General features: G+C 66.9%; 52 protein-coding genes (2 of these 52 cut by a window edge). 22 read left to right on the forward strand and 30 right to left on the reverse strand.

What is annotated here, in order from left to right; translation table 11 throughout:
- The 9 genes in view from SNE35_RS07480 to SNE35_RS07520 are tightly spaced (at most 48 nt apart) and all read right to left on the reverse strand, a layout consistent with a single transcriptional unit that may run on beyond the window.
- Window positions 1-207, reverse strand: the 5' end (the start) of a protein-coding gene (locus tag SNE35_RS07480) for a deoxyguanosinetriphosphate triphosphohydrolase (protein ID WP_320422232.1). Its footprint begins 918 nt before the window's first position; the window shows 207 of its 1,125 coding nt (coding positions 1-207); it begins with the start codon at window positions 205-207; its stop codon lies off the left edge, out of view.
- A 3-nt stretch (window positions 208-210) separates the two neighbouring features.
- Window positions 211-1,305, reverse strand: a complete 1,095-nt coding sequence (aroB, locus tag SNE35_RS07485; protein ID WP_320422233.1) for a 3-dehydroquinate synthase — start codon at window positions 1,303-1,305, stop codon at window positions 211-213.
- A 9-nt stretch (window positions 1,306-1,314) separates the two neighbouring features.
- A complete protein-coding gene (locus SNE35_RS07490) occupies window positions 1,315-1,878 on the reverse strand; it encodes a shikimate kinase (RefSeq protein WP_320422383.1) in 564 nt (187 codons plus the stop codon).
- Window positions 1,875-4,322 (reverse strand): hypothetical protein, encoded by a 2,448-nt coding sequence (locus SNE35_RS07495; RefSeq protein ID WP_320422234.1) that lies wholly within the window; start codon window positions 4,320-4,322, stop codon window positions 1,875-1,877. The genes SNE35_RS07490 and SNE35_RS07495 overlap by 4 nt, the downstream gene beginning before the upstream one ends.
- Window positions 4,323-4,370: 48 nt before the next feature.
- A complete protein-coding gene (locus SNE35_RS07500) occupies window positions 4,371-6,548 on the reverse strand; it encodes a type IV pilus secretin PilQ (RefSeq protein WP_320422235.1) in 2,178 nt (725 codons plus the stop codon).
- Window positions 6,549-6,592: 44 nt separating this feature from the next.
- The gene (locus tag SNE35_RS07505) at window positions 6,593-7,123 is read right to left on the reverse strand and encodes a pilus assembly protein PilP (RefSeq protein WP_431312717.1); all 531 of its coding nucleotides are present in this window, start codon (window positions 7,121-7,123) and stop codon (window positions 6,593-6,595) included.
- Window positions 7,120-7,809 carry a type IV pilus inner membrane component PilO gene (locus SNE35_RS07510; RefSeq protein ID WP_320422236.1) on the reverse strand — a complete coding sequence of 230 codons (690 nt, stop codon included), beginning with the start codon at window positions 7,807-7,809 and terminating at the stop codon, window positions 7,120-7,122. The genes SNE35_RS07505 and SNE35_RS07510 overlap by 4 nt, the downstream gene beginning before the upstream one ends.
- Window positions 7,810-7,814: 5 nt before the next feature.
- Window positions 7,815-8,435: a PilN domain-containing protein gene (locus tag SNE35_RS07515; RefSeq protein WP_320422237.1), complete on the reverse strand. Its 621-nt coding sequence runs from the start codon at window positions 8,433-8,435 to the stop codon at window positions 7,815-7,817.
- Entirely contained in the window at window positions 8,432-9,511 is a 1,080-nt protein-coding gene (locus SNE35_RS07520) for a pilus assembly protein PilM (protein ID WP_320422238.1), read from the reverse strand. Before SNE35_RS07520 ends, SNE35_RS07515 begins: the two co-directional genes overlap by 4 nt.
- A gap of 301 nt (window positions 9,512-9,812) precedes the next feature.
- Between SNE35_RS07520 and SNE35_RS07525 the strand changes: the two genes are divergently transcribed.
- On the forward strand, window positions 9,813-12,197 hold the full coding sequence (locus SNE35_RS07525) for a penicillin-binding protein 1A (protein WP_320422239.1): 2,385 nt from the start codon (window positions 9,813-9,815) through the stop codon (window positions 12,195-12,197).
- A gap of 3 nt (window positions 12,198-12,200) precedes the next feature.
- Here the strand turns inward: SNE35_RS07525 and cyaY are convergent, their stop codons facing one another.
- Complete coding sequence (gene cyaY, locus SNE35_RS07530; RefSeq protein WP_320422240.1) at window positions 12,201-12,557, reverse strand: iron donor protein CyaY; 357 nt, start codon at window positions 12,555-12,557, stop codon at window positions 12,201-12,203.
- Between the two features lie 19 nt (window positions 12,558-12,576).
- Here cyaY and lptM point away from each other — a divergent pair, with 19 nt between their 5' ends.
- Complete coding sequence (gene lptM / locus SNE35_RS07535; RefSeq protein WP_320422241.1) at window positions 12,577-12,750, forward strand: LPS translocon maturation chaperone LptM; 174 nt, start codon at window positions 12,577-12,579, stop codon at window positions 12,748-12,750.
- Between the two features lie 4 nt (window positions 12,751-12,754).
- Here lptM and SNE35_RS07540 read toward each other — a convergent pair whose 3' ends face one another.
- The 6 genes from SNE35_RS07540 to SNE35_RS07565 all read right to left on the reverse strand — a co-directional run bounded on the left by SNE35_RS07540 (window position 12,755) and on the right by SNE35_RS07565 (window position 19,124).
- Window positions 12,755-13,759, reverse strand: a complete 1,005-nt coding sequence (locus tag SNE35_RS07540; RefSeq protein WP_320422242.1) for an ABC transporter ATP-binding protein — start codon at window positions 13,757-13,759, stop codon at window positions 12,755-12,757.
- Complete coding sequence (locus SNE35_RS07545) at window positions 13,756-14,745, reverse strand: ABC transporter ATP-binding protein (RefSeq protein ID WP_320422243.1); 990 nt, start codon at window positions 14,743-14,745, stop codon at window positions 13,756-13,758. Before SNE35_RS07545 ends, SNE35_RS07540 begins: the two co-directional genes overlap by 4 nt.
- Before the next feature lie 15 nt (window positions 14,746-14,760).
- Window positions 14,761-15,672 (reverse strand): ABC transporter permease, encoded by a 912-nt coding sequence (locus tag SNE35_RS07550; RefSeq protein ID WP_320422244.1) that lies wholly within the window; start codon window positions 15,670-15,672, stop codon window positions 14,761-14,763.
- 2 nt (window positions 15,673-15,674) lie between these two features.
- Entirely contained in the window at window positions 15,675-16,652 is a 978-nt protein-coding gene (locus SNE35_RS07555; RefSeq protein ID WP_320422245.1) for an ABC transporter permease, read from the reverse strand.
- A 91-nt stretch (window positions 16,653-16,743) separates the two neighbouring features.
- Window positions 16,744-17,853, reverse strand: a complete 1,110-nt coding sequence (locus tag SNE35_RS07560; protein ID WP_320422246.1) for a porin — start codon at window positions 17,851-17,853, stop codon at window positions 16,744-16,746.
- 185 nt (window positions 17,854-18,038) lie between these two features.
- On the reverse strand, window positions 18,039-19,124 hold the full coding sequence (locus SNE35_RS07565; protein ID WP_320422247.1) for a porin: 1,086 nt from the start codon (window positions 19,122-19,124) through the stop codon (window positions 18,039-18,041).
- Window positions 19,125-19,418: 294 nt separating this feature from the next.
- Between SNE35_RS07565 and coq7 the strand changes: the two genes are divergently transcribed.
- A complete protein-coding gene (gene coq7 / locus SNE35_RS07570) occupies window positions 19,419-20,063 on the forward strand; it encodes a 2-polyprenyl-3-methyl-6-methoxy-1,4-benzoquinone monooxygenase (protein WP_320422248.1) in 645 nt (214 codons plus the stop codon).
- Here the strand turns inward: coq7 and SNE35_RS07575 are convergent.
- The 3 genes from SNE35_RS07575 to SNE35_RS07585 form a co-directional block, all read right to left on the reverse strand.
- Window positions 20,060-20,485 carry an OsmC family protein gene (locus tag SNE35_RS07575; RefSeq protein WP_320422249.1) on the reverse strand — a complete coding sequence of 142 codons (426 nt, stop codon included), beginning with the start codon at window positions 20,483-20,485 and terminating at the stop codon, window positions 20,060-20,062. The two genes, coq7 and SNE35_RS07575, sit on opposite strands and share 4 nt — an antisense overlap.
- 243 nt (window positions 20,486-20,728) lie before the next feature.
- Window positions 20,729-21,586 (reverse strand): DUF2520 domain-containing protein, encoded by an 858-nt coding sequence (locus SNE35_RS07580; RefSeq protein WP_320422250.1) that lies wholly within the window; start codon window positions 21,584-21,586, stop codon window positions 20,729-20,731.
- The gene (locus SNE35_RS07585; RefSeq protein WP_320422251.1) at window positions 21,583-22,380 is read right to left on the reverse strand and encodes a class I SAM-dependent methyltransferase; all 798 of its coding nucleotides are present in this window, start codon (window positions 22,378-22,380) and stop codon (window positions 21,583-21,585) included. The genes SNE35_RS07580 and SNE35_RS07585 overlap by 4 nt, the downstream gene beginning before the upstream one ends.
- A 138-nt stretch (window positions 22,381-22,518) precedes the next feature.
- Between SNE35_RS07585 and SNE35_RS07590 the strand changes: the two genes are divergently transcribed.
- The 8 genes from SNE35_RS07590 to SNE35_RS07625 all read left to right on the forward strand — a co-directional run bounded on the left by SNE35_RS07590 (window position 22,519) and on the right by SNE35_RS07625 (window position 34,084).
- Window positions 22,519-23,970, forward strand: coding sequence for an efflux transporter outer membrane subunit (locus SNE35_RS07590; RefSeq protein ID WP_320422252.1), 1,452 nt, complete (start codon window positions 22,519-22,521; stop codon window positions 23,968-23,970).
- A 28-nt stretch (window positions 23,971-23,998) separates the two neighbouring features.
- Window positions 23,999-25,201 (forward strand): efflux RND transporter periplasmic adaptor subunit, encoded by a 1,203-nt coding sequence (locus tag SNE35_RS07595; RefSeq protein ID WP_320422253.1) that lies wholly within the window; start codon window positions 23,999-24,001, stop codon window positions 25,199-25,201.
- On the forward strand, window positions 25,198-28,368 hold the full coding sequence (locus SNE35_RS07600; protein ID WP_320422254.1) for an efflux RND transporter permease subunit: 3,171 nt from the start codon (window positions 25,198-25,200) through the stop codon (window positions 28,366-28,368). Before SNE35_RS07595 ends, SNE35_RS07600 begins: the two co-directional genes overlap by 4 nt.
- Entirely contained in the window at window positions 28,365-29,057 is a 693-nt protein-coding gene (locus tag SNE35_RS07605) for a heavy metal response regulator transcription factor (RefSeq protein ID WP_320422255.1), read from the forward strand. Before SNE35_RS07600 ends, SNE35_RS07605 begins: the two co-directional genes overlap by 4 nt.
- Window positions 29,054-30,412 carry a heavy metal sensor histidine kinase gene (locus SNE35_RS07610; protein WP_320422256.1) on the forward strand — a complete coding sequence of 453 codons (1,359 nt, stop codon included), beginning with the start codon at window positions 29,054-29,056 and terminating at the stop codon, window positions 30,410-30,412. Before SNE35_RS07605 ends, SNE35_RS07610 begins: the two co-directional genes overlap by 4 nt.
- A 93-nt stretch (window positions 30,413-30,505) precedes the next feature.
- Complete coding sequence (gene ppk2, locus SNE35_RS07615) at window positions 30,506-31,405, forward strand: polyphosphate kinase 2 (RefSeq protein WP_320422257.1); 900 nt, start codon at window positions 30,506-30,508, stop codon at window positions 31,403-31,405.
- Window positions 31,406-31,436: 31 nt separating this feature from the next.
- Window positions 31,437-33,032 (forward strand): inorganic phosphate transporter, encoded by a 1,596-nt coding sequence (locus SNE35_RS07620; protein ID WP_431312723.1) that lies wholly within the window; start codon window positions 31,437-31,439, stop codon window positions 33,030-33,032.
- Between the two features lie 23 nt (window positions 33,033-33,055).
- A complete protein-coding gene (locus SNE35_RS07625; RefSeq protein WP_320422259.1) occupies window positions 33,056-34,084 on the forward strand; it encodes a transporter in 1,029 nt (342 codons plus the stop codon).
- Here SNE35_RS07625 and SNE35_RS07630 read toward each other — a convergent pair.
- Window positions 34,065-34,895: an arylamine N-acetyltransferase family protein gene (locus tag SNE35_RS07630; protein ID WP_320422260.1), complete on the reverse strand. Its 831-nt coding sequence runs from the start codon at window positions 34,893-34,895 to the stop codon at window positions 34,065-34,067. The genes SNE35_RS07625 and SNE35_RS07630 overlap by 20 nt on opposite strands.
- 410 nt (window positions 34,896-35,305) lie before the next feature.
- Here SNE35_RS07630 and SNE35_RS07635 point away from each other — a divergent pair, with 410 nt between their 5' ends.
- Both SNE35_RS07635 and SNE35_RS07640 read left to right on the forward strand, forming a co-directional pair.
- The gene (locus tag SNE35_RS07635) at window positions 35,306-36,172 is read left to right on the forward strand and encodes a PEP-CTERM sorting domain-containing protein (protein ID WP_320422261.1); all 867 of its coding nucleotides are present in this window, start codon (window positions 35,306-35,308) and stop codon (window positions 36,170-36,172) included.
- A 22-nt stretch (window positions 36,173-36,194) separates the two neighbouring features.
- A complete protein-coding gene (locus SNE35_RS07640; protein WP_320422262.1) occupies window positions 36,195-37,094 on the forward strand; it encodes a PEP-CTERM sorting domain-containing protein in 900 nt (299 codons plus the stop codon).
- Window positions 37,095-37,097: 3 nt separating this feature from the next.
- Here SNE35_RS07640 and SNE35_RS07645 read toward each other — a convergent pair whose 3' ends face one another.
- The 3 genes from SNE35_RS07645 to SNE35_RS07655 form a co-directional block, all read right to left on the reverse strand.
- On the reverse strand, window positions 37,098-38,780 hold the full coding sequence (locus tag SNE35_RS07645; protein ID WP_320422263.1) for an ABC transporter ATP-binding protein/permease: 1,683 nt from the start codon (window positions 38,778-38,780) through the stop codon (window positions 37,098-37,100).
- A 133-nt stretch (window positions 38,781-38,913) separates the two neighbouring features.
- Window positions 38,914-39,366, reverse strand: coding sequence for a DUF1801 domain-containing protein (locus SNE35_RS07650; RefSeq protein WP_320422264.1), 453 nt, complete (start codon window positions 39,364-39,366; stop codon window positions 38,914-38,916).
- Window positions 39,363-40,217: an aldo/keto reductase gene (locus SNE35_RS07655; protein ID WP_320422265.1), complete on the reverse strand. Its 855-nt coding sequence runs from the start codon at window positions 40,215-40,217 to the stop codon at window positions 39,363-39,365. Before SNE35_RS07655 ends, SNE35_RS07650 begins: the two co-directional genes overlap by 4 nt.
- Window positions 40,218-40,297: 80 nt before the next feature.
- Here SNE35_RS07655 and SNE35_RS07660 point away from each other — a divergent pair, with 80 nt between their 5' ends.
- On the forward strand, window positions 40,298-41,212 hold the full coding sequence (locus SNE35_RS07660) for a bestrophin family protein (protein WP_320422266.1): 915 nt from the start codon (window positions 40,298-40,300) through the stop codon (window positions 41,210-41,212).
- Here the strand turns inward: SNE35_RS07660 and SNE35_RS07665 are convergent.
- From SNE35_RS07665 to SNE35_RS07675, 3 genes are read right to left on the reverse strand one after another with little or no spacing between them, the layout of a single operon-like run.
- Window positions 41,197-41,604: a response regulator gene (locus SNE35_RS07665; protein WP_320422267.1), complete on the reverse strand. Its 408-nt coding sequence runs from the start codon at window positions 41,602-41,604 to the stop codon at window positions 41,197-41,199. The two genes, SNE35_RS07660 and SNE35_RS07665, sit on opposite strands and share 16 nt — an antisense overlap.
- The gene (locus SNE35_RS07670; RefSeq protein WP_320422268.1) at window positions 41,601-42,107 is read right to left on the reverse strand and encodes a GAF domain-containing protein; all 507 of its coding nucleotides are present in this window, start codon (window positions 42,105-42,107) and stop codon (window positions 41,601-41,603) included. The genes SNE35_RS07665 and SNE35_RS07670 overlap by 4 nt, the downstream gene beginning before the upstream one ends.
- Before the next feature lie 40 nt (window positions 42,108-42,147).
- A complete protein-coding gene (locus SNE35_RS07675; RefSeq protein WP_320422269.1) occupies window positions 42,148-42,618 on the reverse strand; it encodes an Lrp/AsnC family transcriptional regulator in 471 nt (156 codons plus the stop codon).
- Window positions 42,619-42,737: 119 nt separating this feature from the next.
- Here SNE35_RS07675 and SNE35_RS07680 point away from each other — a divergent pair, with 119 nt between their 5' ends.
- From SNE35_RS07680 to SNE35_RS07690, 3 genes are all read left to right on the forward strand, one after another.
- Complete coding sequence (locus SNE35_RS07680) at window positions 42,738-46,286, forward strand: indolepyruvate ferredoxin oxidoreductase family protein (protein ID WP_320422270.1); 3,549 nt, start codon at window positions 42,738-42,740, stop codon at window positions 46,284-46,286.
- An 80-nt stretch (window positions 46,287-46,366) separates the two neighbouring features.
- Entirely contained in the window at window positions 46,367-46,678 is a 312-nt protein-coding gene (locus SNE35_RS07685; protein WP_320422271.1) for a DUF2946 family protein, read from the forward strand.
- A gap of 85 nt (window positions 46,679-46,763) precedes the next feature.
- Window positions 46,764-48,902, forward strand: a complete 2,139-nt coding sequence (locus SNE35_RS07690) for a TonB-dependent receptor (RefSeq protein ID WP_320422272.1) — start codon at window positions 46,764-46,766, stop codon at window positions 48,900-48,902.
- 4 nt (window positions 48,903-48,906) lie between these two features.
- Here the strand turns inward: SNE35_RS07690 and SNE35_RS07695 are convergent, their stop codons facing one another.
- Window positions 48,907-49,356: a YybH family protein gene (locus tag SNE35_RS07695; protein ID WP_320422273.1), complete on the reverse strand. Its 450-nt coding sequence runs from the start codon at window positions 49,354-49,356 to the stop codon at window positions 48,907-48,909.
- Entirely contained in the window at window positions 49,323-49,979 is a 657-nt protein-coding gene (locus SNE35_RS07700; RefSeq protein ID WP_320422274.1) for a 2-hydroxychromene-2-carboxylate isomerase, read from the reverse strand. Before SNE35_RS07700 ends, SNE35_RS07695 begins: the two co-directional genes overlap by 34 nt.
- Window positions 49,980-50,072: 93 nt before the next feature.
- Between SNE35_RS07700 and SNE35_RS07705 the strand changes: the two genes are divergently transcribed.
- Window positions 50,073-51,452, forward strand: coding sequence for a class II fumarate hydratase (locus SNE35_RS07705; RefSeq protein ID WP_320422275.1), 1,380 nt, complete (start codon window positions 50,073-50,075; stop codon window positions 51,450-51,452).
- Between the two features lie 5 nt (window positions 51,453-51,457).
- Here the strand turns inward: SNE35_RS07705 and SNE35_RS07710 are convergent, their stop codons facing one another.
- On the reverse strand, window positions 51,458-52,675 hold the full coding sequence (locus SNE35_RS07710; RefSeq protein WP_320422276.1) for a polyhydroxyalkanoate depolymerase: 1,218 nt from the start codon (window positions 52,673-52,675) through the stop codon (window positions 51,458-51,460).
- A gap of 135 nt (window positions 52,676-52,810) precedes the next feature.
- Between SNE35_RS07710 and SNE35_RS07715 the strand changes: the two genes are divergently transcribed.
- Together SNE35_RS07715 and SNE35_RS07720 are read left to right on the forward strand one after the other, a co-directional pair.
- Entirely contained in the window at window positions 52,811-53,545 is a 735-nt protein-coding gene (locus SNE35_RS07715; protein WP_320422277.1) for a glutathione S-transferase, read from the forward strand.
- A gap of 81 nt (window positions 53,546-53,626) precedes the next feature.
- A complete protein-coding gene (locus tag SNE35_RS07720) occupies window positions 53,627-54,124 on the forward strand; it encodes a hypothetical protein (RefSeq protein WP_320422278.1) in 498 nt (165 codons plus the stop codon).
- A 4-nt stretch (window positions 54,125-54,128) separates the two neighbouring features.
- Here the strand turns inward: SNE35_RS07720 and SNE35_RS07725 are convergent, their stop codons facing one another.
- Entirely contained in the window at window positions 54,129-54,551 is a 423-nt protein-coding gene (locus tag SNE35_RS07725; protein ID WP_320422279.1) for a cupin domain-containing protein, read from the reverse strand.
- 186 nt (window positions 54,552-54,737) lie between these two features.
- Here SNE35_RS07725 and SNE35_RS07730 point away from each other — a divergent pair, with 186 nt between their 5' ends.
- Entirely contained in the window at window positions 54,738-56,105 is a 1,368-nt protein-coding gene (locus SNE35_RS07730) for an efflux transporter outer membrane subunit (protein ID WP_320422280.1), read from the forward strand.
- A 5-nt stretch (window positions 56,106-56,110) separates the two neighbouring features.
- Window positions 56,111-56,542: the 5' portion of an efflux RND transporter periplasmic adaptor subunit gene (locus tag SNE35_RS07735; RefSeq protein ID WP_320422281.1), read on the forward strand. Its footprint extends 762 nt past the window's final position; 432 of the gene's 1,194 nt are visible here — the first part of the coding sequence; the start codon lies at window positions 56,111-56,113; its stop codon lies off the right edge, out of view.

The raw sequence follows: 56,542 nt of genomic DNA on the forward strand, positions 1-56,542 counted from the left end.
TTCCAGCGAATGCGTGAGCCGCGTGCGGAACAGGTCGCCCTCGTGGTTCATGAACACCTGCGTCTTGTAGACGAGACGGCGGAAGGCGGTGCTGTGGATGATGCGATCGCGGTCGCGCTGGAACTCGCTGCGCGTCGGCGCCTTCGGCTCGGCGATGCGACGGCCGCGGCTATGTGTCGGGTGACAAGCGTAGGCCGAAAGCGTCATCGTTCAGGCCGTATGAGCCTCGATGACCGCGGCCACCAACTCGTCCGGTGCGGGCCGCATGCCGGCCTTGCCGAGGCCCTCGATGACGACGAAGCGAATCGCCCCGCCCTCGGCTTTCTTGTCCACCTGCATCAGCTCCAGATAGCGAGCGATGCCCAGCTTCGGGCCGACAACCGGCAGGCCCGCCCGCTCGATCAGCCGCTTCATCCGCGGCAGGAATTCCGCCGGCATCAGGCCCAGGCGCACGCTCAGGTCGCTGGCCATCACCATGCCGCAGCCGACCGCCTCGCCGTGCAGCCATTCGCCATAGCCCAGGCCCGTCTCGATCGCATGGCCGAAGGTGTGGCCGAAGTTCAGGATCGCACGCAGGCCCTGCTCGCGCTCATCCTGGCCGACGACATCGGCCTTGATCTCACAGCTGCGCTTGACCGCGTAGGCCAGCGCGGCCTTGTCGCGCGCCAGCAGCGCGTCGATGTTCGCCTCCAGCCATTCCAGGAATGCCGGATCGGCGATCGGGCCGTACTTGATGATTTCGGCGAGGCCCGCCGACAGCTCGCGCCTGGGCAGCGTGTCGAGCGTGTCTAGGTCGGCGACGACACGCACCGGCTGATAGAACGCGCCGACCATGTTCTTGCCGAGCGGATGGTTGATCGCCGTCTTGCCGCCGACCGACGAATCCACCTGAGCCAATAGCGTGGTCGGCACCTGCACGAAGGGCACTCCACGCATGTAGATCGCCGCCGCGAAGCCGGTCATGTCGCCGATCACACCGCCACCCAGCGCGAACAGCACGGTCTTGCGATCGCAGGCTTGGCCCAGCAGGTGGTCGACGATGGCGTTGAGCGAATCCTGGTTCTTGTGTTCCTCGCCGTCGGGCAGCAGCACCACGTCGACTCTTTCGTAATGCGGTGCGAGTTGCCGCTTCAGACGCTCCAGGTACAGCGGCGCGATCGTTTCGTTGGTGACGATGACCGCCGCAGCGGCCCGCGGCAGGCCTTGCCAGGTGGCCGCGGCGTCGAACAGGCAGGTGCCGATCAGGATGTCGTAGCTGCGGCCGTCGGGGAGCGCGATGGAAACGGATTCGGGGGGGTGCTGCATGCCCGCAGTTTAGTCGGCGCGTTGCGCACCGACGGTTGCGGCGACCCGTGCGGAGTCGATCAGACCCGCCAGCTCCAGCTGCATCAGTGCCATGTTGACCAGCCCGTGCACGGACGGCCGGCCGGTTTCGAGCACGTAGTGCGCGCAGCGCCGGTACAGCGGATCGCGCTGCGCGTAGAGCTCTCGCAATTTGGCCAGCGGATCTCTCACTTGGAGCAAGGGCCGCTGCGTGTCGTGGCGCAGCCGGCGGAACAGATCCTCGGGCGTGGAGCGCAGGTACAGCACAGTCGAGCTGCCATGCAGCAACGCCCGGTTCTCCTCGCGCAGCACCGATCCGCCACCGGTGCCCAGCACCAGTTCGCCTTCGGAATCGAGAATATCGGCCAGCACCTGAGCCTCGATCTCGCGGAACGGGGCCTCGCCCTCGCGCTCGAAAAAACTGCGGATCGGCTCACCGATCCGCAGTTCGATCTCGTGGTCGGAGTCCACGAAGCGCACGCCCAACTGCCGCCCCAACTGCTTGCCGACGGTGGACTTGCCACCGCCGGGCATGCCGACAAGAGAAATGATCAGGGGCTGCAAGGCGAGCCGGACGGCGCTGTGGTCACGATTGCTTGCGAAAACGACGACACCAGGCCACTGGGCGACTTGAAGCTGACCGTGATGGTGCCCGCGTTCGTCGTGTCGTCGAACTTGTACGAAATGGTCACACCAGAGGGCGTCGCGGTATTCGGGACGGGCGACCCGCCCTGCACGAACACCGACAGACCATCCGTGCCGGAGGCCGTAATCACAGTTCCGGCGGCCATCGGGTTGTAGGCTGTTGTGTTGGCATCCGATGCCGCGAAGGACAAGACACCAGACCGGGCCAAATTAGTCATGATCGTGCCGCTGCCGAACACAGCGAAACTCTGCTTTACCGGTACGCCATTCGAGTAGCCAGTAGTCAGCAACTGCGTGGCGCAGCCGCCATAGACGTTGCCAGGCCACGTCGTACCCCACTTGGGACCGGCAGCGGACGTCGACATGATCGTCTGCATTGCGCGCCGGACGTACGCGGGACCCCAGGTTTGACTGCAAGTATTCGGCCGCGACGGGATTGTGACGTCCACCTGCAGCGTGTCAGAACTGGCGGGGAGGCAAGCGTTCGTCTGCCCCGTCGTCGTGGAAACAAACTGGTCTTCGGCGGGATCGTAGAAGTTGTCGTACTTGAGGTCGATGTAGATGTCGCCCAGATCCTGGAAGTCCTCACCAGCGTCGTAGACGTTGTTTCCGTTCAGGTCGATGAAAGACTTTTCACCAAGCGCGTACGCCACCACAGTTAGCCGACCATCGGCAGGCGGCGGCAGCGTGCTGACGAAGTTGGCCGTTGCAGTCGCGTTGCCGCTGCTATTGACCGCGGTCTGCTTGCTCGCCTCGATCTGCCCTCCCTCGGCAACGAAGTTGATCGCCGTGCCGTCCGGCACCGGATTGCGGAGCCGGTCAGATGCGATCACGGTGAAAGTATTCGTCGTGCCCTGGATATTGAAACCTTCGATGTTGATTGTGGCGGGCGCGGCTGAGAAACTGACTTGCGATGGCAAACCCACGGCGACCGAAAGCACGCTCGACACGGTCGAAATACTCGAGTCCTGCAGGGTCGCCTTGATGCGCACCGGTGTCGGCACAGTGCCCGAGTTCACGCGCACGATCACATTGCCGTCCGAGTCTGTCAGCTTCGTAACGGTAGGCGGGGTCGAACTGGTGGGTTGGTCATCCAATGTCAGACCACCGGCCTGTGTGTTGGCAACCAACACCACAGTTTTGCCCGGCAAACCGTTGTTGTTCTGGTCCTTGACCTTGAACGTGATGTTCGAGCTTTCGACCAAGCCCGAGCCCTTCAGGTAGATATTCGAAGGCGAGGCCGAGACGAAGCCGATGCTGGTAGCCGTCGGCGGGGCAACGGCGATCGAGAGGTTTTGCGTCAAGGTCGTGCCGGCAACGGACACCTGCAAGTTCTCGACACCGGCTGTGGCACCGCAACCGCCGTCGCGGAATGTGAAGGTGGCTTTACCGGTAGTCGTCGTCTGGCTGGCTGGCGTGATCGTCCCCTTGCCCGCGGCGGCGCAGGACGAAGTGATCGACAGATTGACCGCGCTGTTAGCACTGGTGCCGGTCAGTTGGACAGTCAGATTGGCCTGGCCGTAAGCCGACAGCGTGGTGGTCACGTCAGAAGTGAACGAGCTGATCGTGACGTTGGTCGCCGTCAGCTGGAAGCCAGTCGCATCGGAATAGGTAGTCCCGAGGTAGCTCACCGTCGCCCGCAACGTGTCTGCGCCAGTCGAGGTCGATTGCGCTGGCGACACCACAATCGAGGCCTTCCCAGTCGGGTCCGTGAGCGCCGACGGCGCACTCAGGCTGCCGAGGCCCGCATCGGTGGAGAACTTGACCACAACTCCCGAGAGCGGGACGCCTGCATTGTTCTTCACTGTCACCGTCGCCGTGGCTGGTGCGCCAGCCGTGACCGTTGTCGACGAGAGCGCCAGCGCCACAGTCGGCGTCTGAGCCGAGGCGGGCGGATCGACGACGTCAAAGGACTGCGTCTTCGTGATGCTACCGCTGACGATCGTGATCGTGATTCTGCCGTTGACCGCACTGCCGCTGCCGCCGAGGGTGACGGTTGCCGTCTGCTTGCCAGTGGCATCGGTCACAGTCCCGCCCGGGGTCACGATACCGCGGTCGACCGCGAAGGCCACACCAGCGCCCGCAACGGCATTGCGGTTGGCATCGATCGCCGTCACCGTCACAGTGACGCCGACGGTGTCGATATTCGTCACGCTGGTCTTATCCAGCTCAACGACAAGATCACTCGCGGTCGCCGTCGGCGTGGACGAACCGCCGCTCGCGGGCGAACTGGGCGCGAAGACGGATCCTCCCGCATCGCCCCCACCACCTCCGCATGCAACCAGAGCGGTGACCAGAACCAAACTCACCAGGCTCTGAATGGCCCGACGCGCTGCTACAACGAAATTGCTCACGACTTTTCCTCTCCTGCCGACCGTCGGCGGCGTTCTTCCCTGAACCGCTCAGCGCACCGGCGCCCGCTCACTGACCACCTTCGGCGTCAGGAAGATCAACAGCTCCGTTTTGCTCGACGTCTTCGTCTTGTTCTTGAACAGATTGCCCAGCACCGGAATATCACCCAGCAATGGGACCTTGGAGACATTCTCCTGTTCGTCGATCGTGAAGATGCCGCCGATGACCACCGTGCCACCGTTCTCGACCAGCACCTGCGTCTGCACATGCTTGGTGTTGATCGAGTAGCCCTGCGGGGTCAGCGTGCCGCGGCTGTCCTTGGTCACGTCGACGGCGAGGATCACACTGCCTTCGGGTGTGATCTGCGGCGTCACTTCGAGCTTCAGATTGGCCTTGCGAAACTGCACAGAGGTGGCGCCGCTGGAGGTGGCGACCTGATAGGGCAGTTCCTCGCCCTGCTCGATCAGCGCCTTGACCTGGTCGGCCGTGATCACGCGCGGACTCGACACGATCTTGCCCTTGCCGTCAGCTTCGAGGGCGGAAAGTTCTAGGTTCAGGAAGCGATTCGCCGAGGCACTGAACAGCGAGAGTGCGAAAGTAGCCGCACTGGTCGCGCCAGCAAATGCGTCGGAGGAAACGTTGGCCGGCAAGTTGACAAACTGCGTGTTGCCAAAGTCCGTAGTGGTGCCGGATTGCAGCGTCTGGTAGGCACTGGAAGCGTAGTTGTTGCCGACCGACAGGTAGTTGCTGCCGCCGACGCTCCAGCCCGGAACGCCGCCTTGCAAGCCGCGCAGGTCGGTCGTGCCCAGCTTGACACCCAGCGAGCGGCCGAAGGAGTCCGTGGCTTCCACGATGCGTGCCTCAATCAGCACCTGGCGCACCGGAATGTCGATCTTGGCGATCATCGACTGGATCTCTTCCAGCTTGGACGGCGTGTCGGAGACGAAAAGCTGATTCGTGCGCGTCTCGAAAACCACGCTGCCGCGCGGCGAAAGGATGCGGGTGTTAGTTGAGCTACTACTGCTCGTGCTGCTGCCTTGCGCCGTCGCCTGGCCGGTCAGGCCGGCAGCGATGTCGGCCGCCTTCGTGTAGTTCAGCTGGAAGGACTGCGTGCGCAACGGCTCAAGCGAGGCAATCTGGGCCTTCGACTCGAGCTCCAGCTTCTCTTTCGCAGCGAGCTCATCCTTCGGCGCGATCAGCAGCACATTGCCGGACTTCTTCAGGCCCAGGCCCTTGGCCTGCAGGATGATGTCCAGCGCCTGATCCCAGGGCACGTCCTTCAGTCGCAACGTCACGTTGCCGGTGACGGTGTCGCTGGTGACGACATTGAAATTGGTGAAGTCGGCGATCACCTGCAGCAGCGCGCGGACCTCGATGTTCTGGAAGTTCAGCGACAGCTTCTCGCCGGTGAAGCCCGGTCCCTGCGTCAGCTTGTTGGGATCGATCTTCTGCGGCCGCACCTCCAGCACGAACTGGTTGTCGCTCTGGTACGCAGAATGCTCCCAGGCGCCCTTGGGTTCGACGACGAGGCGCACGCGGCCACCGGTCTGGCTGGCCGTGATGAACTGCACCGGACTGCCGAAGTCGGTGACGTCCAGGCGCCGACGCAGCCGCTCGGGCAGGCTGGAACGCAGGAACTCGACGACGACGCTCTGGCCCTGCTGCTGGATGTCCACGCCGACCTGGTTGCTCGGCAGGTCAACGACGACGCGGCCGGCACCGTCCGCGCCACGACGGAAGTCGATGTCGCGCAGGGCCTCGGGCGCTGCGTTCATGCTCTGGGCGAAATGCACCGGCTCGGCGGTCGTGCCACCGGCCGTGCGCGCGGCGGCGCTCGGCGCTTCGAGCACCAGCAGCAGAGCGTTCCCATCCAGCTGTGCGCGGTAGCCCGAGGGCTGGCGCAGGTTCAGCACAACGCGCGTGCGCTCGCCCGCCTCCGCCACATTGGCCGAGCGCAAATTGCCCTGGTTGATGTCGACCACCGAGCGGCCGATGCCGTTGACGACGCCAGGCAGGTCGATCGCCACGCGCGGCGGCGTCTGCACGGTGAAGCCCTTGGGCACTTCCTTCAGCGGTTCGGACATCTCGATCCGGACCACCTCGACACCGGCCTGCTGCGTGCTGTTGATCGAGCGGATCGCCGCCTGCGCGAAGGCACTGCCGCTCGCGGCCAGCCCCAACACCAGGCCCGCAGCCAGCGTCCATGTCGCGCGCCAATGATTCGTCATCCGGGGCCCTTTTTTTCCGTGCCGCTGCCGTGCTGCTGCCATATTCATCGACCCTTCTCCTGAAGCTGGAGGGTGCTTGAGCGTTCTACCCATTCGCCTGCAGCGTCCTGCACGACTTCCCGCAAGGTCACGTCGGTTTCTGAAATCTTCACGATTCGGCCGAAGTTCTGGCCCAGGTAGTCCCCGGCCTTGACCTGGTAGAGCAGGTTGTCCACCCGCAGCAACGCGTAGCGCTGGTTGTCGCGAGTGATGCTGCCGACCATGGACATGCTGTCCAGCGGATACGCCTCCAGCGGCTCACGGCGGCGGTTCATCTCGGCCGTCAGCAGCGAATTGGGCTGAGCCGCCTCCTGCTTGATCGCCACGCTGAGCTTCTGCACGCTGAACGGCTCCACCGCGCCGGCGGCTTCGTAGGGCTGCGGCAGGAACTTCTTCGGCGGAAGCAGCGGCTTGATCGTCGCGTGGGCGTTGTGCCGTTCGGTTTCCATCCACTGGCGCAATTCGTCCAGATCGGCGGAGCAGCCGCTCAGCACCAGCGCCGCCAGCGGGATGAGGTAGGTCGCGCGCTTCATCATGATGGCTTCTTCGCCGCCTTGGCGGCTGCCTTCTTCTGATCGGCCACCTCGGTCGCGTCGAGATAGCGGTAGGTCCGGGCGGTGGCTTCCATCGCGAGGTTGCCAGAGCTGGCGTCCTTGCCGGTCGGCGCGACGACGCTGAGGTTGTGCAGGGTCACGATGCGCGACAGGTTGGACACGTCGGCCGCGAAGGCGCCGATGTCGTGATAGCGGCCGGACACGCGCAGCGAGATCGGCAGTTCCGCGTAATAGTCCTTGACCACCACCTGCCCGGGCCGGAACAGCTCGAACTGCAGACCGCGGCCGAGACCCGCCTGGTTGATGTCGGACAGCAACGCATCCATCTCGGCCTTGCCGGGCAGTTGCTTCTCGAGTTGGGTGACGTACTCCTCGACCTGGCTCTTCTGCTTGCGCAGTTCCGGCAGATTGACCGCCTGGGCCAGCTTGCCCTTGAAGTCTTCCTTCAGCGTGGGTTCGCGCGCCCGCTCGGTATCCAGCGAAGTCTGCGCATCGGACAGCATCAGCAGCCAGCCCAGCACGACGACGGCGATGCCTGCCGCGATGAACGCGGTCATCTTGGGCAGCAGCGGCCACTGACCCGGTTCCTTGGGATTCAGGCCGCGGAACTGATCCTGCACGCCTTCGAACCAGGCGTTCAGGTCGAAATTGATTGACTTGGTCGCCATGATGTTCAGGATTGCGTCGCCGACCTAGCCGCGGGGCCGGATGCGGCGCCCGCGGCTGCTTCGGTCGCCGGCGCCTTGATGGACACGCGCATCGAGAAGTCGAACAGCCGCTTCTGGTCGCGACTGTTGGTGCTCAGATTCGCCACCTTGCTCTCCACCAGTTCGGGTTTTTCCAGCCACTCCGAATTGCGCGACACATTGCGCAGAAACTCGGAAATCCGCTCGTTGGTCTGCGCAATGCCACTGATCGTCACGAGCTTGTCGGTCTGTCGAATCGCCGTCAGGTAAATGCCTTCGGGCACGGTGCTGGCGAGTTCATTGAGCAAATGGACCGGCGTATTGCGGTCGGTCTGCAAGTCCTCCACCGCCTTTTGCCGCGACTTCAGCGATTCGATTTCTGCGCGCAGATTCGCAATATCCTTGATCTGCACTTCCAGGCGACCGATCTCGGCGCCCAGGTACTGATTGCGGCGCTGTTGCTCGGAGGTCAGATACTGCAGCAGCAGGAACGCGGCGACGACGATGCCGACACCGACTGCTGCCGACATGCCCAGCCCGACGAAGAAGGCTTGCTTGCGCCGCCTGCGTTTGTCTTCGCGGTGCGGCAGCAGGTTGATCAGAATCACTGGAAAAACCTCCGCATCGCCAGACCGCAGGCCGTCAGATAGGCAGGCGCCTCACGCCGAAGTTTCGGCTCGCGCACCGCCGAACCAAGCGCCATATTTTCGAACGGATTCACGACCATACAGGCGAATCCCGTCAGCTCGGTCACGCGTTCCTTCAGGCCGGGGAGCGTCGCGGTGCCGCCGGCGAGCATCACGTAATGCACCTTGTGGTGCGGCGTGCTGGTGAAGAAATACTGCAGCGCGCGGCCGATTTCCTGAGACAGGCTGTCGACGAAGGGATTCAGCACAGCGGATTCATAATCTTCCGGCAAATCGTTGGACAGTTTCTTCTGCTCGGCTTCCTCGAACGAGAAACCATATTGCCGGGAGATCAGCTGCGTCAGCTGCGATCCGCCGAAGGCCTGGTCGCGGTCGTACAGCATCTCGTCGTCGCGCAGCACCTTGAGGCTGGTCGTATCGGCACCGATCTCGAACAGCGCCACCAGTGCGTCCTTGCCGGCGTTGGGCAGGTTGGCGATCAGTCGCCCCATGGCCATGCGCGACGCGTGCGACTCGATATCGAGGATCACCGGCCTCAGCCCCGCCGCCTCAGCCAGGCCCTGGCGATCCTGCACGCGATCCTTGCGGGAAGCGGCGATCAGCACCTCGACGTCGCCGACCGAGGTCGGGCTCGGGCCGATCACACAGAAATCGAGGCTCACCTCATCCAGCGAGAAAGGAATGTACTGGTTTGCCTCGGCTTCGACCTGCAGCTCCATTTCCTCGTCGCGCAGACCGGCCGGCAGCATGATCTTCTTGGTAATGACCGCCGACTGCGGCATGGCGAGCACTGCATCGCGTGTCTTGCTGCCGCTGCGCGCGACGACGCGGCGCACGGCATCGGCGACCTCATCGAATTTCTCGATCTGGCCGTCGGTTATCCAGCCCTTTTCGAAGGACTCGGTGGCAAACCGCTCGAGCACCATTTCCCCATTGGCGCTCTGGCCCAGCTCAACCAGCTTGACGCTCGACGAGCTGATATCCAAGCCAATCATGGGCGGGTGCTTGCGACCCATCAGTACGTCAAGAAAGCCCATGACGCGATTCCCCGGAATTCCAGCACCCGAACAGATTTGGAAGCATCTGCAAGATTCGTTGCCAGACTATTAATAAGTTACTTGAATGCTAGCAGCAAAGCCGTTGAGGCCCCAAGGTTTAGGGGTCACAGCCCGTAACGTGCCGTTGCGTAACATACACGCATGCCCAGCGGTAAAAGACTGAAAGACGCTGGTCTTCCGCCGATTTGTTCACGGTCATCACCCCGGCCGGTTGCCGCTTTTTAGGCACAGCCACCCGGGCTGCGGGTTTTCTATAATCCGGCCACCGCATCGGAAGCCCATGAGCGACGCCAAGAACAACACCTCTCAGAAACCCTCTGAGTCTCGTACCGCTTCTCGCAATCCCGCCCTTTCCTTCGTCCTTCGTGCCTTCGCGATTCTGGCTGGAATCATTGCGGCTGGCGCCTTCGGCCTGGCGCTGCTGGTCGCCCTGGGGCTGGCGATGGCCTACCCGAACCTGCCCGACATCAGCGGCCTGACGGACTACCGCCCCAAGCTGCCACTGCGCGTACTCTCCAGCGATGGCCAATTGCTCGGCGAGTTCGGCGAAGAGCGGCGCAACTATCTGGCGATCAAGGAGATCCCGAAGGTCATGCAGGACGCGGTGCTGGCGATCGAGGACGCCCGCTTCTACCAGCACGGCGGGGTCGACTACCTGGGCATCATCCGCGCCGGCCTGGCCAATGTGGGCGAATCGCGCAGCCAGGGCGCATCGACGATCACGATGCAGGTGGCGCGCAACTTCTACCTGTCGACCGAGAAGACCTTCACCCGCAAGATCTACGAGATCCTGTTGGCACTGAAGATCGAGAGCGCGCTGAGCAAGGAACAGATCCTCGAGATCTACATGAACCAGATCTTCCTGGGGCACCGCGCCTATGGCTTCGCCGCCGCCAGCGAGGTCTATTTCGGCAAGCCGCTGAAGGACGTCACGGTCGCCGAAGCCGCGATGCTGGCCGGCCTGCCGAAGGCGCCGTCGGCCTACAACCCGATCAATAACCCGCGCCGCGCCAAGGTGCGCCAGCAGTACATCATCGAACGGATGCTGGAAAACGGCTTCATCACGCCCGAGCAGCGCGACGACGCCAAGGCGCAGGTGCTGCGCTACCGGACGGTGACAGACCTGCCCGCGCATGGCGAATTCGTCGCCGAATCGGCCCGCCAGCTGATCTTCACCCAGTACGGGGACGCCGCCTACACGCGTGGCTTGAACGTCTACCTGACCATCCGCGCCGACGAGCAGAACGTCGCCTACCGCGCGCTGCGCCGTGGCATCCTCGACTACGAGAAGCGCCAGGTCTATCGCGGCCCCGAGGCCTATGCCGACCTGCCCGGTGACCCGGCCGATCTCGACTCCCGCGTTGCCGAGGCCCTGGCCGATCACCCGGCGAACGACGAGTTGCTGGCTGCCGTGGTGCTGGAGGCCGACCCGAAGAAGGTCGTCGCGGCGCTGCAGAGCGGCGAATCGATCACGATCGTCGGCGACGGCCTGAGGCCCGCCACCTCCGGCCTGGCCGACAAGGGCAACCCCAAGACGCGCATCCGGCGCGGCGCGATCATCCGCGTCGTCAAGGGCGTGGACAAGGCGGGCAAGGACGTCTGGACGATCACACAGCTGCCCGAGGTCGAGGGCGCCTTCGTGGCGATGGATCCGCGCAACGGGCGGCTGCGCGCGCTGGTCGGCGGCTTCGACTGGGCCAAGAACAAGTTCAACCACGTGACGCAGGCCTGGCGCCAGCCCGGCTCCGGCTTCAAGCCCTTCATCTACTCGGGCGCGCTGGAGAAGGGCTTCACGCCCGCCACGATCATCAACGACGCACCGCTGTTCTTCGATGCCGGCGCCACCGGCAGCCAGCCCTGGGAGCCGAAGAACTACGACGGCAAGTTCGAGGGCCCGATGACGATGCGCCGCGCGTTGGCGCAATCGAAGAACCTCGTGTCGATCCGCATCATGCAGTCGATCGGCGCACGCTATGCGCAGGACTGGGTGACACGCTTCGGCTTTGACGCCGACAAGCACCCGGCCTACCTGACGACAGCGCTCGGCGCCGGCTCGGTCACGCCGATGCAGATGGTGCAGGGCTACGCGGTGTTCGCCAACGGTGGGCATCGTGTCGCGCCACAGCTGATCTCGCGCGTGACCGATGCGAAGGGCCGCGTGCTGTTCGAAGCGCCCACCGTGTCGTTGGGCGAGGACAGCCGCGTGATCGACGCGCGCAACGCCTTCATCATGAACAGCTTGCTCGAGGAGGTCGCCCGTACCGGCACCGCCGCCAAGGTGCAGGCCACGCTGAAGCGCCCCGACCTGGGCGGCAAGACCGGCACGACCAACGATTCGATGGACGCCTGGTTCAACGGCTACCAGAAGGAACTGGTCGCTGTGGCGTGGATCGGCTACGACACGCCGCGCAAGCTGGGCGACCGCGAAACCGGTGGCGGCCTGGCCCTGCCGGTCTGGATCGAGTACGCCAGCTTCGCGTTGCGCAACGCGCCGATCGAGGATCAACCGGTGCCCGAAGGCGTCGTCAATGTGAACGGCGAGTGGTACTACGACGAGTACAGCGGCAATGCGGGCGTCCACACGCTGGGCGGCGACGACACGAAGTTGCCGCAGCAGGGTTCCGAGGACGAAAAGAAGAGCATCCTCGACCTGTTCAAGCGCTGAAATTCAGGCGATGAAAGTCAAGCGCTTGCCGGCCTGCAAGCTCGCGTGCTCGGAAAGCACGGCGTGGAACTCGTCGGCCGTTTTCGTGTCGAGCCAGCGGCCATCGCAATAGCGGAAGTGGAAGCCACCGCCGCGCGTGGCCAGCCAGATCTCCTGCAGCGGCGGCTGGGTGTTGATGACGATCTTGCTGCCGCCCGGCAGGCTCAATTCCAGCAGGCCACCCGTGCGGTGGGTGTCGATATCGACGACGTCCTCGTCCAGCCAGCGATCCAGCAGCACCTCGAGGCCATCCAGCAGCGCCTTCGTCTTGGCGTGGTAATCGGCATCGGTCAGCGGTGTGGCGGCGGGGGCTTGGGACATGGGCGATAAACTTCCGGGAATGAACGACAAGAACAAATTGCCGCGAAGTGTAGGCCTGTCGGTGCTGGCGCTCGGCGCCGCGCTGCTGATGGGCTGCGGCCAGAAGGGGCCATTGGTGCTGCCGAAGCCGCCCCAGGCGGCCACCAGCGCTCCGTCCGCAGCCGCTGCCTCGGCCGTGCAGGCCAAGCAATAGGGAACTAGATCCGACGCTCTTCCACGGCGTGGCATGCCACCTGCACGCTCGTGGCATCCACCCGCAGCACCGGCCGCTCGGCCTTGCAGCGCTCGTTCGCGTGCGGACAGCGCGGATGGAAGCTGCAGCCGCTGGGCGGTTGCAGTGGGTTCGGCACCTCGCCCTGGACCGGCGTGCGGCTGCGCCCGGTCATGTGGATGTCCGGGATCGCATCGAGCAGCATCCGCGTGTACGGATGGCGCGGCCGGGCGAACAGCTCGGCCTTGGGCGCCAACTCGACCAGCCGGCCCAGGTACATCACACCGACCCGATCGGCCACATGGCGCACAACCGCCAGGTTGTGCGAGATGAACAGGTAGGACAGGCCGCGCTGCCGCTGCAGGTCCTTCATCAGGTTCAAGACCTGGGCTTGCACCGACACGTCCAGCGCCGAGGTCGGTTCGTCGCAGACGAGGAACTCCGGCTGCGTCGCCAGGGCCCGGGCGATCGAGATGCGCTGGCGCTGGCCACCAGAGAACTGGTGCGGGAACTTGTCGCCATCGGACGCAGTCAGGCCCACCGATCGCAAAAGCTCGCCGACCCGCTCGCGCAACTCGCCGGCCCCGCTGACCAGACCGTGCTCGCGCAGCGGCTCGGCAACGATCTCCTGCACCTTCCAGCGCGGATTCAGGGAGGCGTACGGATCCTGGAAGATCATCTGCATGCGGCGGCGCAGTGTCAGACCGTCCCGGGACGCAAGCGTGCGCGCCGCATCGACGCCATCGAAGCTGACGCTGCCACGCGTAGGTTCGTAGAGGCCTACCAGCAGGCGCGCCACCGTGCTCTTGCCGCAGCCGGACTCACCCACCAACGCCAGCGTCGTGCCACGTTCGATGGCAAAACTGACGCCATCGACCGCATGGACGAACAGCCGCTCCTTGCGCTCCAGCACGCGGTTCAGCCACGGCAACGAGACATCGAAGGTCTTGGAGAGGTCCTGCACTTCGACCAGCGGCGTGTTGCTGCTCATCGCGCCAACTCCGTCTGCACCGAATGCAGCCAACAAGCGGCCTGCGTGCCCTCGACCGTCATCAGATCCGGCCGCTCGATACGGCAGCGATCGAAGACCTTCGGACAGCGCGGGTTGTAGGCACAGCCCAGTGGAATGGCATTCAAGCGCGGCATCGAACCATCGATCTGCAACAGGCGTTCGCGGTCCTCGTCCATCGCGGGGATCGAGCCCATCAGGCCAGCGGTGTACGGATGCGCCGGCCGATGGATCACTTCGGCGACCGGGCCCACCTCGGCCAGCCGGCCCGCGTACATCACTGCGACGCGGTCGCAGGTCTCGGCGATCACGCCCATGTCGTGCGTAACCAGCATCACCGCGGCACCCTGCTCTCGGCAGACGCGCTTGAGCAAGGAAATGATCTGGGCCTGGATCGAGACATCGAGCGCCGTCGTCGGTTCGTCGGCCACGATCAGCTTCGGATTGGCCGCCAACGCCAGCGCGATCACGACGCGCTGACGCATGCCGCCGGAGAACTGGTGCGGGTACTGGTCGATGCGCTGCGCTGCAGCCGGAATGCCGGTCTCCTCCAGCAACTCGATGGCGCGCTTGCGTGCCTGCGCGGTACTGAGGCCCAGATGGGTCGTGATCGTCTCGACGAGTTGTCGGCCGATCGTGTACAGCGGATTCAGCGAAGTCAGCGGATCCTGGAAGATGGCGCCGATCTGCCGGCCACGGATGCGGCGCATCTGCTCGTAGGGCAAGTTGTCGATGCGCCGCCCTTCGAGCAGGATCTCGCCACTGGCGATGCGTCCCGGCGGATCCAGCAGGCCGATGATGGCCGCGCCGGTCAGCGACTTGCCGGCGCCGGATTCGCCGACCACACCAAGAATCTCGCCCGGCGCGATGTCGAAGGACACATCGTCCAGCGCCAGCAAGGTGCCGCGGCGGGTCGGGAACTCTACCCGCAGGTGGCGGACTTCAAGCAAGAGCGTGGGGCTGGTCATCGCTAGCTCGTTGTTTCAGCGCAGCCGCGGATTCAGCGCGTCGCGCAGCCAGTCGCCCAGCAGGTTCACGCTCAGCGCAATGAGCACCAGCATCACGCTGGGCCAGATCGTGATCCACCATTCGCCGGAGAACAGGAAATCGTTGCCGACGCGAATCAGCGTGCCCAGTGAGGGGCTCGTCGGTGGCACGCCAACGCCAAGGAAGGACAGCGTGGCCTCCGTGATGATCGCCGCTGCGACCTGCAGCGTCGCCAGCACCAGCACCGGCCCGAGCACGTTGGGCAGCACATGGCGCCGCATGATGCGCAGCGGACGAACGCCGATCACGCGTGCGGCCTGCACGTACTCGCGGTTGCGCTCCACCAGCGTGGAGCCGCGCACCGTGCGCGCGTACTGCACCCAGCCGGACAGCGAGATCGCCAGGATCAGCACCAGAAAGGCCAGCACGTCATGCGCGTCCGGATACAGCGCGCGGCCGACGCCATCGATCAGCAGCGCGATCAGGATCGACGGGAAGGACAGCATCACGTCACAGATGCGCATGATGAAGGCATCGACCTTGCCACCGACGAAGCCGGCCAGCAGACCCAGGCCGACGCCCAGCAGCATCGACAGCAGCACCGACGCGAAGCCCACCAGCAGCGAGATCCGCGCGCCGTACATCAGCGCGGAGAGGATGTCGCGGCCCTGATCGTCGGTGCCAAGCAGGTACTTACTGCTCCCGCCCTCCACCCACGCTGGCGGCAACCGTGCGTCCATCAACTCCAGCGAGGCCAGGTCGAACGGGTTGTGCGGCGCCACCCATTCCGCGAAGCAGGCGCAGAAGAGACAGGCCAGCGCGATGAGCGCCGCGGCGATCGCCACTGGCGAGGAGCGGAACGAGTGCCAGACGTCGCCATCGAAAAAGCGGGTGAGCAAGCCAGCCATCGTCAGTGCGCCTTGCCTTCCGCCCGCAGCCGCGGGTCGACGCTGAAATAGAGAAGATCCACCGCCAGATTGATGGCGACGAAGATCAGCGAGATCAGGCACAGGTAGGCGGCCATCACCGGGATGTCCGCGAACTGCACGGCCTGGATGAACAGCAGGCCCATGCCAGGCCATTGGAAGACTGTCTCGGTGATGATGGAAAAGGCAATCAGCGAACCGAGTTGCAGGCCGGTGATGGTGATCACGGGCACCAGCGTGTTCTTCAGCGCATGCCCGAAGTAGATGGCACGGTCGCTGAGCCCTCGGGCGCGGGCGAACTTGATGTAGTCCGTGCGCAAGACCTCCAGCATCTCGGCACGCACGAGACGCATGATCAGGGTCAGCTGGAACACGGCGAGCGTGACGGCGGGTAGCAGCAAGTGGCGCAGGCCATCGGCCGTCAACAGGCCTGTGGTCCAGGAACCGAAGGACACGACGTCGCCGCGGCCAAAGCTCGGCAACCACTTCAACATGACCGCGAAGACGAGGATCAGCAGGATGCCGATCAGGAAGGTCGGCAGCGACACGCCCAGCAGCGACAGCATCATCAGCAATTGCGCACCGAAGCGGCCTCGTCGCAGCGCGGCATAGACCCCCAAGGGAATGCCGGCGCACAGGGCGATCACCGCAGCGACGAGCGACAACTCCAGCGTGGCCGGAAAACGCTCGACGATCAGGCTCGACACCTGCCGCCCCTGGCGCAGGCTGAGCCCGAAATCGCCCTGAACCGCGTTAGCGACGAAATGCGCGAATTGGACCGGGAAGGACGCGTCGAGGCCCAATTGCCGGCGTAGTTCGGTGCGTTGCTCGGGCGTCGCGTCCTGCCCCAGCATATTGCTCACCGGGTCGCCGACGTACTGGAACAGCATGAACGCGATGAAAGCCACCGCGAGCATCACGATCAGAGCCTGGACAAGACGGCGGAGGATGAAGACGAGCATTGAGCCCAGTTTATGCGGCCTTGGCACACGAAAAGAAAAACGGGCCGCGAGGCGGCCCGTTTCGGTTTGGCTCGTCGCGAAACGCTGATGATCAGAAGCGGTGGCGCAGGCCGAGCATCGCGTTGTAGCGACGGGTGTAGCCGGTCGTCAGATAGGTCTCCCCGTTCTTCAGGTTCGTGCGATCAGCCTCGAAGTAAGCATCGGTGCGCTTCGAGAACGCGTAGTCGGCGACGAAGGAGAGGTAGTCAGACTTGTACTTGGCGCCGGTCTGGTCGACCTTGTGCTCCATGTGGTAGTACTCGGCGCCCAGGTTGATCTGCGTCGTCAGCTGGTAGGTGCCACCGAACATGATCATGTCGCGCGACTGGGAGGAAGTCAGCGGCACGGCGGCACCCGTGTACAGGGGACCCATCGACTGTCCATTGAGGAAGCCGGCGGCATAGGTAGCCGCCAGGACGTTCGCACCGGCGTCGAACTTGTTCTTCATCCAGGACAGGTTGATGTAGATCGGGCCGGACGAGTACGCACCACCCAACATTGTGCCCTTGACCTTCTTGCCAGCAGAGGTCGCCGCCGTCGCACCTTCCGTTTCAAGGTAGCCACCGCCAAACGCCCAAGCGCCGTCGGAATACTTGAGCGCACCGCCAGCCGACTTGTCCACTGCACTGTTTTCGCCGGCACTCACCTGCAGTTCTCCAGTGATCGGGCCCGCGATGAACTTGTACTTCACCATATTGTCCTGACGATTGTTCAGCGTCATGCCCAGTTCCGGCTTGTACTGATCAATGTAGGTGGAGTACTTGTAGGACGAGAAGGTCGAGGCGTTCAGGTCGAACAGGATGTTGTACTGGCGACCCAAGGTGACGATGCCGAAATCGTTCGATGCAAGACCCACCCAGGACTGGAACCAGAAAACACCCGCCGGCGAGGAGGCCGCCGTGGTGCCGGTGTCAAGAGAGAGACGGTGTTCCAGGTTGGCGATCGCACGCAGGCCGCCACCCATGTCTTCATTGATGTTGATCCCCAGTCGGCTTTGCGACATGCCGCTGTTGGACAGCTGCTTCTTCGCTCCGCCAGGGTTGGCATTGCTGGAATAGCGCGCAGCCGCGTCGACGATGCCATACATGGTCACGCTGGACTGAGCCCATGCGGCGCTCGTACTTGCGGCCAGCAAACCCAGGACCAGAGTTGCTTTTTTCATCGATGTCTCCTGCTTTTAGGGATATGGGGAACGACAGCGCATTCTCATGGAACATCCCGAAACCAGTGACGATTTGTTGCCATCAACCAACAAGAGCTAACCCTGTCGCTCAGGTGACTCAGCAGACAGAAAGCAAAAAGGCCGCCCGAAGGCGGCCTCGCGATGCAGCGAAGCTGCGTCGTCGATCAGAAGGCGTGCTTGATACCGACGTCGACGCTGCCCGACGAACCATTCTTGACCGGGTTGTAAGCGTCAGCCAGAGCAAAGGCAGAAGCACCCTTGTTCTTGATCTCGCTCACGTTGCCGTACAGGGCGGTGCGCTTGGACAGGTTGTACACGTAGCCGACCGAGTAGTGGTCAGCCTTGTCGCCCAGGCCAGCCACGCGAGCGGTGTCGTTGAACTTGCTGTTCGTGTACGAAGCCAGAATCAGGCCCGGGCCGACCGGTGCCGTGGCGGCGATCGTCCAGTTGTCTTGCTTCAGCGAGCCGTACTTGACTTGCGTGTAGATGACGGCCGGCTTGACCATGCCGAAATCATACGAACCGGCGATCGTGCCCAGCTTCAGCTTCTCGGGGGCGCCATCGATCGTGGTTTGGTTCAGGCCACCAGCAACGTGCAGGGCGTCCAGCTTGTATCCGACACGACCGCTGACTTGCTTTTGACCGCCAGCACCAGCAACGCCAGCACCTTCGCCGGCGGCAACGTTCAACTGACCATAAAAACCACCCAGGTTGCCCGGAGCGATGTAGATGATCTGGTTGTTGTTGCGGTTCTGGGTCGAGTCACCGAAGGCTTGGCCGTTTTCGCTGCCCAGCACCGAGTACGTGTTGTACATGGCGCCTTGGCCCACGTCGCCGTACGGATCGAAATCGTCCATCAGCAACTGGGTAGCGGTCTTGTCACGGCCCAGGCGGACTTCACCGAAATCACCCGACAGGCTCACGGTCGAGCGACGGTTCCAGAACGTGGAGGTCGTGGTCTTGGCCGCGCCGGTCGAACCGACGTTGGCGCCAGCTGCGCCGGTGTCGGCGTTCAGGCCGCCTTCCAGCCAGAAGCCAGCCTTCAGGCCGCCGCCGAGGTCTTCAACACCGCGAACGCCCAAACGGCTGCTTGCGAGGCCGTCCTTGGACAGGTTCATCTTGGACTCGCCATTGGACTTCGTGTAGCGGGTCGCGAGGTCAATCACACCGAACAGGGTGACCGACGATTGAGCGGAAGCCATACCAGCCACCGAGCTCAGCACAGCCAATGCAACGATAGATTTTTTCATTAGTTACTCCTAAAAATTCAACGAAGCCCTGTTTGCGAACACCTCTGAACAAGGCTTAGCAAGACGTCTTGGGCAAACCTCCCAGTGGAAGTCGCTGCATTGCACCAGACGACACATCCCCTAGGGAAGTTCCGAATAGATAAATTTTGAAAATACGTTGTCGATGAACAACATCAGCCTAGGCTCACAAAACAGACATATTGCCGGGAAGGCAATGTGAGCAAAAGGCAGCACTTGGAGCCCGGGTAGACTGCCCCGCCGAATTGCACGAGTCCCGTTCTTCCAAGCGCTCTAATGTCGCACCGTTCGCAACTTTCTGCTCGAGACCGCCTGCTTTCCAGTTTGGACGAGGGATTGCGCACGGTGTTCGCTACGCCCAGGTCCTCGATCCCGACACCCACGGCACCGACCCCAGCCTCGCCGCTGTCAACTGACGAGCGCCAACTTGCCGGTGCCCTGATGCGAGTCAATCACGTCGGCGAAGTTTGCGCGCAGGCACTTTATCAGTCCCAGGCGCTCGTCAGCCGCAGCCCGGCACTGCAGTCTCATTTCGAACACGCGGCGCGCGAGGAACTCGACCACCTCGCCTGGACCAGCCAGCGCGTGCACGAACTCGGCACCCACACCAGCTGGCTCAACCCGCTCTGGTATGGCGGCGCCTTCGCGCTCGGCAGCCTCGCAGGCTTGGCCGGCGATCGCATCAGCCTCGGCTTCGTCGTCGAGACAGAACGACAGGTCGAACAGCACCTCGCCAGCCATCTGGATCGCCTGCCGGAAGCTGACCTCGCCTCGCGAGCCATCGTCGAACGCATGCGCGACGACGAAGCCCGGCACGCCGACGAGGCCTTGGCCGCAGGCGCTCAACTGTTGCCTGCGCCGGTCAAGGGCCTGATGCGAATGGCCGCCCGGGTGATGACGCTGACGGCCCACCATATTTAGACCTCGACGATCTCCACCGAGGTCGTGATCTTCGCGGTCTTGGCCAGCATGATGCTGGCCGAGCAGTATTTCTCGTGCGACAGCGCGACCGCCCGCTCGACCACCTCCTGCTTCAACCCGCGTCCGGTGACCGTGAAGTGCATATGGATCGCGGTGAACACCTTGGGTTCGGTGTCGGCCCGGTCCGCCTTCAGGCTCACCTGGCAGCCGCGCACGTCGTGGCGGCCGCGCTTCAGGATCAACACCACGTCATAGGCCGTGCAGCCGCCCGTGCCGGCCAGCACCGTCTCCATCGGGCGCGGCGCCAGGTCGCGCCCGCCACCGTCCGGCGCGCCATCCATCGTCAGCAGGTGGCCGCTGCCAGTCTCGGCCACGAAGCTCATGCCCTGAGCAGCGCCCATCCAGTTGATCGTGCATTCCATCGTCAAAGACTCCTTGTTTTTTGCTCGTGGGAGCAATTACTCCACATCTTTTTGAGCAGAAATTATTGCGGCGCAGCATAGCAAGCGTTAGAATTGGATCCAAGCGTTGCAACAGATCTTCAGCTTGCTTGGCAATCCCCAAGATCTTCGTAGCGCACCGTTTGTCTCCTCCACCGCCTCAATGGTGGATTCAGCCCGAGATTGCAAGATCTCGGGCTTTTTTTTGCCCCTACCCGGCAGGGGTCAATCCAGCAGTCGCTCCAGCCTTTGCAGGCTTGCCTCTTCGAGACGACCGCTCGCCCGTGCCAGCGTGAGCTGTCGCCGCGACAGCTCACGATAGAAGGCGCCATGCGCGCCGCCCAGCGCATCGAACGCCTTCAGATGCGCGGCCACCACGCCCGCGTCGCCGCGCGAGATCGGCCCGGCCTGCGCGCCCGCCAGGCCGCGCGCCTCGGCGGCGCCCAGCGTGCCACGCGCCAGCGGCAGCAGCGCCTGCAGGGCCAGGTCTTGCGGCAGGCCGATAGCCCCCCAGACCTGCGCCGCCTCATCCAGCATCGACAGCAGGAAGCTCGCCGCGAAGCTGGCCGCACCGTGATACGCCGCGCGCGTGCCGGGCTGCAGCGTCAGCGGCTTCATGCCCAGCAATCCGGCCAACCGGCGCAGTTCGCTGGCCAGCGCGGCATCCTCCGCCTCCAATGCCACCGCGCTGCCCGGCAACAGCGCCAGCGCCCGCTCGGGGTCAGAGAAGATCTGCAGCGGATGGAAGCCGCCGACGCGCGCGCCCGCAGCCTTGGCCGGCGCCAGGGCCGCCAGCTCGGTCGCGCCGCTGCAATGCACCACCGCCTGCCCTGTGCGCCAGGGCAGCGCCGCCGCCAGCGGCGCGATCGCATCGTCAGGCACCGTCAGGAACACCAGATCCGCGCATTCGACGGCCGCCTCCGGACTTGTCGCAAGACAGGGCCCGCCGATGCGCACGGCCAGGACCTCAGGCGGCTGCGTCCGCGCACCCACGGCGCAGATCGTCTCACCCTGCGCCGCCAGCACCAGTGCCAGGGTCCGGCCCAAGCGGCCGGGGCCGATCACGGCGATGTTCGGGCTCATGGCTTGACGAACTTCAGGGTCATCCGGTCGCTCTCGCCGATCGCCTGGTACTTCGCGCGGTCCTTGTCCTTGTTCTCATAGGTCGGCGGCAGCGCCCAGACGCCGCCCTCATGGTCGGCATCGTCCTTCGGGTTCGCATTGATCTCGCTGCTGCCCGCCAGGCGGAAACCGACGCTCTCGGCCATCTTCACCACGAAGCTCTGGTGCAGGTAGCCGGTACTGGCATGCGCGTCCTGCGGTCGCGACTCGGGCAGCCGGTGATCGGTCACACCGAGCACGCCGCCTGATTTAAGTGCGTCGAAAGCCGCTTGATAGACGGCGCGCGTCTGCGCCTCGCCCAGGTCCACCCAGTTGTGCGTGTTGCGGAAGGTCAGCACCAGGTCCGCGCTACCGGGCGGGCCGAAATCGAAACGGCCGTTCTTCGCATCCAGCATGCCCACCTGAACGCGGCCGTAGACGGCCGGGTTGGCATCGAAGCGCTGCTGCTGGCGCTGGCCGCCGGCGCTCTTCGGATCGGAGCCGGCGACAACGAGCCGGCCATGGTCGCGCAGGTAGGGCGCCAGGATCTCCGTGTACCAGCCGCCGCCGGGCACCAGTTCGACCACCGTCTGGTCCGGCCGGATGCCGAAGAACCCCAGTGTCTCGACCGGATGCCGCCAGCCATCCCGCGCCACGTTCTCGGGCGTGCGCTGGGCACCCGCAACCGCCGTTCGCAGCGCCGCATCCGGCTCGGCCGCCTGGCAGGCCAGAACGGACATCACGGCGACCGCGGCACCTGCAATCCATTGCTTCATGGAACTCCTCCATTTTGGAATCGCGCAGTATGGCGCGCCGCATCGTCTGGCGTGAAACTGACAATCTTGTCATTCAACAGACAGCGTGGCGTCTAGGCCCGCTTCCTACAGTCCGCTCACATTCCTGCTTCACTGCCCATGCGACCCCATTCGCCCTCCCTGCCGTCCGCCGTGCTGCTGCTAACGCTGGTGCTCAGCGCATGCGCCGTCGGCCCCGACTACGTCCGCCCCGCCCCGCCGCCCGGCGCCACCTTGGCCCTCAAGGAAGACGGTCCCTGGCGCCAGGCCGGCGGCGGTGCCGCCATCGAAGCCGGCGCCTGGTGGACCGCCTTCGGCGATCCTGTGCTGAACGGCCTCGTCGATGAAGCCAACAAGGCCAACCAGACGCTCGCCGCAGCCCAGGCCCAGTACGCCCAGGCCCAGGCGCTCGTCCAGGGCGCGCAGGCGGCCTGGTATCCCACCGTCGGCGTCGACGCCTCGGTCACCCGTGGCCGTGCGATCAGCAACGGCAAGAGCTCGCTCGGCAACAGCCACGCCTGGGCACTGCAGGCGGCCTGGGAGCCCGACCTGTGGGGCCGCGTCAGCCGCCAGGTGGAAGCCGCCGGCGCCAGCGCACAGGCCAGCGCGGCGGATCTCGCCGCGGCGCGGCTCGTCGTGCAGGCGGCCGTCGTCAACAACTACGTGCAGCTGCGCCTCGCCGACCAGCAGAAGGCCCTGTACGCCCGCACGCTGGAGGGCTACCGCAAGTCGCTCTCGATCACGCAGGCCCAGTTCCGCGCCGGCACCAACACCCGCTCCGACGTCGCGCTGGCCCAGGCGACGCTCTCCGGCGCCGAGGCGCAGGCGATCGACGTCGACCTGACCCGCCGCCAGCTCGAGCACGCGCTGGCCGTGCTGCTCGGCAAGACGCCGGCAAACTTCGCGCTGGCCCCAGCCGAACCGAGCCTCGCCATTCCCGCAGTGCCCGAGTTGGTCCCGTCCGCGCTGCTGGAGCGCCGCCCCGACGTCGCCGGCGCCGAGGCCCGCGTGGCCGCGGCCAATGCCAACATCGGCGTTGCCCAATCCGCCTGGTACCCGAACATCAGCCTGGGCGCCAGCGGCGGCTACCAGGGCGCCGGCTTCGGCGACTGGTTCTCCGCACCGGGTCGCGTCTGGGCGCTCGGCACCACCCTGGCCGCCACGCTGTTCGACGGCGGCGCCCGCAAGGCGCAGAACGCGCAGGCGCAAGCCGCCTTCGACGCCGCCGCGGCCACCTACCGCCAGACGGTGCTCGCCGGCTTCCAGGAAGTCGAGGACAACCTCGCTGCGCTGAACGACCTGGCGCAGGAACGCGTGGCGCAGGACGCCGCCGTCGCCGCCTCGCGCGAGGCCGAGAGAGTCGCGCTGAGCCAGTACCGCGCCGGCACCACCACCTACCTGTCCGTCATCACCGCGCAGACGCTGTCGCTGACCAACGAGCGCACGGCGCTGCAGCTGGTCGGCCGGCAATACGCCGCCAGCGTCGCGCTGATCAAGGCCACCGGCGGCGGCTGGCAGGCCGAGCCGCTGGCGACGCGGGGCGCCGACGCCCACACCGCATCGAACAAGTAAACCGAGTCAACGAATCGTGAGTTCTCCCATGTCCGCCCCCGTACAAAACTCCGCGGCCGCTCAGGCCGGCAAGACCTGGATCTGGCCCGTCGTCGCCGTGCTGGTGATCGTCGGTGCACTGTGGGCGTCCGGCGTCTTCAAGTCCGACACCAAGAAGGAACGGCCGCAGCAGCCGCCCGTGCCGGTGCGCAGCGCCGTGGCCAAGAGCGAGACCGTGCCGATCGCGCTGAGCGGCATCGGCGCGGTGCTGCCGGTGTCCTCGGTCACCGTGCGCACGCGTGTCGACGGCGCGCTGGACAGCCTGGGCTTCAAGGAAGGTGAAGACGTCAAGGCCGGCCAGGTGCTGGCCCGCATCGACCCCCGCAGCTTCCAGGCCACCCTGCAGCAGGCCGAGGCCCAGAAGGCCCGCGACGAAGCCCAGCTCGCCAACGCCCGTGCCGACCTGGCCCGCTACGGCCAGCTGATCAAGGAAGACGCGACCAGCCAGCAGCAGCTCGACACGCAGAAGGCGCTGGTCGCCCAGCTCGCCGCCACCGTCAAGACGGACGACGCGACCATCAATGCCGCGCGCGTTCAGCTGAGCTACACGACGATCACCGCGCCGATCTCCGGCCGCGTCGGCGCCCGCCTGGTGGACGCCGGCAACATCGTCCACGCCGCCGACGCCAACGGCCTGCTGGTCATCAACCAGATCGACCCGATTGCCGTGCAGTTCAGCCTGCCCGAATCGAACTTCCAGCAGATCAACGCCGCCCTGCGCCAGCGCGGTGCCAAGGCGCTGGTCGTCGAGGCGATCGACCGCGGCAGCCGCGAGGTGCTCGCCACCGGCCACCTCGTGCTGCTGAACAACCAGATCGACACCACCACCGGCACCATCGCGCTGAAGGGCCACTTCCCGAACGCCGCGCACAAGCTGTGGCCCGGCCAGTCGGTCGATGCCCGCATCGTGCTGGGCGACCAGGAGAACGCCATCACGATCCCGACCGCCGCCGTGCAGCGCAGCCAGGACGGCAACTTCGCCTACGTCGTCGACGGCCAGCAGGTGCGCATGCAGCCGCTGGACGTGACCGAGACGATCGGCGAGAAGACCGTCGTCGGCAAGGGCCTGCAGGCCGGCGACCGCGTCGTCACCGAAGGCCAGTACCGCCTGCAGCCGGGCGCCCACGTCGCCGAAGCGGCCACGGCCGCCGCGAGCGCCGCATCGGGCGCGGCACCGGGAGCCTCGAAGTGAGCATTTCCTCAACCTTCATCAAGCGGCCCATCGGCACCACGCTGCTCGGGCTGGCGGTGCTGCTGATCGGCCTGGCGGCCTGGCCGCTGCTGCCGGTGGCGCCGCTGCCGCAGGTCGACTTCCCGACCATCCAAGTCACCGGACGCCTACCCGGCGCCAGCCCCGAGACCATGGCCGCCAACGTGGCCCAGCCGCTGGAGCGTCAGTTCTCGCTGATTCCGGGCCTGACGCAGATGACGTCCACCAGCTCGCTGGGCCAGACGCAGATCTCGCTGCAGTTCGACCTGGACCGCGCGATCGACGGCGCGGCGCTGGACGTGCAGACCGCCATCAACGCCGCCACCGGCCAGCTGCCCAAGAACCTGCCGAGCCCGCCGAGCTTCCGCAAGATCAACCCGGCGGACACCTCCATCGTCATCTTCGCCGTGCAGTCGCCGGTGCTGCCGCTGATCAAGGTCAACGACTACGCCGACAACGTGCTGGCCCAGCAGATCTCGCGCATCGAGGGCGTGGGCCTGGTCAACATCTTCGGCCAGCAGAAACCGGCGGTGCGCGTGCAGGTGGACCCGGCGCGGCTGAAGAACCTGGGCCTGTCGCTGGAAGACGTGCGCGGCGTGATCGCCAACGCCACCGTCAGCAGCCCCACCGGCACGATCGACGGCGCCAGCCAGTCCTTCAACGTCGACACCAATGACCAGATCCTGAGCGCCAAGCCCTGGAACGACGTGGTCATCGCCTACAAGAACGGCGCGCCGATCCGCATCCGCGACATCGGTGTGGCCATCGACGGCCCCGAGAACTCCAAGCAGGCTGCCTGGGCCTATGGCGCCGCCGGCGCCGACCCCGACGCCAAGATCACCAACGGCCGCACCATCCTGCTGGCCATCACCAAGGAACCGGGCGCCAACGTGATCGAGACGGTGGACCGCATCGAGGCGGCGCTGCCCAAGCTGCGCGAATCGATCCCGCCCTCGGTCACCGTCAACAAGCTGATCGACCGCACGCAGACGATCCGCGCCTCGGTCAAGGACGTCGAGTTCACGCTGGTGCTGTCGATCGGCCTCGTGGTGCTGGTGATCTTCGTGTTCCTGCGCGACGTGGCCGCCACGATCATCCCCAGCATCACCGTGCCGCTGGCCATCCTGGGCACGGCCGCGATGATGTACGTGCTGAACTACAGCCTGGACAACCTCTCGCTGATGGCGCTCACCATCGCGGTCGGCTTCGTCGTCGACGACGCGATCGTGATGCTGGAGAACATCTACCGGCACATCGAGGAAGGCATGCCGCGGATGGAAGCGGCGCTGAAGGGCGCCGCCGAGATCGGCTTCACCATCGTGTCGATCTCCGTCTCGCTGGTCGCCGTGTTCATCCCGCTGCTGCTGATGGGCGGCATCGTCGGCCGGCTGTTCCGCGAGTTCGCGGTGACGGTGACCTTGACCATCGCCGTCAGCGTGATCGTCTCGCTGACCTTGACGCCGATGCTGTGCTCGCGCTTCCTGCGCAACACGCACGACGTGCCGCACGGCAAGATCTTCGGCGCCTTCGAGAAGGGCTTCGACTGGCTGCTCGACGGCTACAAGCGCGGCCTGCACTTCGTGCTGCGCCATCAGTTCCTGACGCTGATGAGCTTCCTGGCCACGGTGGCCGCCACGGTCGCCCTGTTCATCGTCATTCCGAAGGGCTTCTTCCCGCAGCAGGACACCGGCTTCATCGGCGGCCAGGCGGTCGCCGGCCAGGACATCTCCTCGGTCGCGATGTACAGCCGCATGCAGGCGCTGGCCGACATCGTCCGCCAGGATCCCGACGTGACCGGCTTCGGCGTGGCCGTGGGCAACTCCACCTTCAACCAGGGCAACATCTTCATGGGCCTGCGGCCCAAGGACGAGGGCCGCACCGCGACCGCCGACGAGATCATCGCCCGGCTGCGCCCCAAGCTCGCCAAGGTGACGGGCGTGACGCTGTACATGCAGGCCGGCCAGGACATCAACGTCGGTGCCCGCCAATCGCGCACGCAGTACCAGTACACGCTGGTGGATACCGACCTGGAAGAGCTGAACACCTGGGCGCCGAAGATCACCGCCAAGCTCGCCACGCTGGACGGCCTCACCGACGTCACCAGCGACCAGCAGAACGCCGCGCCGATCGCCAACCTGACGATCGACCGCGAACGCGCCTCCACCTTCGGCATCACGCCCGCGGTGATCGACGCGACGATCTACGACGCCATCGGCCAGCGCCAGGTCGCCCAGTACTTCACGCAGCTCAACAGCTACAACGTGGTGCTGGAAGTGACGCCGGCGCTGCAGCGCGACGCACGCCTGTTCGACCAGATCTACATCAGCTCGCCGGTCACCGGCCAGCAGGTGCCGCTGTCGACCTTCGTCAAGGTGGACACCTCGCGTACCGGCTACCTGACCGTGAACCACCAGGGCCAATTCCCCGCGGTGACGGTCTCGTTCAACCTGCGTCCGGGCACCTCGCTGGGCGAGGCGGTGCAGAAGATCCAGCAGGCGCAGGAGGAGATGCGCGTGCCGGCCACGCTGAGCGGCACCTTCCAGGGCGCGGCCCAGGCCTTCGGCGATTCGCTGCGCACGCAGCCCTACCTGATCGCCGCGGCGCTGATCGCTGTCTACATCGTGCTGGGCCTGCTGTACGAGAGCTACATCCACCCGCTGACGATTCTCTCCACGCTGCCCTCGGCAGGCGTCGGCGCGCTGCTGATCCTGATGGCCGGCGGCTACGACCTCTCGGTGATCGCGCTGATCGGCATCATCCTGCTGATCGGCATCGTCAAGAAGAACGGCATCATGATGGTGGACTTCGCGCTGCACGCGGAGCGAGACAAGGGCATGGAGCCCGAGGCCGCCATCTACGAAGCCTGCGTGCTGCGCTTCCGCCCGATCATGATGACGACGATGTGCGCACTGCTGTCGGGCCTGCCGCTGATGCTGGGCCACGGTGCCGGCTCCGAACTGCGCCGCCCGCTTGGCTACGCGATGGTCGGCGGCCTGATCCTGTCGCAGATGCTGACGCTGTTCACGACACCGATCGTCTACCTCTACCTGGACCGCGCGCATCATTGGTATGTGAAGCGCAAGGAAGCGCGCGCCGCGCGCAAGGGCAACGGTGGCCATCCGCCGCAGCATGAGGTCACCGCCAAGTGAGAGTCCTGATCGTCGAGGATGAGCGAAAGACCGCGGAGTACCTGGAGCAGGGCCTGCGCGAGCAGGGCTGCACGGTCGACCTTGCCTTCGACGGCATCGACGGGCAGCACCTCGCGCTGCACTACGACTTCGACGTGATCGTGCTGGACGTGATGCTGCCCGGCCTGGACGGCTTCGCCGTGCTGAAGTCGCTGCGCGCGGTGAAGAACACGCCGGTGATCATGCTGACCGCACGCGACGGCGTCGAAGACCGCGTGCGCGGCCTGCAGGGCGGCGCGGACGACTACCTGGTCAAGCCCTTCTCCTTCCTCGAGCTGTTCGCCCGCCTGCAGGTGCTGACGCGCCGCGGCCGCGCACAGGAGACGACGCTGCTGCGCGTCGGCGATCTGCAGGTCGACCTGATCGCCCGCAAGGCCCAGCGCCAGGGCCAGCGCCTGGACCTGACGGCCAAGGAGTTCGCGCTGCTGGCCCTGCTGGCGCGCCGCCAGGGCGAGATCCTCTCGAAGACCGTCATCGCCGAGATGGTCTGGGACATGAACTTCGACAGCAACACGAACGTTGTCGAGGTCGCCATCAAGCGCCTGCGCAGCAAGCTCGACGCGCCCTTCCCCACCGAGTTGCTGCACACGATCCGAGGCATGGGCTACGTGCTGGAGGATCGCAGCGCCGGGGCCCCCGGGACCGAATGAAGCACTCCATCGCGGTCCGGCTGGCGGGAATGTTCGCGCTGGCCTCGATCGTCGGCTTCGCGCTGATCGGCGCCGCGCTGCACCACGTGCTGGTGCGTGAACTGGCGCGGCACCAGAACGACCAGATCACCAACCGCATCGCCGACATCAGCTACGTGCTGGAGCACGCCCGCAGCCCGGGGCTCGGCGAGCGCATGCGCCAGAAGCTGGACGCGCTGGAATCGGCCGGCCCGCGCACGCGCGTCTGGATGTGGAGCAAGGACCCGGCCTTCCAGTACGGCACCGACGTGTCCCAGATGCTCGGCCTCGTGCGCGACAACTCGCCCGGCGCCGAGGTCGACATCGCCGGCAACAAGATGCGCCTGAAGAGCCGCACCGTGCCGGCGAACGATCTCTGGCCCGAGGTGCGCTTCGCCGTCGGCGTGGACAGCCAGCCCTTCATCAGCACGCTGCACGCCTTCGAGAAGGCCCTGCTCGCGCTGACCTTGACCGGCACCTGCCTCGCCGCCGCACTCGGCTGGTGGATCGCCCGGCTGGGCCTGGCGCCGGTCGAACGGCTCTCGGCCGATGCGCAGCGCGTGGGCCCCGGCAACCGCGCGCAGCGCCTGCAACTGCCCTCGCTGCCACGCGAACTGGCCGACCTCGGCATGTCCTTCAATCAGGCGCTGGACCGGCTCGATGCCGCTTACCACCAGTTGGAAACCTTCAGCGATGACGTGGCGCACGAGCTTCGCACGCCGCTGGCCAACCTGATCGGCCAGACCCAGGTGACGCTGGCCCGCGAGCGCGATGCCGGCGAGCTGCGCGAGGTGTTGCAGAGCAACCTGGAAGAACTGGAGCGGCTGCGCGCGATCGTCGCCGACATGCTCTTCCTCGCCCGCGCCGAACAAGGCGCCAAGGCACGCAGCCGCGTCGACGCCTCGATCGCCGACGAGGTCGGCAAGACGGTCGAGTTCCTCGACGTGCTGCTGGACGATGCCCGCATGACGGTCGAAGTCCGCGGCGACGCCACCGCGCCGATCGAGACCTCACTGTTCCGCCGCGCGCTGACCAACCTGCTGCACAACGCGATCCAGCACTCGACCGGCGGCGCCGAGATCCGCGTGGAAATCGTCAAGGCCGCCGACCACGCCCGCGTGCGCATCACCAACCCGAGCGCCCCGATCGCCCCCGAACAACTGGCCCGCCTGTTCGACCGCTTCTACCGCGTCGACACCTCCCGCCCGAACAGCGGCGAGAACCACGGCCTCGGCCTGGCCATCGTCAAGGCGGTGGCAGCGATGCACCGCGGCGAGGTGTTCGCCGAATATGCGGACGGCCGGGCAACGATCGGATTCAGTGTGTCGCTGAATTGACCAGCGCGGGTAAGCGACGATAGCGGCGTCACCGAATCGTCATAGTCGGTCCGTAGCCTCCGGGGATTGATCTCAAATTCCCTGGAGTGCACCTTGATTGCCAACGACAGCGAGCTGATTCGCCGCATTCACGCGGATCTGGCGGACAGCTATGACGAGGAACTGGAGCTGGAGCGTGACGACCTGGTCGATGCGGACTTCAGCGGCGTCAGCGAGGACAAGTCGGCCCGGCAGGAGTACTTCCGCGAGCTGTTCCGGCTGCAGGGCGAGCTGGTCAAGCTGCAGGACTGGGTCGTCCAGACCAAACACAAGGTCGTCATCCTGTTCGAGGGGCGCGACGCGGCTGGCAAGGGCGGCGTCATCAAGCGCATCACGCAGCGGCTGAACCCGCGCGTCTGCCGCGTGGCAGCGCTGCCGGCGCCGAACGACCGCGAGCGCACGCAGTGGTACTTCCAGCGCTATGTCTCGCACCTGCCTGCCGGCGGCGAGATCGTGCTGTTCGACCGCAGCTGGTACAACCGCGCCGGCGTCGAGCGGGTGATGGGCTTCTGCGACGACGCACAGTACGAGGAGTTCTTCCGCACGGTGCCCGAGTTCGAGAAGATGCTCGTGCGCTCGGGCATCCAGGTGATCAAGTACTGGTTCTCGATCAGCGACGAAGAGCAGCACCTGCGCTTCCTCGGCCGCATCCACGATCCGCTGAAGCAGTGGAAGCTGAGCCCGATGGACCTGGAGTCCCGCCGCCGCTGGGAGGACTACACCAAGGCCAAGGAAGTGATGCTGGAGCGTACCCACATCGCCGAGGCGCCGTGGTGGGTCGTGCAGGCCGACGACAAGAAGAAGGCGCGGCTGAACTGCATCCACCACCTGCTGGGCCAGATGCCCTATCACGCCACCGAGCACGCCGCCATCGAGCTGCCCGAGCGCGAGCGCCACGACGACTACGCACGTCGCCCCGTCCCGCAAGAAATCATCGTCCCGGAGATCTACTGACATGAGCATCCACGCTCCCTCGCTGGGGCAGATGCCTCAGCAGCCCCAGCACGACAGCCGCCCGCAGCTCGATGCCAAGACCAGCCCGCTGACGGCCATCATCTTCATCGGCCTGCTCGCCATCGGACTGCTGTTCGCCGGCTACAGCATCACGAGCGACATCACCGCCGTCGGGCCGACCGGCGTCACCTGGCTGCCCTACCTCCTGCTGGGCGTAGCGCTGCTGATCGCGCTGGGCTTCGAGTTCGTCAATGGTTTCCACGACACGGCCAACGCCGTCGCCACGGTGATCTACACGCACTCGCTGCCCCCCAACTTCGCGGTGATCTGGTCGGGCTTCTTCAACTTCCTGGGCGTGGTCACGTCCACGGGCGCGGTGGCCTTCGGCATCATCTCGCTGCTGCCGGTGGAACTGATCCTGCAGGTGGGCTCCGGTGCCGGCTTCGCGATGGTGTTCGCGCTGCTGATCGCGGCCATCGTGTGGAACCTGGGTACCTGGTGGCTGGGCCTGCCGGCCTCGTCCTCGCACACGATGGTGGGCTCGATCATCGGCGTGGGCGTCGCCAACGCGCTGATGCACGGCCGCGATGGCACCAGCGGCGTGGACTGGGGCCAGGTCGAGAAGGTCGGCTACTCGCTGCTGCTGTCGCCGGTGTTCGGCTTCGTGCTGGCCGCCGTGCTGCTGCTGGTGCTGCGCACGCTGGTCAAGAACCGGGCGCTGTACGAGGCACCCAAGGGCAATGAGCCGCCGCCCTGGTGGATCCGCGGCCTGCTGATCCTGACCTGCACCGGCGTGTCCTTCTTCCATGGCTCCAACGACGGACAGAAGGGCATGGGCCTGATCATGCTGATCCTCGTCGGCACGGTGCCCATGGCCTACGCGCTGAACCGCGCGATGCCCGCCGACCAGATGACCCAGTTCGTCGCGATGGCACAGGCGACCAGCCAGTCGCTGAAGACCGGCACCGACGTCATCGTCCTTGCCGACAAGGCCCCGCAGGTGCTCAGCGACTACGTGCGCACCAAGACGCTGACGCCCGAGGTCCTGCCGGCGCTGAGCGCGATGGCGAACCGTATCGGCCAGCAGGTCAAGGATCACGGCGTGCTGTCCAAGCTGCCGCTGGACCAGGTGGCCAACGTGCGCAACGACATGTACCTCGCGTCCGAGGCCATCCGCTTCCTCGACAAGGACCCCGCCGCCAAGCTGGACGCCAATGCCAAGGCCAACCTGAAGGCCTTCAAGAAGCTGATCGACGACGCCACCAAGTTCATCCCGCTGTGGGTGAAGGCCGCGGTGGCGATCGCGCTGGGCCTGGGCACGATGGTGGGCTGGAAGCGCATCGTGGTGACGGTGGGCGAGAAGATCGGCAAGACGCACCTGACCTACGCCCAGGGCGCTAGCGCCGAACTGGTGGCGATGGCGACCATCGGCGCCGCCGACGGCCTCGGCCTGCCGGTCTCCACCACGCACGTGCTCTCCTCCGGCGTGGCCGGCACCATGCTGGCGAACAAGTCCGGCCTGCAGTGGTCCACGATGCGCAATCTGGCGATGGCCTGGGTGCTGACCTTGCCGGTGGCGATGCTGCTGAGCGGCTCGCTGTACTGGCTGTTCACGAAACTCTTCTGAGCTCGACCCTAGAATCCGAGGCCATGCAGATGGCCTCTGGAAACACCACTTACGGCTCCGACGAAAACGGTCTGATCTGCGGCTACCGCTTCGCGCCGGACCAGCCGGCGGAACCGGTCGCATCGGCCACGCAAGCACTGCAAGACCTGGCCGGCCCGTCTGTGTCGGGCGGCTTCGTCTGGCTGCACCTGAACCTCAGCCACGCCGGCGCGCTGGCCTGGATGCGGGCCCACACGAACCTGTCGGAGAACTTCTTCGACGCGCTGCACGAGGGCTCGCGCTCGACCCGCATCGAGCGCGACGGCGAAACCCTGTTCGCCGTCATCAACGACGTCACCTTCGACTTCAGCTTCGATGCCAGCGACGTCGCCACCTTGTGGCTGGCCGTCAGCGAGCACGCGGTGATCAGCGCCCGTTCGCGGCCGCTGCGTGCGATCGACCGGCTGCGCACCGCCGTCAAGCGCGGGGAGACGCTGCGCTCCAGCGCCGAGTTGCTGGACCACCTGCTGCGTGACCAGGCGGACGAGCTGCAGCGCGTGGTCCGCGGCGCCACGGGCAAGGTCGACGACATCGAGGACGCGATGCTCGACGGCCGCCCCGACGGCCACGGGACCGAGCTCTCGCGGCTGCGCCGGCTGATGGTGCGCCTGCAGCGCCTGCTCGCACCCGAGCCCAGCGCCTTGCAGCGCACCTTGGCGCGCCCGCCGCGCTGGCTGAAGGCCGCCGACCTGCAGGACCTCAACGGCTCCAGCGAGGAGTTCGCGCTGGTGCTGGGCGACATCGCGGCGCTGCAGGAGCGCATCAAGCTGATGCAGGACGAATCTCAGGCGCGCGTGGCCGAGGAAAACAACCGCACGCTGTTCACGCTGACCATGGTCACCGTGCTGGCGCTGCCGATCAACCTGATCTCGGGCCTGTTCGGCATGAACGTCGGCGGCATCCCGCTCGCCGACCACGGCCACGGCTTCTGGACCATGCTGGGCATCATCGGCGCGGCCACCGTGGGCCTGGCGCTGCTGGTGCGCCGCAAGATCAGGCCGCGGAAGGACTGAGGAGCCCCGGCCGCTCCATGATCGCGTCGAGATCCTGCGGCGCGACGTCGAGGTTGAAGTCCTCGGCCAGCACCGCCGCGATCTCGTTGCGGTCCCTCAGCTCACGTTCCTGCGGCGCGCCGTCCAGCGGCCGGCGCAGGGTCAGCCGGCGGTTGAACAAGGTCAACCGCCCGCCGTCGGCCACGGCGCGCGAGACCAGCAGGTTCTTGCGCAGCATCGCGTTCGGATAGGTGGCCGTCCACCAGTTGCCCATCTCGTAGTCGATGGGCAGCGGGTGCGAGGGCATGATCAGGTAACCGTCGGTCCAGCCGTCGAAGCTGCGGGCCTGCATCAGCAGTTCGCCGTGCGGCGCGGTGACGAAGCGATGCGAGGCATCGCCGCCGCCACCATCGCTGACACTAACCTCGAGTCTCAGCGGATACGGCGGCGAGAACGCGCCGAAGCCGACGTCGACCAGCCAGTCCTTGCCGGCGATCGTCACGCCGAGCGCCATGTGCGTGCGCGCGGTGCTCACCTCGGCCGGCACGCCGGTGCGCACGCGGCCTTCGAGCCCGCGTACCGCGTAGCCCAGATCACTCAGCACCGCCATGAACAAGGTGTTCTGCTCGAAGCAGTAGCCGCCGCGGCGGCCGAGCAGCATCTTGCGCTGCAGCGCATCGAGATCCAGCGCCGGCACGCGGCCGCAGAGGGTCTCGATGTTCTCGAACGGGAGCGTCGCCTGGTGGCGTTCGATCAGGCGGGTAAGCGTTGCCAGCGAAGGCGCGCCTGCGGCGTCGGTGCCGATACGGCGGAAGTAGGCGTCGAGGTCCATGACGGCAATTTATCCGATGCCGTCGCGGCGGTGGTGTGTTGCTGCGTTGACACATAGGCAAGACCTGACCCTATATGTGACAGTTGTGTGACAGACGACGCGCAGCCAATGCGCGCGGTCACGGTGTCTCAGTCTGGAACAAGCCTTCGCCCTGCGCACGCGCCTGGTTCGATTTGGTCTGGCAATCGCCCCTCATGCCCCCCATCAGGGCGGTCACGCAGCGGAGAAACCTGTACCTGAAGAACGTGACTTTCTTCACGAACGGATGTGCGCTTGCCTATCAGGAAAGCCCCGGGGGCGAGCCCTAGGTGGGGATCGGCCCGGCTGCCATTTCAATCGCGCCCACGGGCGCAGGCTGACACCACTGCACTGGCGCCCCCATCACATCCCTTCTACCCAAAGGAATGAACGTGTCTCTCTCTTACTCCAAGCTGGCCACCTGCCTGGCGCTGGCTCTCGCCGGCGGCCTGGCTCACGCCACCTCCACCGGCGCCGGCGCGGTCACCTCGGTCAGCTACACGCTGATCGACCTCGACCCCACTGACGGCGTGACCCCGTCGATCACCTTCGCCGCACCCTCCGGCGACTATGTCGGCCCCTACCTCAACGGCTATGTGCGCGCCTCGACGCCGAACGAGGACATCTACCGCGAGTACACGCACCAGGGCCTCGCACAGACCGACACCGTCACCGGCGGCAGCAGCACCGCCTGGTCGACGGCCAGCAGCTCGGCCACCGGCGCGGCCGGCGTAGGCTTCTCGACCCTGTCGGTCAGCGGCTCGGCACTCAGCGGCGTCGACATCAGCGGCGTGTACCACGCCACTGCCAATGCTCCGGCCGCGTTCTTCACGCTGTCGGCCAACACCGAGGTGGTCTTCACCGTCACCGGCTGGCTGACCGGCCAGACCACGCTGGGCGGCAACCCCGACACCGGCTTCGTGGAGAACGGCGGCGCCGTGCTGCAGCTCGAGACCAGCGGCCCCAGCGCCGACGGCTCCAGCACCGTCTACGACCGCCAGCAGGGCGCTGCCGTGGCCTGGTACACGGTGGCCGCCGACGGCACCGTCAGCGGCGAATCGCAGTCGTGGCAAGGCCAGCTCGTCAGCGGCTACAGCAACACCACGTCCGGTGCGGTCGACGGCCGCTTCGCGGCCCTGCTGTCCGCCTCGGGTACCTCGGTCGTTGCCGCGGCCGTCGTGCCGGAGCCGTCCACCTACGCGCTGCTCCTCGCCGGCCTCGCCGCCGTGGGCGGCATCTCTCGCCGCCGCCGCGCCTGAGTCGAAAGATCCGAACAAAGTCATGAAGAACACTCTCAACACCACTCCCCGCGTCCTGGTCCTCGCCCTGGGCTTGGCGCTCACCGCGGGCTCGGCCCTGGCCGACAGCACGGCCTCGGGCACGCTGGGCAATGTCCACATCACGCTGACCGACCTGGACCCCAATGACGGCATCACGCCCTCGCTGTCGATCAACTTCGGCAGCCAGCCCTACCTGAACGGCGCGGTCGGCAGCTACGGCCCGGGCTTCATCCAGGACGGCTATGCGCACCTGGGCAAGAACGCGTCCAGCACGGTGACGGACAGCATCCAGGCACCCTTCGCCTCGTCCAGCGCCACGATGATCGGCGCCAACACGGTGGCCGGCATCGGCTCGATGACGGTGGCCGGCTCCGCCACCAGCGGCACGGTCGGCTTCGGTGAGTTCGGCGCGCTGGCGGCCAACTACACGTCCTCTCAGTTCGTGCTGTCGCCGAACACGGCGATCACGATCACCGTGGACGCCACCTTGAACGTGCAGACCACGCTGGGCTACGACCCGCTGACGGGCAACCTCGAGCACGCCTCCGGCCACGTGCTGATGTTCTTCGACGGCACGGCCACCGACGGCAGCTCGCTGTACACCGACGCCGGCCAGGATCTGTACGTGGACGCCGCCATGGACAGCAACGGCAAGATCACCGGCGCCAAGCAGAGCTGGAGCGGCACGCTGGACATCAGCTTCGCCAATGCCTCGTCGCAGTCCATCGTCGGCAACTTCTACAGCGAGCTGAGCGTGGGCGGCCTCTCGATGGCCGTCCCCTCGGTGGGCACCGACCCCGCCGCCACAGTGCCGGAACCGAGCACCTATGCGCTGCTGCTGGGCGGCCTCGGCGTGGTCGGCGGCATCGCACGCCGTCGCAAGACGGCACGTCAGGACTGAGCTTCAGTCCTCGAAGCGGAAGGCCTGGGCCTCGTGCAGCGCCCAGGCTCCCTCGCCCTTCAGCTCCAGCACCCGCGTGTGATAGCGCAGGAGCGCCGGGCGATGGGCGATGCTGATCACTGTGCAACCCTTGCTGCGCAGGTCGGCGTAGAGGCGCGCCTCGTTGGCAGCGTCCAGCGCGCTGGTGGCTTCGTCCAGGATCACCAGTTCGGGCTCGTGGACGACCACCCGGGCGAAGGCCAGGCGCTGGCGCTCGCCGACTGACAGCAGCTTCTCCCAGTCCTGCACCGCATCGAGCCCGCCGACTCTCTCGGCCAGGCCGCCGAGCTGCACCTCGTCGAGGATCTGCAAGAGCCGCGCATCGTCCACCGGGCGTTCGGTCGACGGATAGAGCATCTGGCTTCGCAGGCTGCCGTGCTGCATATAGGGCTGCTGCGGCAAGAACAGCACGCCGGTCATCTCGGGATGCTGGACCGTGCCGCTGCCGCGCCGCCACAGGCCCGCGATCGCGCGCAGCAGAGAGCTCTTGCCGCAGCCGCTGACGCCAGTGATCAGCAGGCCCTCGCCGGGTGGCAGCTCCAGGTTCAGCTCGCTGATCAGCAGGCGGTCGAACTGCGGCGTGCGCAGGGTCACCGCCTCCAGCGCCACATGCGGGCCGACTCGCGCCTCGATCTTCTCGGCCTCGGTGCCGGGAGGGCCGGCCAGCACCTGCTTGGCCAGCGTGTCCAGGCGCCCGATGCCGGCGACGAAGCGCGACAGGCTCTCGAAGTTGTCCACGATCACCGCCACCGCGCTCAACACCGCCGCGAAGGCCCCTGCCGCCTGCACCGCGCGGCCCACCTCCAGCGCACCGGACAGCACGCCATCGGCCAGGATGATGCTGGGCACGACCAGGGTCAGCTGGCTGAACGCGGTCTGGAACAGATTCAGCGAGCGCTGCTTCTTGATCAAGGTGCCGTAGTTGGCGTAGACGGACTGGAACTGCCGGTCGAGCTGCGCGCGCTCCTGCGCCTCGCCGCGGTAGAAGGCGATGGCCTCGGCGTTCTCGCGCAGCCGCATCAGGCCGAAGCGGAAGTCCGCCTCGCGGCGGATCTGCCAGAAGTTCAGCTTGATCAGCGGCTGGCCGAAGACCCACAGCGCCACCACGGTGCCGACGACCGAGTACACCGCCAGGAAGGCGACCAGCGTGCGCGAGATCGACCACAGCACGGCCGAGAAGGCCACCAGCTGCATCGCCGAGCCGAGGAAGATCAAGAGGAAGTTGATCGAGCGGCCGGTGAAGTTATTGATGTCCTCGCTGATCCGCTGATCGGGGTTGTCCAGTTCGCCGCTGGCGCCCAGCTCGTAGTAGCGGCGGTCGGCCAAGTAGCCGTCGAGGAAGCGGCCGGTGAGCCAGCGGCGCCACTGGTTCGAGAACAGGTCGCGCATGTAGTAGTAGCCGGCCGTGACCGGCACGACGATGGCCACGATCACCAGGCACAGGCGCACGGCGCGCCAGAAGCGCGGCGCCTCGCGTGCCGCCAGCGCCGAGGTCATCTCGCCGGCCTGGTTGTTCAGCACGACGGCGAGTTGCGTCTGCGCCAGCATCAGCACGACCAGCACCGCCAGCAGCGTCCAGGCGCTGCGGCGCTGGTCGCCGAGCCAGTAGGGCTTGGCGACCTGGATGAACTGGCGCCAGGCCGCCATCGAAAGCTGGGGAGCCCGCGGACGCTCACGGCGCGGACGGGGAATGTGCGGGGAGGGAGCGGCGGCGGTGGACATGCCGCCAAGTTAGCCGCCCGCTACGTGCCGACCTGTCGGACGGCACCGACGAGCGGCGTCAGCGCCGGGGCCGCTGCTTGGCGGACACGCCCTTGATGGTGGTGGCGAGTGGCGGCGCCTGGTCCAGCGCGGCCTGCCGCAGCTGCACCGCCTGGTCGATCAGCGCGCGCAGCGCCGGTGAGTCCAGATCCGCAGCTTGCGTCAGCCGTACACCGCGGATGTGCTTGCCCTCGCCTTCGAGCAGGCCCTGCGGGTCGTCCAGCTCATTGCCGTGCGCGAAGAACAGCGTGACCCAGCGCGGATAGCCGGTGACCGAGAGGAAGCAGTCCGGCGTGCGGCCGCTGGGGCTGATCGCGAAGACCAGCGCGTTGTAGTTGTCGTAGACCAGCTCGTGGCCGCGCGGAAACAGCCCGCGCACGCGCGAGCGCGCCTCGCGCAGCAGCGCCTCGATGGGCGGCGCGTACCGGGCGAGGAAGCCGTCGATCTGACGCTCGATGTCCTGGTCGCTCATCGCCGTTCGAGCTGTTCGAACTCCTCGTCCGACAAGGTCAGCGCCGCGGCGGCCACATTGCTCTCCAGGTGCGCGAGCCTGCCGGTGCCGGGGATCGGCAGCATCACCGGGCTGCGGCGCAGCAGCCAGGCCAGCGCCACCTGGCCGTGGTCCGCGCCGTGGCGGCGGGCGATCGCGTCGAGCTTGGAGCCGGGCCGCGCCAGCTCGCCGGCGGCCAGCGGATACCAGGGAATGAAGCCGATGCCGTGGGCCTCGCAGTAGTCCAGCACATCCTCGCTATCGCGGTCCGCGAGGTTGTAGCGGTTCTGCACGCTGACGATGGGCAGCACCTTGCGCGCGGCCTCGATCTCCTCGACGGAGACCTCGCTGAGCCCCGCGTGGCGGATCAGGCCTTCGCGCTGCATTTCGCGCATCACCTCGAACTGCTCCCGCTGCGGCACGCCGGGGTCGATGCGGTGCAACTGCCACAGGTCGATGCGCTCGACGCCCAGGCGCTTCAGGCTGGCATGGACGCACTGGCGCAGGTAGTCGGGCCGGCCGTTCATGGTCCAGTGGTCGGGCCCGGGCCGCACGAGGCCGCCCTTGGTGGCGATCAGCAGCCCGTCGTAGGGGTGCAGGGCCTCGCGGATCAGCTCCTCGCTGACGGCGGGGCCGTAGCTGTCGGCCGTGTCGATGAAGTTCACGCCCAGTTCGGGCAGCCGGCGCAGCACGCGCAGCGCCTCGGCGCGGTCCTTCGGCGGGCCCCAGACGCCAGCGCCGGTGATGCGCATCGCACCGAAGCCGAGGCGGTGGATGGAGATGTCGCCGCCGAGCTCGAAGGAGCCGGAGGCCTTGGCGTTCACTTGAGTCATCTGTGCTCCGCTGCTAACGGGAAGCCTGTACGGTACGCGATATCGCCGCGGCGTGCCCGGCAACGCACAATCTCCGCATCATGATCGTCCGCCCCCGCCTCCACTGGCTGCGCATGCTCTTCGTGCTGCGTGGCTCGGTCCTGCTCGAGATCGCGCCGCAGCTCCTGGTGACGACCGGCCTGGCCGTGCTCGTCACCATGGCCCACGGCCAGGTCTATCACTGGAAGATCCCGCTGAACTTCGTGCCCTTCTCGCTGATCGGCCTGACCTTGGCGATCTTCCTGGGCTTTCGCAACAGCACCAGCTACGCCCGCTGGTGGGAGGCGCGCGCGCTGTGGGGCGTGCTGCTGAACGAGACGCGCAACCTGCTGCGCCAGGCGCTGACCCTGGACCCCGGCGCCGCCCGCCACGCGCCGGCGCTGGCGCGCCGGCTGATCGCCTTCATCCATGCGCTACGCCACCAGCTGCGCGGCAGCGATGCCTCGGCCGATCTCGCCCGCCTGCTGCCGGCGGCCGACTGCGAACGCCTGGCCACCGCCCGCTGGAAGCCGGCCCTGCTGATGCTGATGGCCGGCGAGTGGCTGGGCGAGCGCGTGCGGGACGGCGGCCTGCCGCCGGCGCTGGCCCAGGCGATGGAAGTGCCGCTGGCCAAGCTGACCGAGGCGCTGGGCGGCTGCGAGCGCATCGCCGGCACGCCGATCCCGTTCACCTACTCGGTGATCATCCACCGCACGATCTACCTCTACTGCCTGCTGCTGCCCTTCGGCCTGGTCGATTCGATCGATGCGATGACGCCGGTCGTGGTGGCGCTGATCGCCTACACCTTCTTCGCGCTGGAGGCGCTCAGCGCCGAGATCGAGGAGCCCTTCGGGCGCGAGCCGAACGACCTGGCGCTGGACGCGATGTCGCGGACGATCGAGGGCACGCTGCGCGAGATGATGGGCGAAGCGCCGGAAAACGACGTTCCACCGACAAGTGACTATCTGGTGACTTGAGCGATCGAGGGGCGACCGCCGCCAACGAGCTTCAGCAGCTCGCCGATCTTGAAGGGCTTGCGCAGCACCTGCGTCACGGCCAAGGCCTCCAGCTGCTCCTCCTCGCCGCGCCGCAGCTCGGCGGCCATCACGACCACCGGCGCATCGGACCGGCTGCCGAAGCGGCCGAGGCGGATTTCGCCGAGCAGGTCGATCGTCCGCGACGCGTCGTCCATGTCCAGCACCACGCCTTCGTAGGCGCCGCCGGCCAGCAGCGCGCGGGCGCGATCGATGGTGCTGACGTCCTGAACATCGGCCACGTCCAGGTCGCGCGCCACCGAGACGATGGTCCGCCGCATCACGAAATGCGGCTCGAACAGCAGCACGCGCGGCAGGCTGCGCGGCGCCGTCATGCAGGCAGCCCTTCATCGCCGCCGCCCGCCAGAGCCTCGTTGACCAGCTCGCGCAGCGCGTCGAGCACGGCCAGCTCCACCGGCCCGAGCTGGCGGGGCACCGAGTCGATCACGCACAGCGTGCCGATGCGGTGGCCGCCGGGCGTGCTGATCGGCGCGCCGGCGTAGAAGCGCAGGTGCAGGTCGCCGGTGACCAGCGGGTTGTCGGCAAAGCGCGGATCGCGGCTGGCGTCCTCGACCACGAACAGCTCGGGCGACATGATCGCGTGGCCGCAGAAGGAGATGTCGCGCGAGGTCTCCGACGCCTCCAGCCCCAGCCGCGACTTGAACCACTGGCGCCGGCCGTCGACCAGGCTCACCAGCGCCACCGGCATGTCGAGCTGCTCGGCGGCGAAGCGCACGACGCGGTCGTAGCGCTCGTCGGGCGGCGTGTCGAGCAGCAGCAGTTCCTCCAGGGCCTGCAGCCGCTCGGCTTCGTCGTCGGGGATCGGTGCGGGTGTCATCGCTTCCAGTATTCCACCGATCGCCGCCTGATGGCACCTATCAAGGCACCGGCAGCGCCGTCTCGTACTTGACCTCGCGCAGCACCACGTTGCTGCGCACGCTGGCCACGCCGGGCAATTTGAAGACCTGCTGCTGCAGGAACTGGTCATAGGCCTTCATGTCGGCCACGACGATCTTGACCACGTAGTCGGCCTCGCCGGTCGTCGCATGGCATTCGATGATCTCGCGGCTCGCGCCGACCAGGCGCTCGAAGGCCTCGACCGCGCCCTCGGTGTGCCGCACCAGGCTCACATTGGCCAGCACGCAGATCGAGAGGCCCAGCTTCTCGCGGTCCGCCAGCGCCACGTAGCGGCGCACCACGCCGCTGTCCTCCAGCTCCTTGACGCGGCGCCACACCGGCGTGGCCGAGAGCCCGACCTTCTCGGCCAGTTGCTGCGTGCTCTGCCGCCCGTCGGCCTGCAGCGCCTCGAGGATGCCGCGCGTCGCTCGATCGAAACGTTCGTTCTCCATTTTCATCACCTCTGAGATTTATTTTCTCATTCACACCGATCGAGCAGGGCAAGAAGGAAACAAACTCTCCCGGCAATGACAAAAAATCTGCGCCAACCACGCCCAGCCAGGAGACGCGCATGACCGACACCCCCGCCACGGAAGTACAGCCCATGCTGCGCGACTACAAGCTCTCCGACAACCTCGCCGCCACCTCGGGCCAGGTCTTCCTGACCGGCACCCAGGCCCTGGTGCGCCTGCTGCTGGCGCAGAGGGCGCAGGACGAGCGCGCGGGCCTCTCCACTGCGGGCTTCGTCTCCGGCTACCGCGGCTCGCCGCTGGGCATGGTCGACCAGCAGCTGTGGAAGGCGAAGAAGTTCCTCGACGCCGCCAAGATCAATTTCCTGCCCGCGATCAACGAAGACCTGGCCGCCACCGCCTGCCTGGGCGTGCAGCGCGTGGCGCTGGACGCCAAGCGCACCGTCGATGGCGTGTTCGCGATGTGGTACGGCAAGGGGCCGGGTGTCGACCGCTCGGGCGATGCGCTGAAGCACGGCAATGTCTACGGCACCAGCAAGACCGGTGGCGTGCTGGTCGTCTGCGGTGACGACCACGGCTGCGTGTCCTCGTCCACGCCGCACCAGAGCGACCAGGCGCTGCAGGCCTGGAGCATGCCGCTGGTGCATCCGGGCAATGTGGCCGAGTACCTGGAGTTCGGCCTCTACGGCTGGGCGCTCTCCCGCTTCTCCGGCGCCTGGGTCGGCTTCAAGGCGATCTCGGAGGTCGTCGAATCGGGCATGACGGTCGATCTCGACGCCGTGCCGCTGGACTTCGAACTGCCGGTCGACCACAAGCCGCCCACCGACCTGCACATCCGCGCGGTGGACCTGCCCTCGCTGGAGCTGGAATCGCGCCTCGCGCACAAGCTCGACGCGGTGCGCGCCTTCAGCAAGCTCAACTCGATCGACAAGCACATCGTGACCAGCCCGGCCGCGACCTTGGGCATCGTCACCGTCGGCAAGGCGCACTACGACTTCATGGAGGTGCTGCGCCGGCTGGAGCTGGACCCGAACGCGCTGTCCGCGGCCGGCGTGCGCGTCTACAAGGTCGGCCTCGTGTTCCCGCTGGAATCGACGCGCATGGCCGAGTTCGCGCAGGGCCTGACCGACATGCTGGTGATCGAGGAGAAGGGCCCGGTCGTCGAGCGCCAGATCAAGGAGCTGCTGTACCACCTGCCCGATGCGCAGCGCCCGCGGGTCGTCGGCAAGACGGACGAACGCGGCGCCGCCGTGCTGAGCGCGCTCGGCGAGCTGCGGCCCTCGCGCATCATGCCGACGGTGGCCGACTGGCTGGCCCGTCTGAACCCGGCGCTGGATCGCCGGCACCTGGTGGTCGACTTCCTGACACCCTGCCTGCTGTCCAACGAGGCCGACGGCGTGCGCCGCCAGCCCTACTTCTGCTCCGGCTGCCCGCACAACACCAGCACCAAGCTGCCCGAAGGCTCGCGCGCACTGGCCGGCATCGGCTGCCACTTCATGGCGAGCTGGATGGAGCGCGGCACCTCGGGCCTGATCCAGATGGGCGCCGAGGGCGTGGACTGGGCGGCGCACAGCCGCTTCACGACCGAGAAGCATGTGTTCCAGAACCTCGGCGACGGCACCTACTACCACTCCGGCTACCTGGCGATCCGCCAGGCCATCGCCGCGAAGACCAACATCACCTACAAGATCCTCTACAACGACGCGGTGGCGATGACCGGCGGCCAGCCGGTGGACGGCCAGACCAGCGTGCCGCAGATCGCGCGGCAGGTGGAGGCCGAGGGCGTGAAGCGCCTGGTGGTGGTGTCCGACGAGATCGGCAAGTACGACGGCCACCAGGATCTGTTCCCGGCCGGCACCGCCTTCCACGATCGCAGCGAACTCGACAAGGTGCAGCGCGAGCTTCGAGAAATAGAAGGCGTGACGGTGCTGATCTACGACCAGACCTGCGCCGCCGAGAAGCGTCGCCGCCGCAAGAAGAAGGAGTTCCCGGATCCGCCGCAGCGCATCTTCATCAACGAGCAGGTCTGCGAGGGCTGCGGCGACTGCGGCCAGGCCTCGAACTGCCTGAGCGTGGTGCCGGTGGAGACCGACTTCGGCCGCAAGCGCGCGATCGAGCAGTCGTCCTGCAACAAGGACTTCTCCTGCGTCAACGGCTTCTGCCCCAGCTTCGTCTCGGTGCATGGTGCGCAGCTGAAGAAGAAGACCGGCAGCGGCTACACCAAGGAAGACCTGGCACGCGAGATCGCGGCCATCGCCAAGCCCGCCGCCTGGGATTGGACCGGGCCTTTCGACCTGCTGGTCACCGGTGTCGGCGGCACTGGCGTCGTCACCGTCGGCGCGCTGGTCTCGATGGCCGCGCACCTGGAAGGCAAGCAGGCCTCCGTGTTGGACTTCATGGGCTTCGCGCAGAAGGGCGGAGCCGTGCTGTCCTTCGTGCGCCTGGCGCCGACGCAGGACCTGCTGAACCAGGTCCGCATCGACACCCAGCAGGCCGATGTGCTGCTGGCCTGCGACATGGTCGTCGGCGCCTCGGCCGACGCGCTGGGCACGGTCAAGGCCGGCCGCACGGTGATCCTCGCCAACACGCACGAGCTGCCCACGGCCACCTTCGTCCGCAACCCCGATGCCTCGCTGCATGCCGATTCGCTGCTGGCGAAGATGCAGCACGCCGTCCATGATGCAGACCTGCTCGCCACCATCGACGCACAGGCCATCGCGCAGCAACTGATGGGCGACACGATGCCTTCGAACATCGTGATGCTCGGTGCCTGCTGGCAGCGCGGGCTGATCCCGCTGACCGAGGCAGCGCTGATGCGCGCGATCGAGCTGAACGGCGTGGCGACCGAAGGCAACAAGACCGCCTTCGCGCTGGGCCGCCTCGCCATCGCCGCACCCGAGGCGCTGAAGCGCCTGGCCGGCGGGAAGCAGCAAGCTGTCGTTCAGCTCCTCAACTTCGACGGCAATCTGGACGAGCTGGTCGCCCGCCGGGTCAAGCACCTGACGGCCTATCAGGATGCCGCTTATGCGCAGCGTTATGCCGCGCTGGTCGAGCGCGTGCGCCTGGCCGAAGCCAAGCTCGGCGGCGAGCGGCTGACCAAGGCCGTCGCCCGCTACTACGCCAAGCTGCTGGCGATCAAGGACGAGTGGGAAGTCGCCCGCCTCTACACCGACGGCACCTTCGAGCAGGCCATGAAGGACCAGTTCGAGAACTGGGATTCCCTGAGCTTCCACATGGCCCCGCCGCTGATCTCCAAGCCGGGTCCGGACGGCCGCGCGAAGAAGGTCGAGCTGGGCTCCTGGACCTTCAAGGCGCTGAAGCTGATGGCGAAGTTCAAGGGCCTGCGCGGCACGGCGCTGGACGTGTTCGGCAAGACCGAGGAACGCCGCATGGAGCGCCAGCTGGTCAGCGACTACGAGACCCTGGTCGACGAACTGCTGGCCAACCTGAAGCCGGAGAACCTGGACGCCGCCGTCAAGCTCGCCCGCCTGCCCGAACAGATCCGCGGCTACGGCCACGTGAAGCTGGCCAACGTCGTCACCGCCCGTGCGCGCCAGAAAGACCTGCTGGACCTGTTCCACGGCCGCCGCACCGAAGCCGCGAGCGCGGCGCCCGCGGCGATCCGGATCAAAAGCGTGTCGGAACTCTGACGGGGCCAGCGAGCGCTTAAGACTGGCCTAACCATGACCTCCGACGGCATCACGCCGTCGCAGGCACAATGACGCCCTTCATGCGCCGCCTCGTCCTTGCCCTGCTGATGCCCCTGCTGATGCTGCTTTCGCAGCAGGGCGCAGCGTGGCACGAGATCGGGCACTGGAACCAGCAGCAGCAACAACAGCAGCAGCGCAAGGACGACCCGGTCGACAAGCTCTGCGCGGTCTGCCTCTCGTTCGCGCACCTGGCGGTCACGGCCACGCCCACGTTGCCGCCGCCGCTGATGCTGGCCGATGCGGCGCACGTGAAGGCGGCCGCCGCCGAGGTGGCCTTCCTGGCGGCGCCCGCGCCGCAGGCCCGCAGCCGCGGGCCCCCGATCCGGCTCTGATCCGCATCGCACCCGCCGTCCGTCCGCGCCCTTGAAGGCATGGGCGGGCGCCGGCCGTCATCGTCAGTTTCAGAGCCTTTCATTCATGTCCAAGAACATCATGCCGCGACGCGCGCTGCTCGCGCTGTCCATCGCCCTCGCCTACCCGCTGGCCTCGCACGCCGCCGAGGATGCGAGCACGACTACGAACACCACCGAGCTGCAGAAGGTCGAAGTCACCGGCACGCGCAGCAAGCTCGACGCCGCGCGCAACGGCCTCTCGCCCGACACCGGCAGCAGCATCACCCGCATCGGCAAGGACGACATCCAGAACCTGCCGCAGGGCGAGAACACGCCGCTGAACCAGGTGATCCTGCAGACGCCCGGCGTGGTCCAGGATTCCTACGGCCAGCTGCACGTGCGCGGCGACCACGGCAATGTGCAGTACCGCATCAACGGCGTCGTCATCCCCGAGTCGATCAGCGGCTTCGGCCAAGCGCTGGAAACCCGCTTCGCCGACCGCCTGTCGATCCTGACCGGCGCGCTGCCGGCCCAGTACGGCTACCGCACGGCCGCCATCGTCGACATCACGACCAAGGGCGAGGACGAGCAGCAGGGCAACGGCAGCATCGGCGTGACCTTCGGCGACCGCGGCAGCCTCGAGACCAATATCGAGCTGAACGGCACGAAGGGCGATTTCAGCTACTACCTGACCGGCTCCTTCGAGCACAACAAGCTGGGCATCGAGAACCCGGTCGACTCGCGCGACGCGCTGCACGACAAGACCAACCAGGGCAAGACCTTCGGCTACCTCAGCTACCTGCTGAACGACGACAGCCGCATCACCGCGATGTTCGGCACGACGAACAACCGCTTCCAGATCCCGAACGTGCCCGGCCAGACGCCGGACTTCGTCACCGCGTCCGCACCGCCCAAGGATTCCTCGCTGCTGGATGCCAACCAGCGCGAGACGAACCGCTTCGGCGTGCTGAGCTACCAGGGCTCGGCCGGCGCCTTCGTCGACTACCAGATCTCGCTGTTCCACCGCACGACCGACGTCCACTACCGCCCCGACACCACGGGCGACCTGCAGTACCTGGGTGTGGCCGCCGACATCCTGCGCCGCAACATCGCCGACGGCGTGCAGGCCGACATGAGCTGGCGCCTGAACAGCCAGCACACGGTCCGCGCCGGCCTGTTCGGCCAGCACGAAAAGGTCTCGACGGCCAACAACTCGCTGGTGTTCCCGGCCGATGCCGACGGCAATGCGACGAGCACCGTTCCGGTCAGCATCCAGGACGATTCCCGGCTCAGCGGCGACCTCTGGGGCGCCTACCTGCAGGACGAATGGAAGGTGAGCCCCGCGCTGACCGTCAACTACGGCCTGCGCTACGACCAGGCGAAGACGGTCGTCAACGAAAGCCAGCTGAGCCCGCGCCTGGGCCTGGTCTACAAGATCACGCCCAACCTCGACCTGCACGCCGGCTACGCGCGTTACTTCACGCCGCCGCCGACCGAGAAGATCGATACGACCTCGGTGCAGAAGTTCCTCGGCACGACCAACGCCCTGCCCTCGGACGCCAACACCGCCGTCAAGTCCGAACGCTCCGACTACTACGACGCCGGCCTCGCCTGGGCCGCCACCGACAAGCTGACCCTGGGCATCGACGGCTACTACCGCGACGTGCGCCACCTGCAGGACGAAGGCCAGTTCGGCAACGCGCTGATCTACTCGGCCTTCAACTACGCCAAGGGCCGCATCTACGGCCTGGACCTGTCGGCGAACTACAAGGACAAGGCACTGTCCGGTTACTTGAACCTGGGCTTCACGCATGCACGGGCGACGCAGATCGAGACCGGCCAGTTCAACTTCGACGATGACGAGCTGGCCTACATCCAGCAGAACTGGGTCCACCTCGACCACGAGCAGCGCCTCTCGGCCTCGGCCGGTGCCAGCTACCGCTTCGCCAACGGCATCGCACTGAGCGGCAGCGCGCTGTACGGCAGCGGCCTGCGCGACGACTTCGCCAACACCGGGCACCTGCCGAGCTACACGACGGTGAACGCCGACCTCAGCAAGACGATCGACTTCGGCGGCGCGATGGGCAAGGTGGAGACGCGGCTCTCGATCATCAATCTGTTCGACCGCAGCTACCAGCTGCGCGACGGCAGCGGTATCGGCGTCGGCGCGCCGCAGTGGGGCCAGCGCCGCACGGCCTATGTGAGCCTGGACAAGTCGTTCTGATCGACTAGCGGGGGTCGGCGGCGTCCAGCTCCGACCCCTTGTCGAAGATCACGCGCCAGCGGCCCGGCGGCTCGTAGCGCCAGATCGAGTTGAAGCGGGCGAAGGGCTTGCCGTCCGGACCGCGGACCAGGCCCGTGGAGAGCGCCAGGGTGCCGGAGTCCAGCACCTCGACGTGATCGGGCTCCCACGAGAACGGCGCCGCCGCGCCTTCGAAGAAGGCCGACCAGCGCTGCACCACGGTCGCCTTGCCGCGCAACGTGTTCTTCCCGCCGCTGAAGAAGACCGCCTCCTCGGACACGGCGTCCGAGAAGGCCTTCAGGTCGCGCTGCGACATCGAGGCCGCGAAGGCGCGCTCGGCGGCGAAGACTTCGTCCTGCTTCGGGTCGGCATGCGCCACACCCGAAACAAGCAGCGCGAGGATCAGAGTCCCTTGAACGGTCCGGTGGAAAGCCATTGGACGATCTGCTCCTGCCGGTCGTTGCCCCAGAAGGGCTCGCCGTCGATGATGAAGAAGGGCGCGCCGAACACGCCGGCCGCCGTCGCCGCGGCGTTGGCGGCCTTCAGCGCGTCCTTCCATTTCGGGTCGGCCCAGGCGGCCTCGGCGGCCTGCGCATCGAGGCCGCTCTGCTCGGCCAGCGCCTTCAGCTGCGCCGCGTCGTTCAAGGCCACGCCACGGGTGAAGTAGGCGCGCAGCGCCGCGCGGGCCCAGGCCACCGCGCGGGACGGATCCTCTTCGTTGAGCCACCAGAACACGCGGGCGGCGTTGTGCGTGGCGATCGGGAAGGTCTCCGGCTGCTGGTAAGGCAGGCCGGCGAAACGGGCCGAGCGCTCGAAGTCGCGCAGGATGTACTCGCGCTTGATCGGGAACTCGACCGGCGCCTTCAGCTCCGCCGGCTGGAACAGCACGCCCAGCATCACCGCATGCCACTGCACGCGCCGGCCATGGCGCGCGGCCACCGCGTTGACCCACTCGGAAGCGATGTACGAGTACGGCGACGAGAAGTCGAAATAGAACTGGATCGGCGGGCGCTGCAGCGGCGCCACGCCGCGGTCAGGGAAGGAAGAAGTCTCGATCATGATGTGCGAACAGTAGTCCAAATGCACCGTCAACGCACCGGGATTTGCACGAGGCTATGCTGCCCCATCACCCGACGAGCAGGAGCATTCAGCATGGGAAACACACGGATCGAACGCGACAGCATGGGCGAGATGCAAGTGCCCGCCGACGCGCTGTACGGCGCGCAGACGCAACGCGCGGTCAACAACTTCGAGCGCATCGGCGGGCCGATGCCGGAGCGCTTCATCGCCGCACTGCTGCTGGTGAAGGCCGCGGCGGCGCGCGCCAACGTGGCGCTGAAGCTGCTGACGCCGGAGATGGGCCGCGCCATCGAGCAGGCGGCCACGCAGTTGCTGCAGCAGGGTGACTTCATGCAGCACTTCCCGGTGGACGTGTTCCAGACCGGTTCGGGCACCAGCAGCAATATGAATGCGAACGAGGTGCTCGCCTCGCTGGCCTCGCGCGCGTCCGGCGCCAAGGTCAGCGCCAACGACCACGTCAACAACGGCCAGAGCAGCAACGACTCGATCCCCTCGGCGTTGCACATCTCCGCCGCGCTGGCGCTGCACCGCGAGTTGCTGCCGGCGCTGCGCGGCCTGGTCGACGCGATCCGCGCCAAGGCGAAGACCGACGGCCACCACGTGAAGACCGGCCGCACGCACCTGATGGACGCGATGCCGGTACGCCTGGGCCAGGTGATGGGCGGCTGGGCTGCGCAGGTGGAGGCGCAGATCGACGCGCTGCAGGCGCTGCAGCCGCGCATCCAGGCGCTCGCCCAGGGCGGCACCGCCGTGGGCACCGGCATCAACGCCCACCCCGACTTCGCCGTGCGCTTCTGCGTGGAACTGAGCACCTTGACGGCGCTGGAGTTCAAGCCCGCGCCGGACTTCTTCGCCGCCATGGGCTCGCAGGATGCGGCCGTGGCCCTGTCCGGCGCGCTGCGCGGCCTGGCGGTGACATTGCTGAAGATCGCCAACGACCTGCGCTGGATGAATTCCGGCCCGCTCGCCGGCTTGGCCGAGATCGAGCTGGAGGCGCTGCAGCCGGGCTCGTCCATCATGCCGGGCAAGGTCAATCCGGTGATCCCGGAGGCGGTGGCCATGGCCGCGGCCCAGGTGATCGGCCACGATGCGGCCATCGCCATCGCCGGCCAGAGCGGCAACTTCGAGCTCAACGTGATGCTGCCGCTGGTGGCTCACAACCTGCTGGATCAACTCCACCTGCTGGCCCGCACCAGCGAGCTGCTGGGCGCGCGGGCCATCGCCACCTTCACCGTCAACGAGGCCTCGCTGCAGCAGGCGCTGTCGCGCAACCCGATCCTCGTCACCGCGCTGAATCCGGTAATCGGTTACGACAAGGCCGCGGCCATCGCCAAGCGCGCCTACAAGGAGAAGCGGCCGATCCTCGACGTGGCCGAGGAAGACAGCGGCCTGCCCCGCGCCCAGCTCGAAGCGCTGCTGGACCCAGCCAAGCTGACCCGGGGCGGGCTCTGACGCGGTCAACGCGAGACCTGGATCCAGTCCCGCACCAGCGGATAGATCTGCTGCTGCCAGCGCCGGCCGCTGAATACGCCGTAGTGGCCGACGCCCGGCTGCACGTAGTGGCGGCGCATATAGGGCTTGAGCCCCGGGGTCAGGTCTTGCGCAGCCAGCGTCTGGCCGACGGCGCAGATGTCGTCGCGCTCGCCCTCCACCGTCAGCAGCGCGGTGCGGCGGATCGCCTCGGGCCGCACCCGCCGGCCCTGGATGTGCAGCTCGCCCTTGGGCAACACGTGTTCCTGGAACACCAGGCGCACGGTCTCCAGATAGAAATCGGCGGCCAGGTCGGAGACGGCCATGTACTCCTCGTAGAAGGTGCGGGTGATCTCGGCCTGCTCGAACTCGCCGTCGACGAGGTGGCGGTAATAGTCCGCGAAGGCGTTGGCGTGGCGCTCCTTGTTCATGCTCATGAAGGCCGAGAGCTGGACGAAGCCCGGATAGACCCGTCGCCCGCCGCCGCGGTGGTGCCAGGGCACGACGCTGATCAGTTGCCGCTCGAACCATTCGATCGGCCGTGACATGGCCAGCTCGTTGACGGTGGTCGGGCTGATGCGGCAGTCGATCGGGCCGGCCATCAAGGTCAAGCTGGCCGGCGTGGCGGGATGTTTGTCCTCCGACATCAGCGCCACCGCGGCCAGCGCCGCGACGCAGGGCTGGCAGACGGCGAGCACGTTCGCGCCCGGGCCCAGCGCGGCGATGAAATCGATCAGGTGCTGCGTGTACTCGTCCAGGCCGAAGCGCCCGGCGGCGAGCGGCACATCGCGGACGTTGTGCCAGTCGGTGATGTAGACGTCGTGGTCGCGCAGCATCGTGCGCGCGGTGTCGCGCAGCAAGGTGGCGAAGTGGCCGGACATCGGCGCCGCGATCAGCACCTTCGGCAGGTCGGTTGACGGACCTTGCCGGGCGAAGCGCAGCAGGGTCGCGAACGGCGTGTGCAAGATCACTTCCTCAACGATCGGACAACGCTCACCGCCCGCAAGCTCGACCTCGTCGATGCGCCAGGGCGGGCGGGCATGGGTGACGCGGGCGAGCTCCATCACCCCGCAGGCGGCGACCGCCTCGCGCGCGGCGCGCCAGCCGGCCTGCGCGGTTTCCCGCAGCAGCGGCGTGGAAAGCCGGGCGAAGGTGCGCAGCGGCCAGCTCATGTCGCTGTGCGCTTGGTAGGCGTGATACATCATCGTCGGAGGCTCCGTCTGCTTTTCTTCTGCTCCCTGTGCGCTCCTGCCAGTCCCTCGCAAGGAGCGAGCCATGAGCGGGTCCCGCCGGATGGCACAGGCTTTGCGTGGCCATGGCGCAAGCCAGGAGGAGCCGCCATGCCGGTTGTTGCCGCCAAGACCCGAAGCAGTGCCGCCAGCCGCAAGAAGGCCGCGAAGGCCACCGCGCCTCAACAGGAGATCGCCACCACGCTGACGCTCAGCAGCAAGAACTACTCCTCGTGGTCGCTGCGCGGCTGGCTGCTGGCCCGCTTCGCCGGGCTGGAGTTCCGCGAGCTGATGGTGTCGCCCGACGACGTGGACGCGCGCCAGGAGCTGCTGCTGCTGGCCCCGTCGATCCGCGTGCCCTGCCTGACGCACGAGGGCGCGCGGGTCTGGAACACCTTCGCGATCGGTTGCTACCTCGATGAGCTGAAGCCCCGCGCCGGCCTGCTGCCTGCCGAACGCCTGGCACGCGCGCATTGCCGCTCCGTGTGCGGCGAGATGAACTCCGGCTTCGCGAACCTGCGCTCCTCGTTGCCGATGAACCTGAAGGCCCGCCACCCGGGCCACAAGATCTGGTCCGGCGCGCAGCCCGACATCGACCGCATCGTCGAGATCTGGACCGATTGCCTCGCCACCTATGGCGGCCCCTACCTGTTCGGCGCGACGCCCGGCATGGCCGACGCGATGTTCGCCCCGGTCGTCACCCGTTTCCTCACCTACGACGTCAAGCTGAACAAGCCCTGCATCCTCTACTGCCAGACCATCATGGCGCTGCCGGAGATGAAGGAATGGATCGCCGCGGCGAAGCTGGAGCCCGACGAGATCGAGGATCTGGACATGGATTTCTGAGCGCGCATTTAAGAAGCTGCCGCCACCGGTCGCCTGAGAGGGGATGGCGCGTTCTCCTTGTTCATGACGGAATCAGTTCAGATGGCAGCTCAGGAAATCACCGACGACCCCACGGCGGCCCCGCCGCTCCCTGCCGACATCAGCAGCGCGCTGACCGGCTGGGCCCAGCAGGTGGCCGAGCAGGCCGCGGCGCCGCTGCGCGCGCGGCTCGAACGGCTGCAGAACGAGCTGGACACGCTGCGCCGCGCGCATGCGCAGGTTCAGGCCGCGCTGAGCGAAGGCGAGGCGAGCCTGGAGCGCCTCGCCGTGGAGGTTCGCAGCGCGCGCGACATCGCCTCCAACGCGCTGGTGGGCAAGGCCAAGGACCAACTGGCGATCGAGGGCAAGGACGCCCAGCTCGCCGAACTGCGCCGCCAGCTCGAACGCCAGGTGGCGATCTCCGCGGCCGAATCCGACGCGCGCCTGGCGGCCGAGATGGAACGAGTGGGCGCCACCACGGCCCGCGACAACCTGGCCACCGAAGTGGCCGAACTGCGCGGCCGGCTGGAAGCCCGCACGCGCTCGCTCGTGCCGGGTTGAGGCCCTACTTCCACGGCGTCGGCGCCGGCACCTCGCAGACCGGGTCGACGTCGATCGACTTGAAGTCCGCCGGGCCGACGATCTCCAGGTACTCCATGTCCGGCGAGTAGTCGAACAGGAAATGACGGATGCCCGGCCGCTGGTGGACGCAGTCGCCGGCCTCGACCAGCGTGACCTGGTCCTCGTACATGAAGCGGGCCCAGCCCTTGGTCATGATGACGATCTGGAATTCCGCCTCATGGCGGTGCCAGCCGGTGCCCTGCTCCGGTGCCTCGTTTGCTTTCACAAGGTGCGCGATGACCTTGCCGTGCGTGGCCTCGGCGACGCCGAGATCCTTGTAGAGAAAGAAATCGCGCAGGCCGCCGCCCTTCCATTCGGTGTCGGCGGGCTTGACGTGCGAGAACCGGGTGCCTGTGGTGTCGAGCATGGTGGAGAACTCCTGCAAGAAATGAGGCCGAGGATCGCTGGGGGATCGCTCGGGTCTTGCAAAAAATGTTCCCTTCCGCCGGCGTTTGACCGGGTTGCGCGAGAGTTCGTAAATTATCTGGAACATTTGTGCGGCACCCGGCGCCCGCCCGTAGAGTCGTGGGCTTTGCTCGATCGGATCGGCCGCTTGAAACTCAGGGCTCTTGCTTTCCTCGTCGGCGGACTCGCGCTGCTGGGCGGCTGCGCGAACCTCGCGCCCCCGTACCAACGCCCCGCACCCGCGCTGCCCGCGCCCGGCGCGCCTGTGCCGGCGGCGGATCCCTCCGCGCTGGGCCGCGAGGCCTTCTTCACCGATGAGCGCCTGCGCGCCACTGTCGAGCTGGCGCTGGCGAACAACCGCGACCTGAGAGTCGCCGCGCTGAACGTGCAGCGCGCGCGGGCGCAGGCGCGCCTGACCGATGCGGCGCAGTTGCCCAACGTCAGCGCCAATGCGGGCGCCAGCCGCGCCAACAGCATCGGCACCAGCTACAGCGCCGGGCTCTCGCTGGCGGCCTTCGAGCTGGACCTGTTCGGCCGGCTTCGCAACGAGAGCGAGGCAGCGCTGCAGACCTGGCTGGCCAGCGAGGCCGGCCGCACCAGCACCGAGATCAGTCTTGTCGCCGAGACCGCCAATGCTTGGCTGTCGCTCGCCGCCGACCTCGCCAACCAAGGCCTCGCGCAGCAGACCTTCGAGAGCCGTGGCCGCAGCCTCGAACTGGACCAGCGGCGCCATGCGCTCGGCGCGATCAGCGGCCTGGCGCTGGCCCAGTCGCAATCGCTGGTCGATTCGGCGCGGCTGGACATCGCCACGGCGGCCACGCAGGTCGAGCAAGACCGCAATGCGCTGGAGCTGCTGCTGGGCACCGCGCTGCCGCCCGCGCTGGCGCCAGACAGCGCGCAGAACCTCGCCGAGGCGAGCCGGCTGGTCGAGCTGCCGGCCGGCGTGCCGTCCGAGCTGCTGCAGCGCCGGCCCGACGTGCTGCAGGCCGAGCGCCAGCTGCAGGCCAGCGTGGCGAACATCGGCGTCGCCCGCGCCGCCTTCTTCCCGCGCATCAGCCTGACCGCCATGGCCGGCACCGCCAGCAGCGAACTCTCAGGCCTGTTCAAGGCCGGCAGCCGCACGTGGAGCTACGGCCCCTCGCTGAGCCTGCCGATCTTCGATGGCGGCGCGAATGCAGCCAATCTGGAGAGCGCGAAGCTGGACCGCGAGATCGCGCTGGCGCAGTACGACAAGGCGGTGCAGACGGCCTTCCGCGAGGTGGCCGATGCGCTCGCGGTGCGCGCCCGGCTGGCCGAGCGGCTGGCCGCGCAGCAGGCGCTGGTCGCCACGGCCGAGCGGCAGCTGGCGCTGGCCGATGCGCAGCACCGCGCCGGCAGCACCGGCATGCTCGAAGTGCTCGATGCCGAGCGCTCCCTGTACGCCGCCCAGCAGTCGCTGATCGCGCTGCGCCTGACCGAACAAGCGAACCGCCTGGAGCTCTACAAGGTGCTCGGCGGTGGATGGAAAAAAGCATGATGGCGATGAAGAACGTTTTCAAGAAACCGGGCCGCCTGATCGCGGTGCTCGTAGTGCTGGCGCTGGCCGGGTGGATCGCCAAGCGCGTCTGGTTCACGCCGCCCCCGCCGCCGGCCGTAGCGACGGCGCCGGTCACCGTGGCCGACATCGAGGACAGCGTGCTGGCCACCGGCACCATCGGCGCGTACAAGCTGGTCAGCGTGGGCGCGCAGGTGACCGGCGAGGTGAAGAAGCTCAACGTCGCGCTGGGCGACACGGTGCAGAAGGGCCAGCTGATCGCCGAGATCGACGCGCTGACCCAGCAGAACAACCTGCGCAATGCCGAGGCCGCGCTGGAGAGCGCGCAGGCGACCTTGAAGGCCAAGCAGGCGGCCCAGCAGCAGGCCGAGCAGGCGGCCGTGCGGCTGCGCGAGCTGGTGGCGATCGACGCCGGCGCG

The organism is Roseateles agri, from assembly GCF_034043675.1.
In the GTDB taxonomy this organism is placed as follows: Bacteria; Pseudomonadota; Gammaproteobacteria; order Burkholderiales; family Burkholderiaceae_C; genus KK5.

Bases quoted from the DNA above. Each gene is read 5' to 3' on its own strand.
- aroB (WP_320422233.1), bottom strand. From the start codon at position 1,305: ATGCAGCACCCCCCCGAATCCGTTTCCATCGCGCTCCCCGACGGCCGC.
- SNE35_RS07500 (WP_320422235.1), bottom strand. From the start codon at position 6,548: ATGACGAATCATTGGCGCGCGACATGGACGCTGGCTGCGGGCCTGGTG.
- SNE35_RS07505 (WP_431312717.1), bottom strand. From the start codon at position 7,123: ATGATGAAGCGCGCGACCTACCTCATCCCGCTGGCGGCGCTGGTGCTG.
- SNE35_RS07510 (WP_320422236.1), bottom strand. From the start codon at position 7,809: ATGGCGACCAAGTCAATCAATTTCGACCTGAACGCCTGGTTCGAAGGC.
- SNE35_RS07520 (WP_320422238.1), bottom strand. From the start codon at position 9,511: ATGGGCTTTCTTGACGTACTGATGGGTCGCAAGCACCCGCCCATGATT.
- SNE35_RS07525 (WP_320422239.1), top strand. From the start codon at position 9,813: ATGAGCGACGCCAAGAACAACACCTCTCAGAAACCCTCTGAGTCTCGT.
- cyaY (WP_320422240.1), bottom strand. From the start codon at position 12,557: ATGTCCCAAGCCCCCGCCGCCACACCGCTGACCGATGCCGATTACCAC.
- lptM (WP_320422241.1), top strand. From the start codon at position 12,577: ATGAACGACAAGAACAAATTGCCGCGAAGTGTAGGCCTGTCGGTGCTG.
- SNE35_RS07540 (WP_320422242.1), bottom strand. From the start codon at position 13,759: ATGAGCAGCAACACGCCGCTGGTCGAAGTGCAGGACCTCTCCAAGACC.
- SNE35_RS07545 (WP_320422243.1), bottom strand. From the start codon at position 14,745: ATGACCAGCCCCACGCTCTTGCTTGAAGTCCGCCACCTGCGGGTAGAG.
- SNE35_RS07550 (WP_320422244.1), bottom strand. From the start codon at position 15,672: ATGGCTGGCTTGCTCACCCGCTTTTTCGATGGCGACGTCTGGCACTCG.
- SNE35_RS07555 (WP_320422245.1), bottom strand. From the start codon at position 16,652: ATGCTCGTCTTCATCCTCCGCCGTCTTGTCCAGGCTCTGATCGTGATG.
- SNE35_RS07560 (WP_320422246.1), bottom strand. From the start codon at position 17,853: ATGAAAAAAGCAACTCTGGTCCTGGGTTTGCTGGCCGCAAGTACGAGC.
- SNE35_RS07565 (WP_320422247.1), bottom strand. From the start codon at position 19,124: ATGAAAAAATCTATCGTTGCATTGGCTGTGCTGAGCTCGGTGGCTGGT.
- coq7 (WP_320422248.1), top strand. From the start codon at position 19,419: ATGTCGCACCGTTCGCAACTTTCTGCTCGAGACCGCCTGCTTTCCAGT.
- SNE35_RS07575 (WP_320422249.1), bottom strand. From the start codon at position 20,485: ATGGAATGCACGATCAACTGGATGGGCGCTGCTCAGGGCATGAGCTTC.
- SNE35_RS07580 (WP_320422250.1), bottom strand. From the start codon at position 21,586: ATGAGCCCGAACATCGCCGTGATCGGCCCCGGCCGCTTGGGCCGGACC.
- SNE35_RS07585 (WP_320422251.1), bottom strand. From the start codon at position 22,380: ATGAAGCAATGGATTGCAGGTGCCGCGGTCGCCGTGATGTCCGTTCTG.
- SNE35_RS07590 (WP_320422252.1), top strand. From the start codon at position 22,519: ATGCGACCCCATTCGCCCTCCCTGCCGTCCGCCGTGCTGCTGCTAACG.
- SNE35_RS07595 (WP_320422253.1), top strand. From the start codon at position 23,999: ATGTCCGCCCCCGTACAAAACTCCGCGGCCGCTCAGGCCGGCAAGACC.
- SNE35_RS07610 (WP_320422256.1), top strand. From the start codon at position 29,054: ATGAAGCACTCCATCGCGGTCCGGCTGGCGGGAATGTTCGCGCTGGCC.
- SNE35_RS07620 (WP_431312723.1), top strand. From the start codon at position 31,437: ATGCCTCAGCAGCCCCAGCACGACAGCCGCCCGCAGCTCGATGCCAAG.
- SNE35_RS07625 (WP_320422259.1), top strand. From the start codon at position 33,056: ATGCAGATGGCCTCTGGAAACACCACTTACGGCTCCGACGAAAACGGT.
- SNE35_RS07630 (WP_320422260.1), bottom strand. From the start codon at position 34,895: ATGGACCTCGACGCCTACTTCCGCCGTATCGGCACCGACGCCGCAGGC.
- SNE35_RS07640 (WP_320422262.1), top strand. From the start codon at position 36,195: ATGAAGAACACTCTCAACACCACTCCCCGCGTCCTGGTCCTCGCCCTG.
- SNE35_RS07645 (WP_320422263.1), bottom strand. From the start codon at position 38,780: ATGGCGGCCTGGCGCCAGTTCATCCAGGTCGCCAAGCCCTACTGGCTC.
- SNE35_RS07650 (WP_320422264.1), bottom strand. From the start codon at position 39,366: ATGAGCGACCAGGACATCGAGCGTCAGATCGACGGCTTCCTCGCCCGG.
- SNE35_RS07655 (WP_320422265.1), bottom strand. From the start codon at position 40,217: ATGACTCAAGTGAACGCCAAGGCCTCCGGCTCCTTCGAGCTCGGCGGC.
- SNE35_RS07660 (WP_320422266.1), top strand. From the start codon at position 40,298: ATGATCGTCCGCCCCCGCCTCCACTGGCTGCGCATGCTCTTCGTGCTG.
- SNE35_RS07665 (WP_320422267.1), bottom strand. From the start codon at position 41,604: ATGACGGCGCCGCGCAGCCTGCCGCGCGTGCTGCTGTTCGAGCCGCAT.
- SNE35_RS07670 (WP_320422268.1), bottom strand. From the start codon at position 42,107: ATGACACCCGCACCGATCCCCGACGACGAAGCCGAGCGGCTGCAGGCC.
- SNE35_RS07675 (WP_320422269.1), bottom strand. From the start codon at position 42,618: ATGGAGAACGAACGTTTCGATCGAGCGACGCGCGGCATCCTCGAGGCG.
- SNE35_RS07680 (WP_320422270.1), top strand. From the start codon at position 42,738: ATGACCGACACCCCCGCCACGGAAGTACAGCCCATGCTGCGCGACTAC.
- SNE35_RS07685 (WP_320422271.1), top strand. From the start codon at position 46,367: ATGCGCCGCCTCGTCCTTGCCCTGCTGATGCCCCTGCTGATGCTGCTT.
- SNE35_RS07690 (WP_320422272.1), top strand. From the start codon at position 46,764: ATGTCCAAGAACATCATGCCGCGACGCGCGCTGCTCGCGCTGTCCATC.
- SNE35_RS07695 (WP_320422273.1), bottom strand. From the start codon at position 49,356: ATGGCTTTCCACCGGACCGTTCAAGGGACTCTGATCCTCGCGCTGCTT.
- SNE35_RS07700 (WP_320422274.1), bottom strand. From the start codon at position 49,979: ATGATCGAGACTTCTTCCTTCCCTGACCGCGGCGTGGCGCCGCTGCAG.
- SNE35_RS07705 (WP_320422275.1), top strand. From the start codon at position 50,073: ATGGGAAACACACGGATCGAACGCGACAGCATGGGCGAGATGCAAGTG.
- SNE35_RS07710 (WP_320422276.1), bottom strand. From the start codon at position 52,675: ATGATGTATCACGCCTACCAAGCGCACAGCGACATGAGCTGGCCGCTG.
- SNE35_RS07715 (WP_320422277.1), top strand. From the start codon at position 52,811: ATGCCGGTTGTTGCCGCCAAGACCCGAAGCAGTGCCGCCAGCCGCAAG.
- SNE35_RS07720 (WP_320422278.1), top strand. From the start codon at position 53,627: ATGGCAGCTCAGGAAATCACCGACGACCCCACGGCGGCCCCGCCGCTC.
- SNE35_RS07725 (WP_320422279.1), bottom strand. From the start codon at position 54,551: ATGCTCGACACCACAGGCACCCGGTTCTCGCACGTCAAGCCCGCCGAC.